Here is a 51,465-nt window from a genome sequence, read left to right on the forward strand (position 1 = left end):
TTATGTCAATTATATCAAATCTCTCAAACGCATGACAAATCAGAGGAGGCACCTCCGACAGACAAATCATCCCCTTTTAAAATGAACTTCATCAACTGCGACGTCCCGATCATCTAAACTGTTCTGTCATCAAAGGCGGATCCTCTCCAATCCATTCGTATGCAGAATACGACTTACCACAGATAAATTCAAGTTAGTTGGCGGACAGCACAAAAAAGCGGGACCCTAAGGCCCCGCTCAGCTTACCGCTATCGCTTATTTAAACGCAGGCACGACTGCGCCTTTGTACTTGTCTTCAATAAACTTCTTCACGTCTTCGGACGTGAGTGCTTTAGCCAGCTTCTGCATCGCGTCGGAATCTTTGTTGTCCGGACGGGATACGAGAATGTTGACGTACGGGGAATCGTTCGATTCGATGAACAGCGCATCCTTCGTCGGTACAAGCTTCGCTTCGAGCGCGTAGTTCGTGTTGATGAGCGCCAGATCGACTTCACCCAATGTACGCGGCAGCATAGCGGCTTCCAGCTCTTTGATCTTCAGGTTTTTCTTGTTTTCGACGACGTCTCTGACCGTTCCTTTGACACCAACGCCTTCTTTGAGCTTGATCAGGTTGTTTTTCTCCAGCAGCGCGAGCGCGCGGCCGCCGTTGGACGGATCGCTCGGAATTGCAACGGTTGCGCCGTCTTTCAGCTCGTCGATCTTTTTAATTTTTTGCGAGTAGCCGCCGAACGGTTCGATATGAACGCCAGTCACGGTAACGAGATTCATGTTTTTGTCTTTATTGAATTGCTCCAGGTACGGCGTATGCTGGAAGAAGTTCGCATCCAGCTGCTTCTCGAACACCTGTACGTTCGGCTGCACGTAATCCGTGAATTCTTTTACTTCCAGGTTGACGCCTTGTTCTTTCAGCTTCGCTTTAACGGAATTCAAAATTTCCGCATGCGGCGAGGCGCTAGCGCCGACCTTCAGCGTCACTTCTTTTTTCTCGGGAGCCGGCGTCGCCCCTCCGGTTTGCGAAGCTGCCGATTCCGGAGCGGGTTTGCTGCCGCAAGCAGCTAGCGAGAAGGCCATTACGACGGACAATGCGGTAATCATCATTTTTTTCATAGTAAGATTCCTCCACCTTTTTGTATAGTATAGTATCAATTCCTTTGTATATAAAAATCCTTATTTCCGCTGAAACTTCCGGACAAGCCGGTCGCCCAGCGACTGCAGGATTTGAACCAGCACGAGCAGGAGAAGCACGGTAACGATCATCACGACCGTTTGGAAACGCTGATAGCCGAAACGGATCGCCAGGTCGCCCAGACCGCCGCCCCCGATGACCCCCGACATGGCCGTATACGATACGAGCGTAACCGCCGTAATCGTCGCCCCGGCGATCAAGCCCGGACGTGCTTCAGGCAGCATAACCCGCGACACGATCTGCCAATACGTCGCGCCCATCGATTGCGCGGCTTCCACGACGCCGCGGTCCACCTCGCGCAGCGACGTCTCCACCAGACGGGCGAAGAACGGAGCCGCGGCAATGACCAGCGGCGGGATCGAGCCCGATACCCCGAGGGACGTGCCGACGACCAGTCTGGTGAAGGGGATCAGCATAATCATTAGAATCACGAACGGCACGGAGCGCAGCACGTTGACCACGAGCGACAGCAGCGCGTACACTACAGGCTGCCCAAGAAGCTGTCCCCGCGAAGTTACGAAGAGGATGATGCCGAGCGGCAGTCCGATCAGCACGGTAAACACCATGGACAGACCAAGCATCGTCAACGTGTCGTAGGTCGCCTCTCCGATCGCTCCCCAATCCAGATTAAGCAGTTCATCCATGCTGAATCACCTCCACATCCAATCCGCGGCCTCGCAGCAGAGCGATAGCCTGCTCCGCGCCGCCTTCCTGCCCCTGCAGCTCTACGACAAGCTGTCCGTAAGGGGTATCCTTGAGCTTCGATACCGTCCCTTGCAGGATAACGAACGGCACGTTCGTCTCGCGCATCGTTTCGTACAATACCGGCTGGTACGTCTGTTCGCCGATGTAAGTCACCCGGACAAGCGTCCGATTGCCTGCCGCTGCGTTCCCGGAAGTCTCCAGTCCGATCGCAGCCACATCGGAAACTTGAGCGACGAACTCCCTGGTCGTCCCATGCTGCGGCTTCAGGAACACGTCGGTCACCGGTCCCTCTTCCACGATCTCTCCGCCGTCAATGACCGCCACACGGTCGCAAATCGTGCGAATCACGTTCATCTCGTGCGTAATCAGGACGATCGTAATGCCGAGCTGCCGGTTAATATCCAGCAGCAGCGACAAAATCGCGCCGGTCGTCTGCGGATCGAGCGCCGACGTCGCCTCGTCGCACAGCAGCACCTTCGGATTCGTCGCCAGCGCGCGGGCGATACCGACCCGCTGCTTTTGGCCGCCTGACAGCTGCGCCGGATATTTGCTTCCGTGGCCGATTAATCCGACGAGTCCGATCAGCTCCTCCACTCTGCGGGCGATCTGTTCCTTCGGCAGCTTGGCGAGCCGCAAAGGGAATGCAATATTATCGACTACCGTCGCGGACGACAGCAGGTTAAAATGCTGAAAAATCATCCCGATCGAGCGCCGCTCCAATTGCAGCTTGCCGGCGCCCAGCTTCGTCATCTCGACGCCATCCACGACGACTTCCCCGGCTGTCGGGCGCTCCAGCATGTTGATCGTCCGGATCAACGTGCTTTTGCCTGCCCCCGAATGGCCGATGATGCCGAAGATCTCGCCTTTGCGGATCGTCAAATCGATATTCCGCAGCGCCGTAACCTGTCTGCCCCCGACATCGTAGTTTTTCGTAACGCCTTTCAAATGAATCAAATCGTCTTCCTCCCCGGAATAAAAGACCCTTTTTCAGTCAAACGGGCGCGTTCGCTTACGCAAAAAAACCCTGCACGACGAGGTACAGGGTTAGCGGTTTAACTCATGTCCCTCTCATCTGCCAGAACCTTGTTTCGGTTCTGGAGGAATTGGCACCTGATTTCCTACAGCTCTGAATTTCCGAACTGTTAAGGAACGGTTGCCGGGCTTCATCGGGCCTTTTCCCTCCGCCTCTCTTGATAAGAAGTGCTTCTATGAAATTAAATGAACTTTTCGATCCAATGGTATGAAACGTTGTTAGTGTACAAAATTATTCATGTAAAGTCAATAAGAACATTCGGAATTTCCGCTTGTTAAATTATTGTAGCCCGCGAAGCTCCAGGCTTTACACGTTCAGAGGCAGCTCCAGGCGAAAAACAAACCGCCCCTGCTCGTGCCGGAACGCCAGCCGTCCTCCGTGCAGCTCGGCAATGTTGCGCGCGATCGACAGCCCGAGTCCTGTGCCGTCGGGCAACGGATCTCCCGTCCGCGATTCGTCCGCCTTATAGAACCGCTCGAACAGCAACTCCTCCTGCGCTTTCGTAATCGGCCGGCCTTCGTTCTCGAATTCGATGACCGCTCGCTTCGGGTAGGCCGATAACGTCACGGTCACCCGGCCGGGGGCGACGGAATATTTAACGGCGTTCATCAACAGATTATCCAGCGCGCGAACGAGCTTTTCCGCATCGGCAACAACATACAGCGGGGCTTGCGGGAGCCGGGATTCGATGGCAATCTGACGCTGCTCCGCAATCGGCTCGAATTCGCTGACCAATTGCTCCAGCAAATGGTGAATGTCGATCTCGCGCCGTTCCAGCTTCGCCTCCCCCCCGGAGAGCCGGGTGTATTCGAATAAGTCGTCGATCAGCTTCTTAAGCTGATTGGCTTTATTGTAAGCGCTCGTCAGATACCGTTCCCGCTCAGGGGCATTCGTTTGCGCAGGATTCATCAACAGGTTCAAATACCCAATGACGCTTGTTAGCGGAGTCCGCAGATCGTGGGAGACGTTCGTGATCAAGTCCATCTTCGACTTTTCCAGACGCCGCTCCTTCTCCTGCTGCCTGGCCAACTGCTCCGCCATGGAATTGATATTGGCCGCAACCAAGCCAAGCTCGTCCCGGCTGTTCGTCGCCAGCCGTACGGACAGCTCGCCGTGGGCGATTTCGTTCAACCCGCGATTGATGTGGCGAATCTGCCTCATTTTGCGCCAGGTCAGAGCATAGAAGAACAGCACGAACAGGGCGATAAACAGTAAAAATTTGAACATTTCGTTAATCTCGTACGCATTCCCCGGCTGCGGAACCAGCTTGCTGGAAACGATCAAATAGACAGCCTGGTCCCGATAGTGCGCCGGCAGCACCGCCGTATACGCCGCGCCCGGCTGCCTGTTGTTCGCCTGTTTGGCCGACATCAGCAGCTCGTACAAGCTCAGCTTGCTTTCCGGAGCTTCGGAAGAGCGAAAAAGCACACGTCCGGACTCGTCCGTTACGTATGCTCTCAGCTTGCCTCCTTCTCCGGCCTGATCCACTAGCGAAGCCGCCGTCCGTTCGTCCGAGTCCGGCCCGCTCAAGGCCGCCCATTCCTTGTCGAGCTTATCCAGCCGTTCGTTCACCGTCCTTCGGATCGAATCGTAATTGTCCGAATCGTTCGGCTGAATTTCCCGGTAACCCCATTCCAATAAAGTCGAGGTCAGCGTGCTCAGCACAAGGCATCCGACGAAGGTCAGCATCAGCTTTACGCGAAGCGTGACGGAAAACGGCTGTTTCAGCAAACGCACCTTACTCAATTTTATAGCCCACTCCCCATACGGTTTTTATATATCGGGGTTCCCGCGGGATGTCTTCGATCTTTTCCCGGAGATTGCGGATATGCACCATGACGGTATTGTCGGAATGGAAAGCGCCTTCTTTCCACACTTGCTCATAGATCGCATCGACGGAAAATACTTGGCCCCGGTTTTTCGCCAGCAGAGCCAGTATTGCGAATTCGATCGGCGTAAGATTGACCTTTTTGCTGCGAACCGTTACCAAGTGACGGGCCGGATCAACGACGAGGTCGCCGACCTCCACCCGGCCGCGTTCCGTCTTCTTGCCGATCATGTGCTGCCGTCTCAGGCAGGCCTTGACCCGGGCGACCAGCTCCAGCGGGTTAAACGGTTTCACGACGTAGTCGTCCGCGCCCGTGGACAAGCCGGTGATTTTGTCCAGATCCTCGCCCTTGGCCGACAGCATAATGATGGGAACGTCGCTCTTCTCCCGGATTTTCACGCACGCGCGAATGCCGTCCATCTGGGGCATCATAATATCCAATATGATGATGTCTACCTTCTCCCGTTCGGCCAGCTTCAAGGCTTGCACTCCATCCTCGGCTTCCAGTACGCGGTAACCTTCGTTCCGCAAATAAATTTGAATAATATCCCGGATATCCGGATCGTCGTCAGCTACCAATACGCTGTTCGCCTGCTCCAATCGAACCGCCCTCCTGCAATTTTTTTCGCTGCGCGAGCTTAATAAGGACCCATGCGGCAACAAGCACCAGCGGAATCCACAGCAGCTTAAGCCCGTAGCTGTAGATAAGCATGCCGATTTCTTGAGCGTGACCGGCCGTCAGCCGTCCGATGAAGAAAAAGGCGAAAGTCCATACGAACCCCGTCGTGTAGGAAAGGAGAGCATAGCGGCGAAAGGACATTTTGTTCATTCCTACGAGGTATGGCAAGACGTGGCGGACAACGGGGAAAAAATAGCTGATGATCAAGGCCAGACTGCCGTATTTTTGATTAAGCTTTTCCGACATCTCGATCGCTTTATCCATTTTCTTCTTTTTTCGGAGCCTTTCCAATACCGGGGTGCCCGCGTACCGGCCGAGTACGTATCCCAGCGATAATCCCGATACGACGCCGAGGTAGGTTAAGAGAAAGGCGGGAACGGGATGCAGCAAGCCGCTGGCCGTTACTGCACCGCCGGTCATCACGACGACTTCGTCGGGGATCGGCATCCCTACGATGCCGAGCCACAGCGCGAAAAACAAAGCCAGATACCCGAACTGCCCGATCCACTGCATCAGCGTATCGTAAGTCATTGCGGCGTTCCTCCCGGCTTCCGGCACACATACACGAATGCAGGAGGAAAATTAAACGGGACGAAGCGAATCGTCTCAATGTCAAAGTACTGCTCGAGCTGGGACCTCATTTGCAGCGAATATTGAAACGCGATGAACCGGCCGCCCGGCTTAAGGGACGACGTGATCTGTTCGATCAGCCGATCGCGCAATTGTTGCGGGAAATTATAGAATGGCAGGCCGCTGATGACGGCATCCAGTCCTTCGATCCCCCGCTGATGCAGCACCTGCCCCATACTGCAGGCGTCGGCATGACAGGAGAAGTCTGGAAACTGTACGGCCAGCTGATCCCTTAGCACCTGTTCCTTTTCGAACAGCAGCACCTTCGTCTTCGGTCCTTTGGCTTGCCGGATGAACCGGGTTAATGCGCCTGTTCCGGCTCCGAGTTCCGCCACAACTTGCGTTTGTGCCCAAGGAACAGGCTTGGTCATCGCCCGGGCCAAAAATCGGGAGCTGGGCGTAACGCTGCCCATTTCTCGGGGAGATTGAAAAAATTTATTTAAAAAAAGCACCTTTTCTTGAACGTTCGCGTGGAAACTCATGAATGCATTGCCCTCCTTGTTGCTCTAAATTTAACCATTTAGACGCTGTTCGAACCTTGTTCCCCTTCAATCATTTACTTTTAAAACGAATGTAAGAGTCCGTTTGTTTCGTCCAATGGGATTCGATGTACTTAGGATATCCAAAATATCTTTAGAACAAATGGAGGTTTTTCTGAATTATTTCTTAAGAAAAAAGCCAGGCTCCATAAGATTTTAAACAGGAGCACAGGCTGTCTGAGCTGTAAGGGGGCTAAGCGCGTTCCGCGGCCGGAGCTTCGAGAACGGCGGTGCAATATTTGCAGCGGGATGCTTTTTTGGGGATTTCGGACAAGCATTCCGGACATTCTTTAATGTTTTCTTTCGGGTCGGGCTTGACCTCTTCTTTGCGGCGGAACCGGTTGATCTGCTTGACGGCGATAAAGATGACGAACGAAACGATCAGAAAATCGAGCAGCGTGCTGAGGAACAATCCGTAGTTAAACGTGGCTGCTCCAGCTTTCTTCGCCTCATCCAAGGTTGCATAAGAGTTGCCGTCCAAACTGATGAACAAGTTATTGAAATTCACCTTGCCGAGCAGTAGCCCGATCGGAGGCATGACCAGATCGTTGACGATCGACGTGACGACTTTGCCGAACGCGCCACCGATGATCACCCCGATCGCTAGATCGATCATATTTCCTTTAATTGCAAATTCTTTGAATTCTTTCAAAATTTTTGACGGCATCCTACGGCTGTCTCCTTTTTTGACGTGGTGTAAGTTTAGAATGGCGTTTTCACCAGTTTAACCGTTTTTCGGGGGAAAAGACAAGCCAAAAAGCCCATTTCCTATCGAGCGATGGAAACGGGCCTTACCTATAGCCGTCAGATCGTTGACGGACTAGGCTTTTCTGCGCATCAGCGAAACGATCAGAGCTGCGGCTCCGAGCACAACGCCCGCGATGGACAAGTACAGCGGCGTTTGGGACGCGGCTGGAGCTTCGGACGCAGCCTTATCCGCCGCCGGTGCCGCAGGCGTCGTCGTATGGCCGTGGCTGTCCGCTCCGGCTCCGGCCGGTTTCGCGTTCACTTTCGTCACGGAAGCCGGTTTGTCCGAGCCGTCGGCGCCGACCCATTCGACGACACTGCCGTCTTTATAGGTCTGGTAAGCCTTCCACGTAATCGCTGTAGCAGTATCGGCTACTTTACCCTGCATGTAAAACTCGCCGAATTCCGTGGCGCCCAAGCCTTCGCCGGTAGCTGTCCATATTACGCCGGTAATTTTATTGTTCGCATCCTTCGTCAGCTCGTATTTCCAGCCCGGCTTCGGCTCGAAACGGGAGATCGATACGGAGTCGAGCGGAAACTTCACTTCGACTTTTACCGTCGGAATGTCTTTCTCTGTCGGCACCCGAACGGCAAATTTCTCATAGCTTCCCTGCGTCGTCTCTTTCGGCAGTACCGTCACATGCGCGCTAGCGAAGCCTCCTCCAAGCATGGAAGCAAGCAGTCCGAGCGCGAGTGCAAAATGCAACTTTTTCATTAATAAAAGCCCCTTTCTCTTTAAGCGATCAGTTTACCCTACTGTACTTTATCGTAAACCGCTTATTGAAAGAATGGCTCGACCGGGCTATTTCCCGCCTTGTTTTTGTCCGATCTGTGTCAATCCGTGACGTACCGCATAAGCGGTCAGCTGCACCCGGTTGTCCAGCGCCAGTTTGGATAAAATGTTCTTGATATGGTTCTTGACCGTGTTCTCCGTAATAATCAGCGTCTCGGCGATCTGGCGGTTGCTCTGCCCGCTGGCGACGCAGCTAAGAATCTCGCATTCGCGCTGGGAAAGCACGCCCGGCCCGATGTCGCTTGCCGCGGATTCGCCGGCCGAACGGAACGAATGAAACAGCCGGTCCGCCATGCCGCGGGAAATTTCGCTGTTCTCGTCGAGCAAGCCGCGCAAGTAAGCGATCCAGTCGTCGGGGTCCATGTTTTTGAGCAGGTAACCCTGCGCCCCATGCCTTACAGCCGTAAACAGATCGGCCACGTCGTCGGACACGGTGAGCATGACGATGCGGATGTGCGGATACAGCTGTTTAATCCGCTTGGTCGCTTCAAGGCCGCTCATTTCTGGCATCTGAATGTCCATCAGCACCAGATCCGGCAGCAGTCGTCCGCACAGCTCGACGGCCTCGGCGCCGCTGCGTGCTTCCCCTACCCATTCGAAGCCTGCCTCCCCGTCGATCAGCGAACGGATGGCGCGACGGGCTAACGGATGATCGTCCGCAATCAGCACCCGGTAATTCATCATCACAGCTTCACCTCCCGCAGCGGTCCGGTAACGATCAGCTCCAGCCCCTGCCCTTCCTGCGCTCGGATTTCCAGCTCCGCCCCCAGCTCCTGCGCCCGTTTGCGCATAATCGATACCCCGTACCGGTTCGGCCGCTGTCCGACATCGCCTTCCATGCCTTTACCGTCATCGGCAATGCGCAGTCTCCAGCTTCGCCCGTCCTGCGTCGGACCAAGCTCCACCTCCGCGTGATCCGCGTACGAATGCTTGCGGATGTTCGTGAACGCCTCCCGGATAATGGAGAACAAAGGCACCTCCGCCGATGGGGATATTCCTTCCTCAGGAACCGTGATCCGGTGGTTGACGGCAATGCCGCTCATGCCGCTCCATTCCTCCAGCCATGTCCGCAGGCGCGAGCCGAAATCGGCTCCCTCCTCCGGCGCCGTCCGCAGGTTGAAGATCGCCTGCCGCAGATGGTGGTCGATTTCGGATACAGCTGAGCGCGCCTCCTCGATCTGCCCTTTCTTTAGCTGTACGTTCAGGAAAAACAAAATTTGCGCGATATTGTCGTGCAGCTCCTGAGCGAGCCGCTCGCGCTCCTCGTATACCGCCCGCTTCGATTGCTCGACGGCCAGCTTCGCGTTCATGGCTTCGATGCGGTTGAACATCCAATTGCCGAACAAGAACGACAGCAGCAGCGTAAGCAGCGTCATGTAGAAATTGCCCGTCTCCATAGACAGCACGTCCAGCAGAAAGTCGTGGCGTATATACTCGAATCCCCCAATGACCAGAGGCGGAAGCAGAATCGTCAATATTTTTAGCTTGCGCATCGACATAAAATCTTTCCATCGCCTTTCTTCCTATATTAACCTGTCGCCGTTCCGTATCCATTATATACCGATCGGCCGCAAGCTTCGAGTAAATAAAAATAGTCCCAGACCAGTTCGAGTCACCGGCGGGGACCATTTTTCTCATTTATTTGTCCGATAAGTCCGTTTAACACCTTTTTTCGTCTTGCCCTCCCGGAATTAAATTTATAATTTGCAAAATCCTCCGCTTATCTTCCGTACTCCTACATTCAAGTGTAGCGAGGATAGCCGCTGTAATTTCTTCGTCCTCTGTATCAGGAGCATTGAATCTAAAAAGTTCTTGTAACTCCACATCTAAAGCCTGCGCTATCTTTTCCAGGTTTCGCAGGGTGATATTCCTTTCCCCGCGTTCCATTCCTCCAATATATACGTAGTGCAGATCCGCTTTTTCTGCCAAAGCCTCTTGTGAAAGTCCTTTTAACTTTCGAATCGCTTTTATTCTTGCACCTGTCTTCTGTAGAACATTCACAGTAGTCCACACCCCCCTGTAGGTTAGTGTAGACAAAACATTCAAGCCGGATAATGATCATATAAGTTTTAATTATTGAAACTTATAGGTTTTATATTTTATAATTTGGTAGAAAATGTTTGGGGAAACAAAGGAGTGAACCCAATTAAGATGAAAAGAAGAATGGCGCTGCTTGAACTTATCAAACATTTTTTCTGCTTCTTAGCACATATTTTTATTTTGGGGTATCTGGTTTTGGTCTTCCTTTCTGTAATCGAATTGGTCTCTAAAATACTACGTTAAAAATTAGACTATAAATGGGGAATCGCTATCAAATATAATCATGATATTAAAAAAGGACGATCCCGCGGCTTTAGTTCCGCCCCTGGGATCGTCCTCTTTCCTTATAAAGCGTTTCTTTTAGCTAAACGCTGTGCCTTACTTTTTCGTAACAAGCTCCAAATCGACAGGGATCGAAGCTTCCACTTTCTCGCCTTTCGATACCTTCACGGCCGTTTTTACGGCCACATCACCGATGGCTGCCGGCTTTTGCGCTACCGTAGCGGCCATTTTGCCTTCGTTTACGGCTTTCACCGCATCGTCGGTCGCGTCGAAGCCGACGACGACGATGTTTTTGCCGGAGGCTTGGATCGCCTGCAGCGCGCCTAGCGCCATCTCATCGTTGTGGGCGAATACGGCAGCAACGTCCTTATTCCCCTGCAGGATGTTTTCCATAACGGACAACCCTTTGGCGCGGTCGAAGTCGGCCGGCTGGGAAGAGACCACTTTTACGCCGTCTTTGCCGTCTACGGCATTGTGGAAGCCTTTGCCGCGGTCGCGGGCCGCCGAGGTTCCGGCGATGCCTTGCAACTCGACGATGTTCCCTTTGCCGCCGATCGCTTTAAGAATGAAGTCGCCGGCCATTTGTCCACCCTTGACGTTGTCGGATGCGATATGCGAGACGACTTGACCGCCGTTCGCCGCGCGGTCGATCGTGATGACCGGGATGTTGGCTTTGTTGGCCGATTCCACCGCTGTAATGACCGCCACGCTGTCGGTCGGATTGATCAGGATGACGTTTACTTTTTTCTGGATCAGGTCCTCGATGCCGCTGATTTGCTTCGAGGTGTCGTTCTGCGCGTCGACAACGACCAGATCGACTCCGGCTTCCTTCGCCGCTTTCTCGGCGCCTTCTTTCAACGTGACGAAGAACGGGTTGTTGAGCGTGGAAATGGAGAGACCGATGGTCGTTTTACTGGAGGCGGCGCCTCCCTCTTTCTTCGGCTCAGCCGTCTTCGCTCCGCCCTCCAGATTGGACTTGGTGGAGCAGCCGGCGGCTACCATGACGAATACCAGCAGGAGCGACAGAACCATGTACATTTTTTTCATGTTACTCTTCCCCTTTGCTTTTTTTATTTGGCGGCTTTGGAACGGTCCAGCAGCACTGCAACCAAGATGACGGCGCCTTTCACGACCAGCTGATAAAAGGATGAAACGTTCAGCAGGTTCAGACCGTTGTCCAATACGCCTATGATCATGGCGCCGATCAGCGTTCCCACCAGCCAGCCCCGTCCGCCGGATAAGCTGGTTCCTCCAAGGACAACCGCGGCAATCGCATCAAGCTCGTAAGAGGTGCCTGCCGTCGGCTGCGCGGAGTTGAGTCTGGAGGTGAGTATAATTCCGCTTAAAGCTGCCAATAATCCGCTTACCGAATAAACCATGATTTTGATTCTGGAAGTGTTGATCCCGGAAAGCCAAGTCGCTTCCTCATTGCTTCCCAGCGCGTAGACGCGCCGCCCGAAGGTCGTATATTTCAATATAATGAACAGGATGACAAAGGTCAGGACCATCCAGACGATCGGCATCGGAATTTCGAGAAAATAGCCTTTCCCGATCATGGCGAAATCTTCATGCAGTCCCGTAATCGGCCGGCCCTGCGTATAGACAAGCGTCAAGCCGCGGTAGACGGTCATGGTCGCCAACGTGGCGATGAAAGGGGCGACCTTCCCTTTAGTGACCAGAAGGCCGTTGACGGCTCCGAACACCGCCCCGCAGCCGAGGCCGATCAGCACAGCCAGCCACGGATTCATGCCGGAGGCCATCATGCCCGCCGTAAACGCGCTGGATAGCGCCAGAACCGCTCCGACGGAAAGGTCGATCCCTCCGGTCAGGATAACGAACGTCATCCCGAACGCGATTAACGCGTTGATGGAAATTTGACGAAGCACGTTGAAAATATTAGTGACGGTCAAAAAGTCGCTGTTGATCACCGATAAAACGACGACGATTAAGGCGAGTCCGAGCAGCGGACCCAGGCTGAACGCTTTGCCTGCCCGCTTACCGCCCGCTTTCGCTTCCGTTTGCATGATGTTTTCCTCCTCCTGTCGCGCAGTGCATAATTTTTTCCTGCGTGGCTTCCCCTCTGGCGAACTCTCCGGCAATCCGGCCTTCGTGCATCACCAGGATGCGATCGCTCATGCCGAGAACCTCCGGGAGCTCCGACGAAATCATCAGGATGGCTACGCCTCTGGAGATCAATTGGTTCATCAAATCGTAGATCTCCTTCTTCGCGCCGATGTCCACTCCGCGGGTCGGCTCGTCCAAAATAAACACCTGCGGATTCGTTTCGAGCCATTTGCCGATCACGACCTTCTGCTGATTTCCTCCGCTCAGGGAGCCGACCTTCTGCTCGCCGTTCGGGGTCTTGATCAGCAGTTGCGAGATGAGCCGTTCCGAGATGCCGGTTTCTTTGCTGCGGCTGACAAACCCGAACGAGGAAACGTCCTTCAAATTAGGCAGCGAAATGTTGTCCTTCACAGACAAGTTCAACAACAGCCCTTCGTCCTTGCGGTCCTCCGTAACCAGCGCAATGCCCGCGCGGATCGCATCGACCGGCTTGCGGATGGCGACGGGCCGGCCGTCGACGCGGATCTCCCCTTGGCGGGCCGGCGTTACCCCGAACAAAGCTTTAGCCAGCTCGGTCCGACCGGCCCCCATCAGACCGGCGATGCCGACGATTTCTCCGCTGCGCACGGCAAAGGAAATGTCTTGCAGCTTGCCCGGCAGCGACAGGCCTTTGACCTCCAGCTTGGGCTCGCCGACGGAAACGTCGATTTTGGGAAAGCGGTCTTTGATTTCCCGCCCTACCATCATTTTGACCAGCTTGTCGATATTCGTATCCGCTACGCGGTCTGTCCCTACCGTATGCCCGTCTCTCATGACGGTGACCCGGTCGCAGATGCGGAAAATTTCCTCCATCCGGTGGGAGATGTAGATCATCCCGACGCCCTTGACTTTCAGCGATTCGATCACCGTAAAGAGCGCTTCGATCTCACGGTCGGTCAGTGCCGCCGTCGGCTCGTCGAGAACGAGTATTTCCGCATTCATGGAAAGCGCTTTAGCAATCTCGATCATTTGCTGCTGTCCGACGGACAGCTCGCCTGCGATGATACCGGGATCGATGGCCAAGCCGAGCTGGGACAAGAAGCGTACCGATTCCTGTCTCATTTTGCCCCAGTTGATCATCCCGCTCCGGCCGTAAGTAAATTCCCGCCCGAGAAAAATATTTTCCATCACCGTCAAATGCGGGATTAAGTTCAATTCCTGATGAATCATGGCAATGCCCAAGCTTTGCGCCATGGAAGGAGAAGCGATCTCGCAAGGCGTCCCCTTCAGGATCACGGTTCCGCCGTCTCTGCGGTGAATGCCGCCGAGAATTTTCATGAGCGTGGATTTCCCCGCGCCGTTCTCCCCCATCAGCGCGTGCACTTCCCCGCCGGTCAGGTTGAACGTTACCTGATCCAGCACTCGGACGCCCGGGAAGCTCTTGCTGATGTCGTTCATTTCCAGCAGGTATGTCGTCATGACGGCCACTCCTTTCTTAAAAGATCACGCCGGCCTGCAGAACGATGTTTGCATAAGGTGTAAATTCGCCTGTCCGAATAACCGCTTTCGCTTCGTGCGTAAGCCTTTTCAACTGCTCGTGACTGACCGTCCGAACCGGGATGCCCTTCATGACGGCTTCCAGCTCCCGCTTGAACTGCGGGCTGGCCCGCTCCATTTCGTCTGCGATGAACGAGGCCTCCACTTCCATTTCCTCAAGCACGATGGACAGCGTGTCCAGCAGAGCAGGCACGCCCTGCTTCAAGGCCAGATCGATCCGCCGCACATGGGAGGGGATCGGCAGCCCGCTGTCGCAGATGACGATCGTATCCGTATGGCCCAATTTGCTGATCACTTCGGAAATTTCGCTATTGATGATTCCGATTTTTTTCATGATAGTTTCCCCTCCACTCACCCGTTAAAATCGAGCACTTCCTGAAGCGTTGGCATCCCGGGTTGGGCGCCGAATCTCGTCACGGCAAGCGCCGAAACCTTGGCCGCGAACGATACGGCTTCCTCCAAGCTTTGGCCCAAAGCAAGCGAATAAGCCAGCCCTGCGTTGAACGAATCGCCGGCCCCGGTCGTATCCACGACCTCCATGACATACCCGGGAACGTGGGTCAGCGTGCCCTCCTGCGTCATAAAGGCGGAGCCTTCCGCGCCGAGCGTCGTGATCACGTGCCGAGCGCCCATGCCGGCCAGCTCCCGCATCGCGGCTTCCAATTCGCCGCCTTCCGCGGAACGCCCGGTCAGCAAGGCCAGCTCCGTCCGGTTCGGGGTAATGTAGTCGACGTTGCGCAGCAATTCGTCCGGCAGCTTCTGCGCCGGGGCGGGGTTCAATACGACCGTCCGTCCGCAGGCTTTTGCGAGCCGGGCCGCATGCGCGACGGTATCTACAGGAATTTCCATCTGAAGCAGCACGATGTCCGCTGTAGCAATGACTTCCCGGCAAGCGTCGATATCCGCAGGCAGCAGCGTATGATTTGCGCCCGGGAGGACGACAATACTGTTATCTCCCTGACAAACGTAAATACTGGCAACTCCCGTAGCCGCTTGCTCCGCGACCCGCACCGCGTCCGTGCCCACGTTCTCGGTTTGCAGCGCTTTCACTAGCTCTTGTCCGAAGCCGTCGGTACCGACCGCGCCGACCATCGTCACGGCCGCGCCGAGCCGGGCCGCCGCCACGGCCTGGTTCGCGCCCTTTCCTCCGGGAAGAAAACGGATGCCGTGTCCGAGCATCGTCTCCCCCTGCTGCGGATACCGGTCCGCTTCGATGACAATATCCATATTCAAGCTTCCGATGACAACGATTTTAGGAGCTTTCATGTCCGTTCCTCCTTAAGGTCGACTCTCTGGGCACGAGCGCAACGTCCAGCTCGTACGTTTGGTCCGCTTCCAGCGTGCCTTCGATTTTCTTGATCAAGATCCGCGAGACGAGTGCGCCCATCTCATAGATTGGCTGGGCGACCGTCGTCAGCTCCGGCTGCGTAATCTCCGTCATGCCGATGCCGTCAAAGCCGCATACCGCTACTTGTCCGGGCACTTGAACGCCCATCCGGTGAAGCGCCTTGAGCGCGCCTACCGCCATCAGGTCGTTCCCCGCAAAAATGGCGTCTACATCAGGATGACGCTCCATCAGCAGCTCTGTCGCCCGAATCCCGCCTTCGATCCGGAAGTCTCCCTGAACCATGAATGTCGGCGAATACCAGTTCAAATGCTTCACGGACTCCTCGTATCCGGCCAGCCGTTCTTTGGCCGTAATGAATTCCTGCGGGCCGTAGATGTGGGCGATTTTCCGGCAGCCCATGCTTAGAAGATGCTCGACGGCCAGCCTCGCGCCCTCCCGGTTTTTGGAGCGGACCACGCTGCACGACTGCTTCGGCGGCACCCGGTCAAGACAGACGACGGGGATGCCTTTCTTCGCCATCTGCTCGACATCGGCAGAATCCAGCGTATTGGAAGCAAAAATAATGCCGTCGATATATTTTTTCTTCAATACCTCAATATAGGACTTCTCCTTGACTCCTTCGTCGTCGGAGTTGCACAAAATCACCGTATACCCGTACATCGAGGCGACATCCTCGACGGCCCGGGCCAGCTCCGGAAAGAACGGGTTGGAAATATCGGGAAGAATTAAGGCGATGGTATTCGTCTTCTTTCCGGCCAATCCCCGGGCCACCGCGTTCGGCTCGTAGTTCAGCGCTTCGATGGCCTTCTTGATTTTCTGCTCCGTCTCCACGTTCACATAGCCGCTTTTGTTCAAGTACCGGGAAATCGTCGCAACGGACACGCCCGCCAGCTTGGCTACATCCCGAATGGTTGCCATACTTCTTCACCTCTGCTATGTGGTACCGGTTACACATCGATTAAAAAAAATAATAGATACTGCTAATTCATTTTAATAAGTAATGCGAACTCTCAATTGGTTAAGTATATGGTACCGGTTACACATACAATATAGCACTCCATGAAAAAGGAATCAACCTCTTTTTTGTGACAGATTGCCGAACGGCCAGCCATGCTCCTCTGATGCTGCACGGCGGCAAAAGCGGCGCCACGCTCAACGCGGAAACGCCGCTTATTTTCTTCCTTGCGAGTGTCGGTTGGGTCTGGCGCGATCCTCAGTCCACCCGTCAGGTTAGCTTCCCGATATAAAGCGATGCGCTTACCGTCGGCGTACCGCCTACGATGCTGCCTTGCAGAGTCAGATCCCCCGTCGTGTTGTCAATCCGGTGCAACGTCAGTATGCCGCCGGCCGTCAAGTTAACAGCGACTTGCCCCGTGTAAGGCTGGTTTCCTACGTTGGTACCGTAACTGCTGAGCGGGACCAAAGTTGCCGGAAGCGGACCTGTGCCGTCCGGATCGAAGAACAATCCGAACGCGCTGTTCCCTGCAGTCGGGAACACCTCCCAATTGATATGATAAATGCCGGTTTCGAGAATGTTGATGGTTGAGGTCGGGGTGAAAGTAATGCCCGTACCATGGATAAGCGAATTGGTGAAGGTCACGGCCCCGCCTTCCCCACCCGGTGTCGGCGAAGCGGCAACGGTTTGGTTTACTGTACTGCACAGAAAGGCAAACGAGGTGATCCATGCTAGTCCTTGCGCTCCCTGTGGTCCCCGTGGCCCTTGTGGTCCTGGAGGGCCTGCAGAGCCTGCAGGGCCTTTAGGTCCTTGAGGGCCTGGAGGTCCTGGAGTGCCCGATATTTTACCCATACGTACTCACTCTCCTTTTTGATTTCAAAACCAATGTACTCGCGGCATTCGCCTTTAGACAGGGCGTTTGCCCATATCATCCCAATCTTTTTTGCTGTTTCATGCACACGCCTGTTTTCTATCAAATTGTATTGTTGTCCATGCATTTTTAATGCAGCTACATACCTTGTTTACGACTCACTTTATAGCGATAAAGGAGAACCCGTATGAAGAAGAAAAGCCGTACCGTCAGAACCTTCGGTATCATGGTCGCGAACCCCAAGCAGAGGAAGTATGTTCTAAGAAAATATCTTGCCCGCAAAGCGGCTCATGTGAGACTATTCTGTTTCACGCCGTCCGAGATTGATTGGAAGCGGAAAAGCATCCTCGGCCTTCATCATTCGAACTGGAAGTGGGTACAGCACCGGTTTCCTTTCCCCGAAGTGGTATATAACCGCTGCTACACGACGAAAAAGACAACCATCCAAAAGCTGGAAGCCACTATCGGAAGCAACAAATGCTTCAATCAGCAAAATCGATTCGACAAATACGAGATCTATAAGCTATTAAGCCAGTCGCTCGCTCCTTATTTGCCCGAAACCGTTCCTTACGACCGGGAAACCACGGCACAGCTGCAAAAAGCTCATAAAGTGTTGTATATGAAGCCTTGCTACGGATATCAAGGGAAAGGGGTGTATCGTGTGGAGGCGAGGGAGTCAGGGGAGATTCATATTGGTCAGCATTATTTATTGCCACAATTTATCGCTGCAAACGTGCCGCAGTGCCAAACAAAGCTAGACGAACTTCTTGGGTCCACCGATTACCTCATCCAACAAGGGGTCCATTTGCAGCAATGGAATGATCAAGTGTTCGATATCCGGGCGCTTGTTCAAAAAGACGAGTCGGGCGTATGGTCAGTAACGAACGTCGTCAGCCGGTTCGCTCACAAGGGCTGCTTTAATACGAGCATCTGCACCAAGATTTGTTTGTCCGAAGAAGTGCTTCGGCATTTGTACCCGCAGGAGAAGGCCGATGTCTTTCTTCAAACGATACGCGACATCAGTCTGAGAGCCGCAGAAACCGTAGAGTCGGGTACAGGCCTTCGTCTGGGCGAGCTTAGCGTCGATTTTGCGTTGGACAACGACGAGCGGCTGTGGATCATCGAGGTTAACGGAAGGCCGCAAAAAGAATTGTATGACCAGCTCTTCGGCCAAGACGCGGTTTATAAGCGTCCGTTGCAATATGCGGACTATTTGTATACCCATTAGCCATTGTATTAGTCCAGTATATGGGTAAAAGCTTGGCAAGGTTATACGCCTTTTCTTTTCTATGCGGCAAAAATTTTTTACGGCAACCCCCGGCGGCCTGTCATCTTTCGATGTCAGGTTTTTGTTTGTGCGAAAATTATGGTCTCGTCAAAATTGTTCCGACTGGGACATCCGTCGTGCCGATGAAGAGGCCTATCCCATATGTTAGTACATACGAATACACGAACCTGACGAACTTTGCCCTCAAGGAGAGATCACGGAATGAAAATTTTGATATGGAGCTACATGTTCTCCATTGGAGGCGGGGGCAGGCTGCTGACGAATTTGGCGACGGCGCTTGCCCGGCAGCCTGACGTGCATTACGTCCGGGTCGTCCTGTCGGCTCAAACCGGCTTCAAAGACAGGGTGAGCACGCTGGAGCATCCCAAAATTGACATTGTCTACAGCGAAGAGGACATTCGGAACACTCCGAACCACCCGTACATTGTCGATTGCGACGTCGTGTACGTATTTTGGCCGCACGGACCTGCCTTCGTCGACTTTCACAAGCCGACCGTCATTACGTTTCACGACGCTACCATTTTCGATTACGTGCCGCCGTTCACGCCGGGATCGGTCGTTCGGGAGCATTGGGAGAAAGCCAAGGACTGGCTGGAGAGAAGCACGCACGTCGTCGTATCCTCCGAGTATGTGAAGTCGAGACTCGTCGCGCATTTCGGCCCGGCCTGCCAATCCGCCTTCCTGATTCCGCATGCGATTTCGCCGTCCAAATATTTCGAGAATCCGTCGGTGGATACCACACTCTCCCAGCTCTTCCCGTTTCCCTATTTCATTTATCCGGCCAACACCTCTCCGCACAAAAATCACTACAATCTGCTGCTCGCCTACTCGCGCTTCTCCCGCCGAAGCCAGTACTCGCTTCTTCTGATCGGCTACAATACGCATTTGCTGAGAAGCGTTCCGCCCTGCTGGCCGGAGCTTGCTTCGATTCCGACCTTGGTCTCGCTGATCAAACGAGTGGGGCTCCAGATCGATAAAGACGTCTTCCCGCTCGGGCTGGTGGATGACCAGTTGGTCGCTCCGTTAATTAAGAACGCCTACGCCCTGATCATGCCAAGTCTTGCCGAGGGAGGAGGCAGCTATCCGGTGGAGGAGGCACTCAGCATGGGAACGCCGGTCTTATGCTCGGACATTCCGGTCATGCGGGAACATCTGGCGCGGCGGAGCGCGGAAGTGGCCTGGTTTAACCCCGAATCGCCGGACGATATGACCCGCGCGATGGAGAGCCTGGCCGACAATTATGCGCATTATAAGCAATCCGCCATACAGGGCATGAACGACCCGACTGTCTCGTGGGACGATATTGCCAAACATTACATCGCCGTATTTCATTCCGCCCATTTCCATTATCGGGGGTTTTATTTGTAATTTGTACGATTGTACAGGGGATAACCGACGTTCCGATGAACGGGCCCGCCCCAATATATTAATCGGAGGCAGAACGATCATCTGCATAAGGAGGATGAGACCGATGAAAATCATGATCATGGCCGGCGGACAAGGAACGAGATTTTGGCCGCGCAGCGTCAAATCGAAGCCGAAGCAATTCCTCTCCCTAACCTCCAAAGAAACCATGCTGCAGCAAACGTATCGCAGATTTCTCCAATATGTACCGGGCACGTCCATCTACGTCGTGACGACCAAGCAATACAGCGTCCTTGTTCACGAGCAGCTTCCCGAGCTGAAGCATGAACACATCATTATAGAGCCCGAACCGAAGGATACGGCTCCTTGCATCGCTTTGTCGGCGCTGCACTTTTTGCAAAAAGGCGAAGACGACGTTCTGGTGACGACCCCGTCCGACCAATACATCCCGGAAGGAAACAGCTTATGGGAGGCGCTGAAGCAAGCGGAGATCGTCGCCAGATCGGATCGTTCGATCGTTACCTTGGGGATCGCACCGACCCGGCCCGAAACCGGATACGGCTATATCGTGACGGAAGAGCCGACGGCTGAGGGGCAGACGCTTGCAGCAAAAGCCTTTATCGAGAAGCCCTCTCTGGAGCGGGCCAAGCAATTGATCGGGCAAAAGAACGTGTACTGGAACAGCGGCATTTTCATTTGGAAGCCTTCGACCATCGCCCACTATATGAGCCGCAGCCAGAAGGACATGTGGACGCTCCTCGAAGGATGCGGCGGTCAGTGGGAGGACGTCTATTCGCGCTTGCCCAAAATATCCGTCGATTACGCCATCTTGGAGAAAGCTTCGTCGATCTATACGATCCCCGTTCATTTCGAATGGGACGATATCGGCTCCTGGACCTCGCTGGAACGCGTGCATCAACCAGATGACCAAGGAAACATCGTGATGGGAGACGCCTCCCCTCTCTATACGAGCAACAGCATCATCTATACGGAGAACCTGAAGACCGTCGTCATCGGAGTCAAAGATTTAATCGTCGTCTCCACCCCTGACGGCCTGCTTGTATGCGACAAAGCCCACGAGCAGCATATCAAGGACGCGCAGAAATTTATGGACGTTAAAGGAGGATAACGAACTTATGAAGGTGCTTATTACCGGGATTTCCGGCTTTGTCGGAAGCCATATGGCGGAGTATCTGCTGCAGGAGCATGATGTCGTAGGGACGATCCGTCAGCGAAGCCGACTAGATCACATCAAGCATTTAAAGGATCTTCAATTGGTGGATTTGGTCGAATGCGAGCTGCGCGATCCTTTTTCCGTCGAGGCCCTGATCGCCAGCGTGAAGCCCGACCGGATCTTTCATCTGGCCGCCCAAAGCTTCGTGCCGACCTCCTGGAACTCTCCGGTGGATACGATCTACAACAATGCCGCCAGTCAAATCAACATCATGGAAGCCGTCCGGCGGATCAAGCCCGACTGCAAAATCCAAATCGCCTGCTCCAGCGAGGAATACGGCCACGTCGAAGCCTACGAGGTGCCTATCAAGGAAACGAACCCGCTTCGGCCGCTCAGCCCGTATGCCGTCAGCAAAGTGACGCAGGAGTTTTTGGCCTATCAATATTACAAAAGCTACGGCCTGCACACTGTCATTACCCGGACCTTCAATCACACGGGACCGCGCCGGGGAGAAAACTTCGTCACCTCGAACTTCTCCAAGCAAATCGCCGATATCGAAAAAGGCAAGCAGCCCCCGGTGCTTTATGTCGGCAATCTGCAAGCCAAGCGGGACTTTACGGACGTCCGGGATGTCGTGCGCGCGTATTGGCTGGCGCTGGAGAAAGGCGTACCCGGGGAAACGTACAACATCGCTTCCGGCTCCTGCATCACGATCGAAGAGCTACTTCAGAAGCTGCTTGCGCTTAGCAAGGCAAAAATCGAGATCAAGGTCGATCCGGCCCGTCTGCGTCCGTCGGATGTGGAGATATTGCTGGGGGACTATCGGAAATTCCATGAGACGACCGGCTGGAAACCGGAAATTCCATTGGACCGGACGCTCAGTGATCTTCTGAATTATTGGCGTTCCTTCCCGTAAGGCGACGGCGTGCAGATCCATTCCAGTCTGGAGATGAAAAACATGCGAAAGAAGAAAACCCGGCGCGCTTCGGGCCCTCGGAGCCATAAGCGGGCCTTGTCCAAAGCCTCCAAGAGGCCGAAGCGCAAAAAGGCGCCGCAAGCGGCCGGGAAACGCGGCCGGAGAAAGCGTACAGGTCTTCGCAAGCACCGAAAAGGCACGAGTCGCAAGCGAAAAAAGAGTGCCTGCCGGCCTAAGGGGACCAAGGCCGTTCACCCTTCCCTGCCTGCTGCGGCTCCTCCCGCCGCCGGGGTGAACTTGATCGGCTTAATCCGCGCGGAGACCGGCATTGGCGAATCCGGCCGGTTAGCTGCCCGGGCGCTGCAGACGACGAGGATTCCGTTCGGGATATTGAACTGCCCCATATACGGAGACTACCGCAACGAAGATATGACGTGGGCGCATAAGGAAATGCATGGACCTGCCTATCACGTGAACATTTTTCACGTCAACGGGAACACGCTGAAGCATGTCGTCGACCACTTTAGCGCTTCCCTTCTGCACGGTCGCTACAATATCGGCTTCTGGCATTGGGAGCTTCCGGAGCTTCCTGATTTTTATGCCGAAGGCTTCCAATTCCTGCAGGAGGTGTGGGCGCCCTCGGTCTATGTGGCGACCAATATTGCCAAAAGGTCTCCGGTTCCCGTCATCCATATCCCGCACGGCATCGAGGTAGCTTACGATGCGGCGATGAACCGGGCCTACTTCGGCTTGCCGGACAACCGGTTTTTGTTCTGCTCCATGTACGACACGCAGAGCTACCAGGAACGGAAAAATCCGCTTGCCGCCATTGAAGCGTTCAAGGCGGCTTTCGGTAGGGACGATCCGTCGGTCGGTCTCGTCGTCAAAGTGAACAACGCAGGAGTGAAGCCGGACGATATGGCCCTTCTGCATCGCGTGACCGACGGCTTCCCCCAAATTATCATTATGGACCGTACACTTGCGCGTCATGAAGTGAACGCCCTGATCGCCTGCACCGACAGCTTCGTCTCGCTGCACCGAGCGGAAGGCTTCGGTCTCGGCTTGGCGGAAGCGATGTATCTCGGCAAGCCGGTTATCGGCACGCACTGGTCGGGGAATACAGATTTCATGACCCCGGAAAACTCGTGTACGGTCGGGTATAGGCTCATACAAGTAGGAATAGACCGCGGACCTTACGGCGCCCATCAAGTATGGGCCGATCCCAACATCGGCCAGGCGGCCAGACATATGCGCAATCTGGTCCGGCATATCGATTGGCGGAGCCAGATCGCTGCTGCCGGACAGCAGACGATCCGCAGCCGGTATTCGCCCTCTGCCGTCGGCCGCTTGATCGAGCAGCGTCTGGCCCAGATCGGCTTGCTGTAACGGCAAGACAATTCATGGTAAGGGAGGTTTGTCGTATGGACATTATCAACTTAAGATTGAGCAGTGCCCGCTTTACGGAAAAGCTGAAGCAGGCGCAGACGCTTCGCTTCATCGATATTTTGCGCAATCTGCTGCTGCTGGAAGGGGAGGAGTTCATCTGGGAACTATACCGGCAGTTGTTTTTCCGGGAAGCTGATCCGGAAGGCTTTCATTCGCATTTGAGCGGGCTGAACGCCGGCGTGCCGAAAACCAACTTCTTACTCTATTTCCTGCGAAGCAGCGAAGCCGAACGCCTGTACAGCCCGTCCCAGTCGCCGGAGATATATCCCCATACGACGTTCATCGGTAGTTTTCACCGGATTAATCATGTAACCGATGTGGAATTCGTGTATTGCTTATATCAAGACTTGCTGCTGCGCCAGCCCGATCTGCCGGGACTTCACAGCCATATTCACCATCTCTCGCTCGGCTTGTCCCGGGTCCGAATGCTCTGCAACTTTATCGAATCCGGGGAGTGTCAGGAGAAGATACAGACAGTGCCCCCGTTAGCTGCGCCTCTGCTGCCTCATGCGCAATCCATTAAGCATATCGGCATGTTTCTCGGGTATCAGCCCAAGATCTATCTGGACGGGGAAGGCATCGGGCGCTTTCTCGTCCGGTTGACGGAAGGCTTGCTGCTGAACGCTCCGGACGTTATGATCCACGTCGCGACGACGGAGCATAATTTTGCGGAAGTGGAGAAATTGTTCCAAGCCTTCGCCCCGCTCTATCCAAACCGGCTGTTTATACATCATTTTCCAAGCGTACCGTGGTTGAACCAACATCTCCCGGTTGACGTCTGGTGTGTGCCTTATGTTGGAATGGAGTTGGCCTTGCAGCTTGAGCGGCCGGTTGTTTTATGCATTCACGACCTTGTGTACACGCATTTTCGGGAGCTGTACGTCCGCAAGCATCCGGATTTGGTTCAAGGCTTGGACAGGATCGTTCATGCCATGGCGGACAAAGCGGCCAAAGTCGTCTTCAACTCGGCATACGTTCAAAATTATGAGGGCCTCGGCTACTTGCAGCTCCCGCTTCATAAAACGCAGGTGATCCGATTGGCCGCTCCCGTGGAGGAATACCGCAATCTGGGATTGCTGGCCGAAGGAGCTTTTCGCAGCAAGTATCATTTGAATGGGGATTATCTCGTGTTCCCTTCCATCATTCGAGCGCATAAAAATCACGACCGGCTGCTGGAGGCTTTTCTGAATTACAGGCAGTCCCCCGAAGGCCGGGCTTCCCAGCTGAAGCTCGTTCTGACGGATCATTACCGCCACAGACCGCTAGAGCAAGAAATCGCTGGCGTGCTGGGACGGTGCCAGGATTATGAAGCTTTGAACAGCATCGTTTACTTAACGAGACTCCCGTCCGGCGATATGCCTTCGTTGTATAAGTATGCAGCGGGAACGATCGTGCCTACGCTTTTCGAAGGAAGCTGTCCCTTCCCGATTCTCGAGTCTCTAACCGTCGATACGCCGGTAGCGATCAGCCGGATCGAGGTCGCCAGAGAAGTCATCAGCGACATGAACGCATTCGTTACGTTCGATCCTTACTCGGTGCCGGAGATGACCGCCGCCATCGCGCAGCTTTACCAGAACCGCCATTCCCTGGTTGTCCAAGAAAAAGCCGCCATCGGGGGAACGCTGCAGCGTACATGGTCCGACGTGGCGCAAGAATATTACCGGCTATTTCAAAGCCTCATTCACCGGTGACCGGGATCGGCTGAATCGCAAGGAGGTAGATTCCGTATGATGGGGGTACGGAAAGTGGTCGTTATCGGCGCGGGAGGGCATGCCAAAGTCGTCATCGATATTCTGAAGTCCGATCCTACGGTACGCCTGGCAGGCTGCACAACCAAAGCGCCAGGCACCGAAGTGTCGGGCATTCCTATCCTTGGCGACGATTCCGTACTGCCGTGTCTGTACGAGGAAGGCATCCGGCACGCCTTTGTCGCTATCGGAGACAACCGGCTGCGCGAGAAGCTGTGCCGACAGACGGCCGAGGCCGGCTTCGAGCTCGTCAATGCCATTAGCCCGCGCGCCTATATTGCCGAATCGGCGACGCTCGGAAGAGGGATTGCCGTGATGGCCGGCGCCGTGATTCACGCCGAAGCGCATATCGGCGATTACGCCGTCATCAATACGAACGCATCGGTCGATCACGAATGCCGGATCGGCACCGCATGCCATATCGCGCCGGGATCGGCCTTGTCCGGGAACGTGACGGTCGGAACGGGTACCTTGCTCGGCACGGGAACGAAGGTGATCGACGGCATCCGGATCGGAGAATGGTCCGTCGTCGGAGCCGGAGCGGCCGTTGTCCGCGATATTCCGGACGATTGCACGGCAGTCGGCGTTCCGGCGCGGGTCATAAAGCAAAGAAACTAGGGCGAAGGCGCCTCTGTCCCTTACAGGATGAGGCGTCGTTTTGCGCAAGGTGTTTTTTACTCTACCCTCCTTCTTCCACGAACTGTTCGATCCGGCCTTTAATCGAATCGCGGACGTTACGGAACCGGGTCATAATCTCCTCTTCGGTACCGGTTGCTTTGGCCGGGTCATCAAACCCCCAATGCCACTTGATTACGTTCGTGCCCGAAATGACAGGACAATGCTCATCCGCATGTCCGCATAGCGTAATCACATAGTCGGCCCGGTTTAAAATTTCCGGATCAATCACATCCGACATGTTGCCGCTGATATCCACGCCGGCTTCCCTCATGACTTGAACAGCCCGGAGATTCAGCCCATGCGCTTCAAGCCCGGCACTCTTCACTTCGTATCGATCATGTCCTAAAGCTTTCAAAAATCCGTCCGCCATCTGGCTTCTGCACGAATTTCCTGTGCACAAAAAGTAAACCAAAGGTTTTTTCCTCATCGCGATATCTCCCCTGAATCCGAATTAAACGCCTTGTTGTCCGCCTTTTCTCAGCTTGCTCCCCAACACCGCTTTCGCGATCATCGCAATCACAACCAGCACAATGGCAATCGTTATCGTAGAAATCCATACGTTCGCGTGAGTAACTTGCAGCAGATAAAGCCATAAATAAAGACTTGAGAGAGTAATAAACAAGGTAGGAACGGTTAAAATTAGGCCGATTTTAAAATAATAGCCCCAGCCGATTTTCATATTTTTCGCAGATAATACATGAAGCCACAGCAGAGTGGCCAATGAGCCGATCGGAGTGATTTTGGGTCCCAAATCGGAACCGATCACATTAGCATAAATTAACGCCTCGCGAATGAAGCCCTGTGTTTCCGTCCCCTTAATGGCCAGCGCGTCGATCATGACCGTTGGCAAGTTGTTCATTATCGACGATAGGATAGCCGCGATGAACCCTGTTCCTACGGCAGCCGCGAACAGTCCTTTGTCTGCGACTACTTGGATGACGCTGCCCAGCGCATCGGTTAGCCCGGCATTTCGCAATCCATAAACAACCACATACATGCCGATGGAGAAGACGACAATCGACCAGGGAGCCTCTTTAACAAGCTTCCAGGTATGAACAGCCGGGCTTTTTCTCGCGGCTGCAAGAAAGGCGATAGCGGCGATGCCCGCAATAGCCGATACAGGAACGGAGAACAACCCGCTTACGAAATAAGCGATAAGCAGCGCCAGCAAAATGATCCAAGACCATTGAAACAGCCTCCTATCCTTAATGGCTTCGCTTGGCCTTTTGAGCCGGGCGGCGTGGTAATTCCTTGGGATACTTTTGCGAAAATATAGGTACAGCACAAGAAGACTCGCCAGAATGGAAAAGAAATTAGGAACGAGCATACGGCCTGCATATTCCGCAAAGCCGATGCCGAAATAATCGGCAGATACGATATTGACCAGGTTGCTCACGATCAATGGCAAGGAAGCCGTATCGGCAATGAATCCGCTCGCCATAACAAACGGCAAAACCATTTTGTCCTCAAACTGAAGTGCCCGGACCATAGCGAGCACAATCGGCGTCATGATCAAGGCTGCGCCATCATTGGCAAACAAGGCAGCAACCGCCGATCCAAGCAAAATGATGCTTATAAACATGAGCATACCGTTGCCTCGTGCAAGGCGCGCCATATGTAACGCCGCCCACTCAAAAAAGCCGACTTCATCGAGCACCAATGAAATTAAAATAATGGTTACAAATGTCAAGGTGGCATTCCATACGATGCCGGTTACGGCGGCAACATCCGTGAAGCTCACCGCGCCGAACATTAAAGCAAGGATAGCTCCCGCACTTGCCGACCAGCCGATATTCAATCCCTTAGGCTGCCAGATGACAAACGTTAGAGTAACCAAAAAGATAAGAAACGCAGTGACAGCCATAAACTCCTGCCTCCTATTCGCAAACGTTTTTGAGCTGCCCAATTTTTTCTTTAAACGATGGAACGGAGTCCAAAACCGCTTGAAGATAGGGCTTGTGTTCGAGGCTTAAGGAATAATAAATCCATTGCCCTTTGCGCGTTTCGTTTACAAGCCCGGCTGCTCTTAATTTGCGCAAATGCTGGCTTGCATTGGGCTGCGACGTTTCCAATAGCTCCACGAGGTCGCAAACGCACAGGGCCCGCTCTTTCAATAAAGCAAGAATCGTTAGACGTGTCTTGTCGCCAAGCAGTTTGAAGCTGTCGGCCATTTCATTGATTTGTTCCATGGAACCCCTCTCTCACCCCGGATCAAAGATATTATAAAATAAATATATACTAATTCAATTATATAATCAATTGATTATATAATAAAAAAATGTAAACATCCTATAGACATAGTAGAGCCCCTCTACTAATGAATAGTAGAGAGGCCCACGGTTCACTGCTTATTATATCCGCACATTATTTTTTATATTTCATAATTCGCCGGTACATGGTTCTATCTCTTAGCTTAAGAAAATGGGACATGGACGGGTACAGATTGGCTTCAATGATCCACGGATGGCCTTTCGGATCAAATCCCACATCCAATCCGTAAATACGATGGCGTGGAAACAGGCCTCTTAATCGCCTGGCCGCTCTTAAAGAAATTCGATCCATCTTCCACTGCAATCTTTTTGAAGAAAGATGTTTGATTGTCGATTTTCGAATGGCCGTCTTCACGGGAAGCAACCTTCCTTTGCTTCTCCCATTATTCGAGACGATATAGCCTCTGCCTGCAACTTTGGCGATCTTCGCCGTTACTTTCCATTTACTGGAGAACTTTTTCCGCTGTATGATGACCCGCATATCAAAAGGACAGCCGCCTACGGTCGGACGAGCAATTCTGCGTTGAACCATATAACGGGTGTACCCGATTTTTCTTTGGATATATTTATAAGTGTTTTCTTTCCCTTGTATCTTGATTTTGATACTCTCAAAGTGCAAAGCATACGTATTGCCGCCTAACGAAGATACTTGAATGACGCCCCGCCCCCGGCTGCCTCTTACCGGTTTCAAGATCACGTGCTGATATTTGGAAATAAGATTCCAAAGAGCAGATCTCGACATCATTCTCGTTCTCGGCACGTAGGGGGCCAACCGTTTGTATTTTTTCAAGAACCAATATTTCAGCCACTTATCTTTTGTCGACGACATCCCCCGTCTCCTCCTCACGCTTTGAAAAACCGATACTTTGGAGATAGTGCTCAAGCCGTTCCAGGAACGTTTCGATATCTTGATAAGCAATATCCCCCATCGTCGCGATTCTGAAAGTATTCAATCGATCGAGTTTACCAGGGTAAATCGTGATCCCTTCGCTGTAAAAATAATCGTGCATCTCTTGAAAATGAAAGGCGGCGCAATTCGGTTCGAGGATGGAAGTGACGATTTTGGCGTGATATTTGTCGGGGACGAGGTAAGTTAAACCTAGCCGGGTGATGCCGTTAACGAGCGTGGTCCACGAATTCACATACCTTGCGTAGCGTTCCTTCACGCCTTCCTGCTTTAATTCCTCAATCGCTTGTTTCAGGGCATACAGGGTCTGCACAGGCGGCGTAAACCGCATTTGCCGCTTTTCCGAAAAATATTTATATTGGGCATAAAGATTCAGATAATAATTTCTCGGCTTCTTGTGCTTCAGGCTCTCCAATTTGTTGTTTTCCGCTACGATAAAGGAAACTCCCGCCATGCCTTGAAGATTTTTATTGGAGCTTGCGGCCAAATAACGGATATTCATTTCCTTCATCTGAATCGGAACAGCGGCAAAAGAACTCATGGCATCCACGATCATGTCAATTCGATACTTGCTGCACAATTCGCCAATCGCCTTAATATCGTTAAGCAGACCGGTGGTCGTCTCGTGATGCACGACGGCGAGATGCGAAATAACACGGTCAGAGGCTTGAATAAACCTCTCCAGAGCATCCAAATCAATCGCATCATCGGAAGGGCTTGTAAATTCCAGATAAGGCAGCCCGTAAGCTCCCGCAATCTCACCTATCCGTTTCCCATACGCCCCGTTATTGATGACGACGACAACATCTTGTTCCCCAAGAACCGAGCTGATCATGGATTCAACCGCCGCCGTGCCGGAGCCGCCGAACAAAACCGTCGTATAATGATCCGTATCGGCGACCAATCGGGTTAGCTCTGCGGAGATATAGGCCATCAAATCGCCGAATTCCGGTTCGCGGGGACAAATATCCGGTACCACCTGCGAGAGCTTCACGCTATCGCTTGTTGTCGCCGGCCCGGGATTAAGCAAAATCTTCCTCTTCACAGACCGCATAATATTCCCTCTTCCCTACTGTCCGATAGAAGCCTGTTTCAAAAACCGCTGCAGTCGTTCTTTTACTTCGTAAGGCTTCATGTGGGGACGTCCAAGCTGCTCCTTGGCTTTTTTACATATTTTCATATATAGAAAAGTCAAGCCTTTGGTTTGTTTCCATTCGCTCAAGGCAGCTTCCAATTCTTCTAAATTATGAATATACAGCGACTTCGCGTAGCCGCAGGAAGCGGCAATGGTGACGAAATCGCTGTTATGGGATACCGTGCTTTGTCCTCCTGTCGATTCATGCGCGTTGTTGTCGAGCAAAATATGAATCATGTTGGGCGGATGGTAATAACCGTTAGTAGCCAAGCTTCCCATTCGCATAAGCAAGGAACCGTCTCCGTCAATCACCACAATCTCCCTGCCGCTTTGGGCCAATGCCATCCCAAGTCCAAAAGAACCGATGCAGCCCATGGAACCTACCATATACAGGTTATGATCGGCATCTTCGATTTCATATAATTCCCGCCCGGTTTTGCCGGTTGTGGCAAGCTGTACGCTCCTGCTGTCCTTCAAAGCATTAATGACGGTCAAAGCTTCATACCGCGTCGGCATTTGAAGCTCCGCATGACGGTGCGTTTTGAATTGATTCACATGGATCGACGATTGTTGTTTTTGCAGCACCTCTTCCTCGAACGTCCCTTTTCGAACGACAAAGAAAAAAGTACGATTGTTCGCGATATGCGCATCAGCCTGTACCAGTTGACGCTTGGCCTCTTCCAAATCGTTAGATAAATACTGCCATTCCACTTGCATCAAATCCAGCAGCCCGGTTGTGATCCTGCCCATCAGCTCATGCTGAGGCTCATCGGGAATACCCGGTTCCCCGCGGAGACTGACAAACCCTAGCAGCGGAATCCGGAACGGATAGGTAAGGGAGGTCAATGGGGATACCGCATTGGTCAGACCCGAATTTTGCATGAGAACAACCGACTTCTTTCCCCCCACATAGGCACCGGATGCAATGGCGACCGCATCTCCTTCATTCGCTGCTGCAACGTATTCGCATTCGTTGATGGCATAATTGATTAAATTTTTCAAAAAAGAGCACGGGACACCGCTGAACAGCTGAAATCCCAGATTTTGCATTTCCTTCCCAAATAACCTCGTGTTGATCATAAGCGTTCATCCGAATCTTTGTCCGTGGAAGGAAGATACTTTTGCTCCGCTGCCTGAAGCTCCTCGGCCCTTTGAAGCCTGAACACTTCCTCAAGCGTAGCGACACCGCTTTCTACATGGACAAGGCTCTTCTCCTGAAAAATTTGGCCGGATACTTTTTTCATCGCCTCAATCGAGGCCCGCAAATTATGGTTTGCCCAGATGACGAGGCTGATCCCGAGCTCCTGGAACCGTACTGTCGGAGTGGTGTAATACTTGGTAGGCACGATCACGACCGGCAGTCTTCCGCCCCATTCCTTCATAAACGATTCGATTTCCGCGATGTCCGATCTCTTGCTGTGAATGAGAACAGCATCGGCACCTGCCTGCCGGTAAGCTTCCGCCCGCCGCAAGGCCTCTTCCAGCCCCCAACCTGTAATGAAAGCTTCCACTCTTGCCACGACGACAAAATCTTCGTCCGATTGCGTATCTTTCATCGCTTTAATTTTGCCGCAAAATTCATCTACATCGGCAAGCGGTTGAGCTTTGGCATGAATGAAGGAGTTGGTTTTCGGAAAGAGCTTATCTTCGATACAAACCCCTGCGATTTGGCGCTGTTCCAATTTTTTCACCAATCTCCTGGCATTGTTGAAGTTTCCGTAGCCGGTATCTCCGTCAAGCAAGATCGGAACCGACGTCGCGTCGCTCATAAATTCCAAAGCATCCAGCACTTGCGTCCAGGAGGCTTCATTGTTGTCCCTTACTCCCATTGCTGCGGAGATGGATAATCCGCTGGCCCAGATGCCTTTGAACCCGGCCTCTTCGGCAATGGCAGCCGATAGCCCGCTATGGGCTTCCATGATAAACTCCAAATTTTGCGAGTGAATCATTTGTTTTAGTTGTTCTGTCTTTTTCATTGGCCATTTTCCTTTCTAGTTCATGAGCCGCCTCCGAATCAAGTGCTTATTTTTCATAATCCTACGCAGCGGTGTCTTGTCTGGAAGTTGAGTGAACAGCTTATGCCCGGGCCGCGAATTAGCTTCGATAATCCATATACGGCCGTTTTTCTCGATCCCAAGATCAACTCCCAGTTCACGAATCGAATGCCGTTTGTTGATGGTTCTAGCCATGAGACGGGATATCTTTTTTATTTCTTAGCGTGCTTTTTACTTTTTTTCTTTTCGTAAAAAGCCTTGACAGCACTCGTTTAAGCTTCACTCCATGTCCGCCTTTGTGATAATTTGTAACAAAGCGATGCGGAGCAGCCACGCGGGCAGCCATGCCGGAAATGTCCCATTTCTTCTTCGGTTTCTGCATGTAGATTCTGGCATCAAAGATCGATCCCTTGTATTTGGCCAAACGAAGTCCCCTCTGCACAAGATACTGTCCAGATGGTCGCAAATAAGACTGAATCGCCTTATACAAGGAGGCGGAACCGACGTGTGTGCGTTTAAGACCGTACCGAACCTCGTAGCCTTTTCGGACCTTCTTGACTCTGATGATGCCGGATCCTCCGCTGCCATGATTAGGTTTGATGAAGATCGTCGAATACGTTCTCAGCATCCGCAAAGCCCTCGCATGGGTAAACCGGTGCGTTTCAGGTAAATGGCGACGTAAAACGGAGCGTTTCAGCATTTCCCTATGTTTTTTCATCTTTCCAATTCCCACGGGTATCCTCTTTTCTCCTTAATATTTTTTTTACATTTTATGATGAATATAAATTCCAAACACGGTATAAACCTATAGTTCAAAAAAATGGTGTGCTTCTACAGGGAACGATGTCCTACGATGGCTTAAAATCATTTTTTATGAACCATTTGGCAAGCTTTGATATCGATAAATAAAAAAGCCGCGATATGAGCTCTAGTGCGAAAACTATGTGGCCTTATATTTTTAAACAAGTTGGAAAGTAAATTATGCAGCCAACAAATTAATGGTAACTAAATAGCTGAAAAAAGTTCAAATTATTATCGGCAGGGGTCTGTTACATTTCCTTTTTAGTGAATGAATTGCGTAAGGTGTCGGGGCAGTCGATAGGATAGTTAAAATCCCCACTAGAGACAGAGATCGAACGTACAAAAAAAGAGCCGCCAGCGGCGACCCCTTGCAAAATGAAGAAAATGTTAGATAAAAAAGGATGTTCCAATAATTACCAACAAAATGAAAAGCACCAGAATAACGCCTGTCGAAGTAAAGCCGCCAAAGCCGCAGCCACCACCAAAACCGCCTACGCCAAAACCACCCATGATAATCGCTCCCTTTAGAGTGAATTGAGCACCAGCCGTCGTTCATCCGGTTACTCATATACTTAGTATATGCAGCAGAGAAAAGGTAGTTTGGACTGGTGACAGGTGGCAATTGACGAGCAATTATATTTACCCATGGTGTTAAACCGTCCCTTCCGCAGCATTCCGGCAGCAGCCGAATCACTGAGCAAGGGATCAAACGCCATCCATCCAATCATGAGTCAGACAATAGAATTTTCACAAAAAAACTTTGGGTTACATACATTAAACCATGACATTTGACTATTTTAATGGAGACGGAGGATGATTCATGAGTAACTCACTCATGCCCCACTATGCTCATACTGGCGAACCATATTGGGGCTTACCGACAGTTTCGGACGACCGACAGATGGTACATCATCCCATTCTTGTGGAGGTCAAACAAACTACTTCAAATCAACTTTTAATGATCTATAATCACAGAACTGATTTAGCATCTGTGACAAAGGTGTCCAATTACTGGATCCGGAGTAACATGGAGCATCCCACTGGTATTGCAAGCCTTGGAATGGGTGAAGCACTTACTGCATCTAACGCAATACGCCCTGATATGGCAATGATTACACCTGCGGACCATTCGAAAATGAGATTCATCATGACATTTAGGGCAAATGCGAGGTCACATGTCCTATATATAGTGCTTCCTTGTTTTGTCAACTTAGAGGGAATGTCAGGATTTAAGGGAGGAAACTGGGGGGTCTTCAGCAGAAATATGTTTATCGGAATGTAAACTATGGCTGCTTATCACCAAGTTGGAAAGTAGCAGAGGCGGTCTAGGACTTATTTTCGCGTCCTATGCCACCGCTGCATTTTCTTATCAAATCCGCGACCATCTCGGCTATGCGCAAAGCACAAAGAGGAGGCCGAACATACAAAAAGGAGCCGCCCGTTGTGTTGGTAGCTCTTCTACCATAGCTTCGAAGCTCTTTTTGTAATAAAACAAGTGCTTAAATAAAACAGATACTGCAAGCAATGATAACAAGCAGAATGAAAAGAACCAGAATAACACCTGTGGAAGTAAAGCCGCCGAAGCCTCCAACGGAGCTCATTAGTCAACACTCCTTTTAGTGGTAATATTGAGTATCGGCCTGATCCCTCCCGATTACCCACGATTTTAGTGTATTCGATATTGAAAAGATTGTTTGGGCAGATGACAGGCAGCAAATGACATGCAATTATATAAGCCCACTTTCCCATTTATGCCTACCCCAATTTGGTAATCACTGCTTAATTTAATTTCACGACGCAAGCTTTCTATCAGATTCGTTATCGGTTTGGCCAATAGCGGTTTTAAACTGAAGCAGGATAAATAGTTGGACATAAAACAGTAATCGATACACGATATCGTTTAACCTTCATTTTTATTAGTTTCATCTAGTGAAACGAGTATTTTGAATGAAAATTGACTCATTATTTAATAGAAAAAAACCTTTTAAATAACGGCTCTCACGATAACATTTACGATGCGCACCTCAATCACCGTGCTTGTACAAGTCACTTCCTAAAATAAGCGTCACTCATCAATTGAATGATATCTGCTCTCGTTTTTGCACCCAATCCAATTACCCATGTAATATGTGTTTTATGCCATATTCAAAGCGGTCGAACCTTCCAACAAAAATGGATTTCAAGTAACTTCATATTCAAATTTAAAAGGAGGATGAAAATTCGTCCCCCCTACAAATTCAAAACTATATTAACATGTGGTGGTTAAAGAGCTAGAATAACTATAAATCTACATGATTCCTAAGCAAATGACTAACCCATGCTTGTGAAAATCCTAAGATTTCTGCTATTTTTCTTTGTGAAGCTTTTGGATTTTCCTTCATTACTTGATACAGGCGTTCCAATGCCTCTTTCCTTTTTGGAGTAATTTTTTTCTTTTTCGAAAGTGTTCTTTTTAATTCATTAGATCGTTCACGTTCTACTCGCTCCAAGAAAACCTGAAGTGCAGGAAGGCTTTGAATACAGGACGTACAAATATAAAATTTCTTGAAATAAACGACTTGCTCCTTATTTGAGCAAAACAAACATTCTTTGCCGTGATACCTGTGAACCATAATTGCTTTTTTCTCGTCATCATAGAAATACTCTGTCATGACATTGGATTCTAACTTCAAAACACGCCTAACCTCCATAGGAATCACAATTCTTCCGACTTTGTCTATTACTCTAATAATTCCAGTTACTCTACCCTCATACATTGATACACCTCAAACAATAATGATTTCTAGTTCACACACCGGATTTTTCGAATTTGAGCAATTAAAACGTATCTATCTAATTGTTGACTCAATTGGACAACATATTCGCTCGTTAAACTTTCGCCTTGTTGTACAGCTTCTTCCATTTGGTTCAGGATGGTTTTCATTTCGCTCTGCAATGTTTCCTCGCTGAAATGACTAATTTCATATTGGGTATAATCCTCCCTTCTGGAAACTAATACACCCATCAAAAATTCTCCTTTCAAAAACTTTTTTCACCTGTCCTAGTAACAATGTATCATTAATTTCATCAATTTCCCTTCGAGACCTAATAATGGGATATAAAAAAACAGGCATTAAAGAACGCCTGTTTGTATAAAGCCATATTTTAATTTTTACTGTTTTATAAGCCAGGGTCTGCCACACTAAATGAAGTGGTTTGAGTATCTTTTGAAATTTCTATAGGAAGGCTATTCAGGTTTCCAATCAGAGTCAAAGATAAGACAGCAAGTAGGATAAATTTTTTCATTATAATTCACCTCCAAATTCATTTGATGGTTTTTACAATCTAATTATATACTTTTTTTAACAAATTTGCATGGCATGGCTGGATAGCTTTTGAATATTTTGAGGAATAGTACAATACAATGCGAATGCATTCTTCCCTTTCTTTCAAATCATTGATGATTCCAAAGTGATTCAAACTATGAGCGATAGCTTCAATCCCTTCCTCGAACAGCCCTACTTTAAAATTGCAAACACTTTTTAAACGGTAATACATACCTATATCAAAATGCTTTTGTGGCGTCTGTGGATGATCGGGTAATAGCTCGTTTTCTTTATCTAATATTTCAGCAACGGCTTTCATGTTCTCGGTTTCTAAATAAATGTCCAAAAGTTCAATTATCAGATGTACTTTATTTTCCTTGCCAAGTTCCTCTATATAACTTTGAAGCATGGGTACCGCTTTATCATATTCCTTTTTTTTCGCCTTTATTACTGCACGAGTTATTTTTACAGCTTCATCAACAAAATCATACTTAAATAACTCGAAAATTTCTAATGCCTTTTCAGCTTCATCATAGTTACCGGAGAGTAAATATGAGTTAATCATGGCTAAATAGGCTCTTGCCTTTAGCTCAGTATCGTTTTGTTCCAAAAGTACTCCAACTTTACACATTTGAATACATTCGTCATATTTTTTTGTTGCGAACGCAAGCAGTGTCATTCTTAAGTAAATAGTTATTTGTTCTTCAAGGGATAAGAAATTCAAGTAATGCAATACTTCTTGTCCATCATGAAAGGATTTCTCCAATCGTTTTAAATCAAGTCGCTCTATTAAGTGTTTTTGCAATAATCCCTTAGCAATGTATTTCATTACTCCATGCTCTCTTGAATACCTAACTATGGTCTTATAGAGAGCCACTCGCAAAGAAGAATCACTTAATTTCTCTGTAAATTCATAAAGTCGTTGTAGGACATCTTCAGTATCTTTGTTGGGGGATTGAAGTATCTTCAGTGCGATTTTGGGAGCTAAAGAATGTGTCTCTTCACATGTCAGTATTTCGTTTAATATTTCAAACAAATTGTCAGTCCTATGTTCTTCCTGAAAATAACATTCCATAATTTCTGTATAATGTGCTGGCAATGCAGCAGCTATCGCCTTTAAGTTTTTTAACTCTAGCCGCTTCGTTTCTCCACGCTCCATTCGATGTAATACACTTCTGCTTACACCCGTTAGTTCTTCAAATTCTGTGTATGTCAAATTGTTCTCTTTTCTAAACTGGAAGATGATATCTGAGATGGATTTATTATGATTCAAAATCCCCATCATAGCACAAAACCTTCCTTTTTATTCTATATTTTTACATTGGTTAATTATAGCAAAGTCAGTTTCATATGACAATTAACTGTTTATTGCGATATTTCCCCTAATTCTTACTTGAGATATCATGATTCGATATACTTCTACAAAGTATAAGTGATTATTTGGTAATCACTGTAATTACTCGGGTAATTTTCAAGTAATCACTGTAATAAAAATAGACGTCAATTCCTATGCCATATTTTATGGCATTGTGATAAATTATGTTTGAACAATTCAGTCGCGACAATTGTTCGCAGATTAATAATTAGGAGGTTGTTCGAATTGAAGTCATTTAAATTTCTATTGTTTTTACTTTGTTTATTTTTAGTATCTGCAAGTGCGGCTTCTGCTCATTTCTCTTATTCTCCACAGCGACACATCACAAGTACTCATTCTTCCGATGTCAAAGAGTATTTTTGTGTAGATGCAACGGATTCAAATGTTCCAATTTCAACTGTGGACGCATACAAGGCAGTTAAAGAAGTGCTGTATTCAAAAAATTATGATGGTCTGGCAAATAATAAGATTTACTTCATACAAGGAGGAGCAGGAGAAACAGCTTGCAAGAATATGACAAGTGAACAACTGTCAAGCACTCCTTTTAGATATTATATTCAGGATAGTACAAAACCCCTTTGTGACGGAACTTCATCTTGTGTGGTAAGATACGGTGAAGTAAAACAATCAGATGGACATAGCCATTATGATTATGGTGTGGCAACACTGAGATATAAGACTTTTACAAATGTCAGGGATTATATTGTAAATCATGAAACAGGCCATTTGTTAGGGTTACCAGATGGAAACGGCTCTAATGATTGCCCCGGTAGTATTATGCATTCTAAAGATTACGGTTGTTCAAATGGGTACCCCTCTGACCCTACGCAAAAGGATCTTGATGCCGTGACCACTGAAGCTAATTCAAACTAAGGAGATGAAATAAATGTCAAAAACATTAAGACGGCTGTGCTTAATTTTAATGAGTGCTTTAACATTAGTTATCGCTTATCAAAACAGAGATGTATTTGCTAACAGTACTCAGGTAGAGCCGCAAAGTGAGGTCACGTTTTCGGACAATTTGCTTGGAGTCAGTAGCAGAAAAGATTTTATTGTTTGTGTCGATAATAAGTCTTCTCAATCAAAATTGCCGCTGACAAAGGAACAATTAACCGAAACTGTAAAGGCTATGGTCACAGCAAAAACTAACTCTCCTGAAGCAAAAGCAGTTGGTTATGGCAAATATGAAACTAAAGTAAACTATGGTTGCTCCTTCTCCCCTGTATTGACAGGTTCTTCAGCCAAACATCCAGTATTTAGTGGTGATATTAGTGCAACAAGAGTTACAAAATCCCCAAGTTCTGAATCCTTAGCAATCTTTATCGTTGATAAATCTGTTGTAGACAAGCACTTCTTGAATACGCCAAACAGATGGTCACCTGAGCAAGTATTTTGCGAAAAAGAAGAGTGCAATGAAGTAACTAAAGGCATATACTTAACACCAGAAGAGCTAAATGAATTAAGCAAGCTGGATCTTTCTGGCGTAAGTAAGGGATTGTCGCATATAGATGAACAGAAGTTAACGAATAGTAAACTGGCAAATGAGATGAATTATGGACTTGGGCTAAAATCAGCATTAAAACCTCAACCTAACGATGCAGAAAACGTACAGAAAAAGGAAGCTGAGAAATTAAAAAAATAAGAATCAACCACAAGCTACGGGAATATTGAGCATAACTCAAGTAAACCTGAAAAGATAAAGGTTTCTTAGTTATAGCTAACAATATTCCCGTAGATTGTGACTCAATCAAACACTTAATAATGGAGGGATTATTTATGAAAAGATCAATTATATTTGCGGTAATTGCACTTTTATTGTTTGCTTATCCAACCGTATATGCATCGGAATTTGTTAAAGCATACCTTTTTCCAGTACAGCTTGAATTAGATGGTCAAATAAAACCGCTTCCCCAAGAGTATCAAATATTGAATGTAAATGGTCATGCTTATGTGCCCGTTCGTTATGTATCTGAATCCATGGGGCTAGGCGTTAGGTACGATGAGAAAAATCAAGTGATCTCCATTGCCAGTGATCCAAAAGAAGCAGATGAATTGACGAGATTTATTTGGAAAGTTCAATATAAATTGAATTACCGTCTGTCTCAATCAGATTTAAAAAAGTTACTCGAAAGAAACCCACAAGTTGCTAAAAAAAGCAACGAAGGCGGGGAACATTGGCGTTTTGACGTAAAGGCAGCAAGCGATTACCGCTATGCAAGTATCGAACAAGGTGACGAAGCTGGATTATTAGAAGGAAAAGTTGGTGCTCAGTTATTCTTAACTTGGGATTCAAACGGAAAATTAGCTAAAATAAATCTGTGGTACACTAAACTAAATGGAGAAAAACAGCCGCAAATACATGTGTTTAATGCCTTTCCAGATGGAACCACGACAGATAGTATTTATGAATAATTACAATTAATTTGGAAATATAGCCCCCTCACGGATTAACTCCATGAGGTTTTTTGTTTTCTAAAGAGAGTATTAAGACCGCTTCAGCAAATAAAAAAAGAGGCTCTTTGGCCTCTCATTTTGGTTATCCTTATTAAATCCAAAATATTATCATAATTCTGTTCAAGCTAAGCACTATGCTCGAAGGTGTGAGCCTACCTAAGATTGCCGACGAACTTAATATTCATTTAGCAACGGCTGGTGTATCATTTACTGGAAGTGCTTCTAACGACTCTCGTGGAGCAACTAAGTCATGTAACTATTAATAATAATTATCTTATACTTCATACGATTCAAAATGGCTATCGTTTTTATCTGATGGCCATTTTTTCTGTCTCCCCACAATCATAGATGTACTCATTAATTGGAGGTCATGGTACCTACCTTTATTAATACAGGAGGATGAAATCAAATGGAGGTAGTAGTGTTGATTATCTCGCTTGTTATAGGAGGAACCCTAAGTTTCGCAGTCCAATTTTAGACTTTCTATGACACTGTCGATCTGAACGGTTGCATTCAGTTTTTGACGGATATAGAAAAACAGAGCCACCGCTCGGTGACTCTGTTACTTGGTTCTAAAGCTCCGATTAAATAAAACAGATACTGCAAGCAATGATAACGAGTAGAATGAAAAGAACCAGAATAACACCTGTGGAAGTAAAGCCGCCGAAGCCTCCAACGCAACTCATTAGTCAACACTCCTTAGTGATCATATTGAGTATCGGCCTGATCCCTTCCGATTACCCACGATTTTAGTTTATTCGGTTGTCGAATGATTGTTTGGACAGATGACAGGCAGCAAATGACATGCAATGATATAAGCCCACATTCCCATCTGTACTTACCATATTGGTAACCTCATGGCTGATCCACTAGTTGATTATGTGCTATTTCCACAGTTCTGTTATGCGGATTTCTTGGCAAATCCGCTATCAACCAACACAAAAAATGATATTCCGCATTTACTACTATCATATTCAAGAAAAGGGAGGGCAAGTGCAAGAGTAACAGAAGCATACCGACATGAAAGGAGATGCAACTCGATATGCAAGTAAAATACAGTACAAATTTGAACGAGATCCCGGGTTTAACCGAGTTTGAGAAAGCTGCTTTGAAGCAGGTAACGGATAAGTTCGTTTTTCGACTGAACGATTACTATTTGCAACTGATTGACTGGTCGGATCTCAATGACCCCATAAGGCGTCTCGTGATACCGAATTCGGATGAACTTAGGGAATATGGGCGATGGGATGCTTCCGATGAAGACACGAACTATGTCGTGAAGGGATGCCAGCATAAATACAAAACGACAGCGCTTTTACTCGTTTCAGAAGTATGCGGAGCCTATTGTCGATTTTGCTTTCGCAAACGGTTGTTCCGTGCAGATGTGCAGGAAGCAATACCAGATGTTCAGGATGGGATTGATTACATCGCGAGAACGCCTGAAATCAATAATGTTCTTCTCACAGGCGGAGACCCGTTTATATTAACGACCCGAAAGCTTCGTAATATTATAGCGGCTCTTCGCTCAATCGAGCACGTCAAAATTATTCGGATCGGCTCGAAGCTGCCCGTGTTCAATCCGATGAGGATTTATGAAGACCAAGAGCTTCTCGATTTGATTCGGACTTACTCGACGGAAGAGAAGCGAATCTATGTTATGGCGCATGTGAACCACCCGAGGGAGATAACGGCAGAAGCGAGAGCATGTTTCAAAGCTTTATACGAAGCTGGAGCGATCGTTGTGAATCAGTCTCCTGTGCTGAGAGGAATCAATGACGATCCTGCCGTTCTCGGCGAATTGCTTGACAAACTGTCGTGGGCGGGCGTGACTCCTTATTATTTCTTCGTAAACCGACCTGTTGCGGGAAATAACGGATTCGTCCTTACGCTTGAAGAAGTGTATCGAATCGTGGAAGAAGCCAAATCAAGAACTTCCGGTCTTGGTAAACGGGTAAAGCTTTGTATGAGCCATACGTCGGGAAAAATTGAGATTCTGGCCATCGAAGACGGTAAAGCTTATTTGAAATATCATCAATCGCGTGATCGGGATTATGGAAAACTGATGATATTGGATTGTCCGAAAGAAGCTACATGGTTTGACGAACTGCCGGGGAACGAAAAATATTGGCATAAACCGGTGAAAAAAACGACGGATATCGTCTCCGTGAATGAATTGCCGGATATGCCGCAGAAAAAAAACGTCAATCTTAATGAATCGGCATTATCTTGATTTGACCATATACTTCGAGGTGAGCAGGAATGGAACGTTCGAGTTCCTCGTCTTTAAAGCGTCCGATTGTTGGCGTTATATTGGGCAACAAGCGTTTTTCTACCAATGGTATCCATCGATACCCCCGGTTGAAAAGGCTTGTCGAAGCAAACAAGGAAGCAAACACGACGCTTATCTTTTTCACCTGTGACGATGTGGATTTGTCCCGGAGAAAGGTAAGCGGTATTTACTTCAATGAATCGTCAAATATATGGGAAAGGGATCGATTTCCGCTTCCGGATGTCATCTATGTTCGGGGCGGTCGCGGGAAAGAGATCCGTGATCTGCTAGAGCAGTTCGAGCGGTTGGGTGTCAAGAAAATCAATCCGATCCACGCCTTTAATAAAGGCGAGCTTTATGAACAATTAAACCATGACGATAAAGTACGTCCATTTTTGCCTCAAACTAAAAACGTCGAAAATATGGAAGAAATCAAACGTACGGTTCAAAAGCTGGGGACTGTGTATGTGAAAGCGCGTCGCGGAAGAAAAGGAACCAAGGTCATGCGAATTGAAAAACGGCCTGGAGACAGCTATGTATACAGTTATTCTGTTCTTGGGCGTCTCGTTCGCAAGAAAGTAAACAGTATGGGAAATTTGGAAAAAGCGGTGAAAGGTTTTTTTGGAGATCGAGAGGTGATCGTGCAGAAGGCGATCGATTTGGTTACGATCAGCAGCAATCGCCTTGTCGATTTTCGCGCCGAGTTGCAACGAGACAAACAAGGCAATATTGATATTGTTGGCATTTGCGTTCGCATCGGCCGGAAAAACGCGCCCATCACTACGCATTCGGAAGCATTTCGATATGACGATTATTTGAAAAAGTTATTTCCTGGTTATTCGAACCAGAAAATTAATGTCTTAAAAAATAAAATCAAAGCTTTTTTGATCGATGTTTACACGGGTGTTGAAAAAAAATACGGGAAGTTCGGTGAAATCGGCATCGATTTCGCTGTAGACAAGAAGGGAAAACTATGGCTCATCGAATGCAACGCGCAATCGGCAAAAGTTTCGATCGTTAAAGCGTATGGAACGAAAGCGCGAAAAGCTTTTTTGAACCCATTGGAATATGCAAAGAAGATTGCCAACACCAGTACCAACCGCAGCCAATCAGCCAACCGAAGCAGACTGCTCAGTCGCAGTTCGTTATAGAAAAGATGTTATGAGAGGCTTCCTGGGCACAGAACAATCATTTATAAGGTGGAATTTCCATTATGACGCATACGATCATACGGAGCAAAATGAAAAAGGGAATTCCTCTGATGAGCGATCCGATCATTTCGCATCATGTACCGGAAACAAACTGGTTTCATGCTTCGACTCTCCGGAGAATGCTCCGAGCCTATTCTACCTTGTATATTAAGCCGGACATAGGAAGACAAGGGAATGGCATCATTCGGATAAAAAAGCTGGCCGATGCGAAATGCGAGATAGCGTACGGAGGAACAACGAGCTGGTGCTCATCGAAATATGTATATGATGAAGTTGTGAAGAGAATGAATCCCAGAAAGAAATACTTGATTCAGCAGGGGATTGAATTGGCCACTTATCGCAAGCGTCCTTTTGATGTTCGTCTTGTCCTGCAAAAACCGTTAAACAGGTGGCAGCTTACGTGGATAAGTGCCAAAGTCGCACCCAAGGCAACTTCGATTGTCACCAACATAGCAAAAGGAGCAAAAGACACAAAAATAATCCGGACTTTGAAGGGAATCGACCAATCGTTGAAGCCATATAAAGTTTTGGAGGAATTAATCAACGTCTCCTACCAAGTCGCTCAAAAACTGGGTTCCCAATTTCCACTTACAATTGTCGGATTGGATATGGGTATCGATAAGAAAGGGAAAGTATGGTTTATCGAAGCGAACACCAGGCCTGATTTTAAAGGGCTGCGAAAATTTGATCCTGTCCAGTATCAAAGATATCTCCGTGCAAAAAAAATGTTACGTAAAAGGTGATCGCATGTCTATCGAGAAGCATCACGTGAAGAGCAAACTGGCGGTTGCTTACCAACTTATTCACACTCCCGAGATTGCCCGCCATATTCCTGAGACGGATTTGCTGGATAAGTACTCATTGAAACGAATGATGAACAAACATGTGAAAGTGTATCTCAAACCCGATCGGGGAAGGAAATCCAAAGGAGTCATACGGCTCGAACGGGGCAAAGATAACCGGACGGCCATAAGACAAGACTCCCACTTAAAATATGTGGATTCCAAAGATCTATGGGCCAAGGTGGAGCTGCTGACAAGAGATAAAAAGTATCTCATTCAACAGGCAATTGACAGCGTGACGAAGGAACAGCGTCACTTCGATCTTCGCTGTCACGTCCTGAGAATCGATGGCAAATGGAAGCTTGCCGGTATTTGCGGGAGGTTGGGAGCTCGGGGAAGCGTTGTGACGACGTCGCATTCCGGTGGGACCCCCACGCTTATCGAAACGCTATTTACCCAACATTTGAAATATTCCCAAAAAGAAAAATCGGAAATGATCCGGAAACTGGAGAAATGTGCCGTTCGTACCGTCACTTATGTAAGCCGCATGTATCCGAATCTCAAAGAGTTCGCTGTGGATATAGGAATCGATCCGAAGAAGCGGATATGGATTTACGAGGTGAACATTGAACCGCTAATCCGAGGCAATTTTAAGAGGTTGCCGGATAAAACGCTGTATCGCAAAATTCGAAGGATGAGGAGAAACGCAAAATAACAGCAAGAAAAAAATGGAAGGGCGGAGGCAGGTCCGCCCTTATTCATTTTCCCTCAGTCTTTTCGACGCTTTCTGTAAGCTGCAGCCAACCTTTTGATCTTCCGGTAGAACGTTTTATCCTTAATCTTGTTAAATAATCCGTATGAAGGATACACAAGATTCACTTCAATGATCCATATTTTCCCTTTTTTATCGATACCTAAATCGAGACCGGTCTCATGGGATAGATAACCGCTTTTCGTTGCATGACGAATAGTCTCAAAACCAATGCGGATCAGCCTCCGTTTCGTTCCCTTGATCTGTTTACGACCGTAATTTAACGATTGGGCCAAAGCTTTATCGATTGTCGTGGCATAGCCCCCACCTCGTCGAACATTTGAAATGATACTGCCTTTTCCCGATACTTTCGCCAACATTCCCGCGTATTTCCATTTCCTTTCTCGGTCACGCATCAACATGAGACGAATTGAGAATGGCCTTCCTTTAATGCTCGCCAAATCAATCGCTTTTTGGACAAGGACCGACCGGCTCGGTCTTCCATCTCTGACCATATAGTATAGATCATGAATTGACTTCGTATTGACCCGTTTACCTCGTTCTTTGACAAAACGATACCCGTTTGCTGTTTTCCAGGCTTTAATGATTCCTGATCCCGTATGCTGATTTTTTCCTTTGATGTATACCGCACCATAAGATTTTAAGGATCTTGATAGAGAAGCGGGAGTTAGAATCGATGTCGGAGGCAGACGCTTGCGAAGACCGGCATGTTTGGAATACAACCGGTGAAGCACCCATTTCGAGGGGTCCCATTTTGAACTCATTTCATCATTCCTTTTCCAGTGAAAATGTTTGCAACATTCCGTTGCGGCGCCTTCTGCCTGAAACCCACTGGTTTACCCATGCGAAGGCTTTGCGGATGCTGATCGTACAGCAACTCTCCATCTCAGGATATTCAAGTACAGAGCGAATGTATGGACTGATGACATGTGGCAACTATCATGTAATTACGGCACAAAAAAAGAGCCGCACTGTCGCGTCCCTTCTAGTTGGTTCCATAAAAATGATACCGTACCGGAAAACTATAATGATGGGGGATGCTTATTTCTCTTCTACTTTTTCAAAATAAACGATTTCACATAATCGAATGTGATGCATTTTTCCATGAACTACAAGAGCGACGTGATCAATGAAAACATTATCCAGAGTACCCACCAATTTGCCGACCGTTGTCGTGATGACAATCGTTAACCCTATGTGTTGGATCAAATGCTCGGTGAATTTGGGTTCCACAGCTGTCGTGTACATAACATTTTTCGGCAACACCAGAGTTTCCTTGCGCTGTACGTCTTCATTCCGATAATATTGCGGAGCCGGGAATGAGGCATAGGCTTGCGGATAGCCATAGTACACAAATCTATTCATGTGTTGCATACTCCTTTGTCATAAATTGAAAAACACATCTATAACTTATGACAAATACCTATGTGGTGTTCCAATGAGTGAAGAATAACCCCTCGCTGGCATAGGCTGATGGTGGATTATTTTATTTCTCCTCTCATTGGGCAAATGCCGTGTTTCCCTTGGATATATCCCCATAGACTGTATGAAACTCTTGTTAGGCATTATATAACGGAATCGCTTGAAGGTTTGAAGGGAAGAGTCAGCAGTACAAATTGAAGAACGGTTGACTTAATATGGAAGGAGCCACCTTTCGGTGGCCCGTTCTTGATTCCATAGTTCTTATTGTAATAAACAAGTGCTTAAATAAAACAGATACTGCAAGCAACGATAACGAGCAGAATGAAAAGAACCAGAATAACACCTGTGGAAGTAAAGCCGCCGAAACCTCTAGTACAACTCATTCGTCAACACTCCTTAACAGTATTATTGAGTATTAGATTAAGTTACCATTTATCTCAATTTTAGTTTATTCGGGAGTGGAAAAATGGTTTGGATAGATGACAGGCACCAAATGACATCCAATTATATAAGCCCGCATTCCCGCGCCTTCACCTTGGGCTACGTCCCCCGCCGATAATCAGGCAAGAGCGATCTCAAAGGCTTATCGGCAACGCGCTGAAACAAGTGCTGACACAACTAGTGAAGCAGGTTGTAAAGCAATTAAAGCAGAATTCAATATGCGGCACCATTCTGATAGAGCGTGATGATTGAGTTCCGACCCCGTTCGCATTTATAATAGAAGCTGATAAATAGACCAGAAAGAAAAGGTGTCATTGATGAGCATATTAAATGTAGAACGATTAAGTCACGGGTTTGGGGACCGGGCGATTTTTAACGATGTGTCCTTTCGGCTGCTCAAGGGGGAGCATATCGGGCTGATCGGCGCGAACGGCGAAGGCAAGTCCACCTTCATGAATATTATTACGGGCAAGCTGCAGCCGGATGAAGGCAAGATCGAATGGTCCAAGCGGATGCGCGTCGGCTACCTTGATCAGCATGCCGTGCTGAATAAGGGGATGACGATCCGCGACGTGCTGAAGGGCGCGTTTCAGTACCTGTTCGATATGGAGCAGGAGATGAACGACATGTACGCCAAGATGGGCGAGGTGTCGCCTGAAGAGCTGGAGCAGCTGCTCGAGGACGTCGGCACGATTCAGGATACGCTGACGAATCAGGATTTCTATATGATCGACGCCAAAATCGAAGAAACCGCACGCGGTTTAGGCTTGACCGACATCGGCCTGGATAAGGACGTTAACGACCTGAGCGGCGGACAGCGGACGAAGGTGCTGCTGGCCAAGCTGCTGCTCGAGAAGCCGGACATATTGCTGCTGGACGAGCCGACCAACTACCTCGACGAGCAGCATATCGACTGGCTGAAGCGTTACCTGCAGGAATACGAAAATGCGTTTATTCTGATCTCTCACGATATTCCGTTCCTGAACAGCGTCATCAACCTCATCTACCACATGGAAAATCAGGAGCTGGCCCGCTACGTCGGCGACTATGATCATTTCCAGCAGGTCTATGAGATGAAAAAGCAGCAGCTGGAGTCCGCCTATAAGCGCCAGCAGCAGGAAATCGCCGACCTGAAGGACTTCGTGGCGCGTAATAAGGCGAGTGTGGCCACGCGGAATATGGCGATGTCGCGACAGAAGAAGCTCGATAAGATGGAAGTGATCGAGCTGGCGAAGGATAAGCCGAAGCCGCAGTTCAACTTCAAGGAAGCGCGGGCGTCGGGCAAACTGATTTTTGAAACCTCAGAGCTCGTGATCGGTTACGACAGCCCGCTGTCGCGGCCACTGAACCTGCGCATGGAGCGCGGGCAGAAGCTAGCACTCGTCGGCGCGAACGGCATCGGGAAAACGACGCTGCTGCGCAGCATCCTCGGCGAGATCCCGGCGCTGTCGGGTTCGGTCCAGCGCGGCGAATATTTGCACATCGGCTATTTCGAGCAGGAAGTGAAGGAAGCGAACTACAATACGTGTATCGAGGAAGTGTGGGAGGAGTTCCCTTCGTTCACTCAGTTCGAGGTGCGCGCGGCACTCGCGAAATGCGGGCTGACGACGAAGCACATTGAGAGCAAGGTCGCGGTGCTGAGCGGCGGCGAGAAGGCGAAGGTGCGGCTGTGCAAGCTGATCAACCGCGAAACGAATCTGCTCGTGCTCGATGAGCCGACGAACCACTTGGACGTGGACGCGAAGGATGAGCTGAAGCGCGCGCTGAAGGCGTACAAGGGCAGCATTCTGCTGATCTCACACGAACCGGAATTTTACCGGGACGTCGTGACGGAGACGTGGAATTGCGAATCGTGGACGACGAAGGTGTTTTAGGAAATGGGAACGAGGTGGGGGCGTCGGAGATGCAAGTCCGGCGCCTTTTTCGATGTACCTCTGTTTTGCCATACAGATAAAGACGGTATCGATGTTTCGGAATAGGGTCCGTTGCAACGTACCCTGTCAGGAAGACGCTCCCTGGCCGGTTTCTGCCTTGCGCAAATACGCCCCCGTTATCGAATGCTCGGCAGCAGCAAGCTGGACAGGAGTGCCTTCGAATACAATTCGGCCCCCCCGGTGGCCGCCCTCGGGACCCATGTCAATGATCCAGTCTGCGCTCTTAATCACATCCAGGTTGTGTTCGATGACCACCACTGTGTTGCCCCCGTCGACCAAGCGGTTCATAATGTCCATCAGACGAGAGATATCGGACATATGCAGTCCGGTTGTCGGCTCGTCCATTATATAGAGACTGCCTTCCTTGTGAAGTTCCCCGGCCAGTTTGATGCGTTGGCATTCCCCGCCCGACAAGGTGCTCAGAGGCTGGCCCAGCGTTACGTATCCGAGTCCCACATCCTCCAGCGTTTGCAATTGACGGAGCAGTTCCTTCCTGCTGAAGAACTCCGAAGCTTCCCGTACCGTCATGGCGAGGACGTCGCTGATGGATTTTCCGTTCAGCTTATACTTTAGCACTTCATCGCTGAACCGCCTGCCCGCGCAAATTTCACAAGTCGTCCTTATTGGCTCGAGAAAGGCCAAATCCGTGTATATCATCCCGAGACCCTGACAGTTGGAACAGGCTCCCTTGGAGTTGAAGCTGAACAACGATGCGCTCACCTTGTTGGCGGCTGCGAACAGCCGCCGGATCTCGTCCATCATCCCCGTATAAGTGGCCGGATTGGAGCGGATGGATGTGCCCACGGCCGACTGGTCGATGACAATCGACTCTGGATGCGATGGCAGGAATGCTCCGTTAATCAACGTACTTTTGCCTGAGCCGGCTACACCCGTTACCACAGTCAGTACACCGACCGGGATATCGACGGTCACATCCTTCAGATTGTGAAGCTTGGCGCTGGTGACGGTCATCCAGTCCATAGGCGCCCTGGTTGAAGTTTTCAAGGGCAGACTTTGCTTCAAGTACCGTCCTGTCAAGGTATCCGCGCGGAGCAAGCCCGCAAAGTCGCCTTCGTAGACGATTTCTCCGCCGCGGGTTCCCGCATGAGGTCCGACATCAATGATGTAATCGGCGATCTCCATTACTTCGCGGTCGTGTTCGACGACGAGCACGGTATTCCCTTTGTCCCGGAGCTGGCACAGCATGCCGTTCAAACGATGGACATCCCGCGGATGCAGCCCGACGCTCGGCTCGTCGAAAATGTAGATCATGTCGGTAAGACTGCTGCTCAGATGACGGACCATCTTGATGCGCTGCGACTCCCCGCCCGACAAAGTTGCGGTCTGTCGGTCCAGACTCAGATACTCCAGCCCGATGGAGACCAGATGGTTCAGCCGGGTCAGAATCCCGTCAATCATCGGGCCGGCAACGGGATCCCGAATGGCTCCGATCATACGAATAAGCTCTCCAATCTCCATCGCTGCGCATTGGGCTATGTTGTAACCGTTAATCCGGCAGCCCAAGGCCTCTTGATTAAGCCGGCTTCCCCCGCAAAGGCTGCAATCGCTGTAGGACAGGAACCGGTCAATAGATTCGCGTTTGGCTTCGGACATCTCGCTGCTGTCCCGCTTCAAATACAGGCGGGTGAACTTGGGCAGCAGACCTTCGTAATCCGATTCGATTGCGCCGCCTTTGGTGTGGTATACGATCTTGCTCTCTTTACCGTGCAGGAGGACATCCCACTCTTCCGGCGTATAGTCAGCGAGCCGCTTGTCGTTGTCGAACAAGCCGGAATGGGCATACGTATTCCATAACCAGCTCCCCACTTTAAATGCGGGGAACAGGATCGCGCCTTCATTCAGCGACTTGGACCTGTCAAGCAGCTTGTCCACATCGAACTGCACCACCTGTCCGACTCCGGAGCATTCCGGGCACATCCCGGCCGGGTCGTTAAACGAGAATACATGCGAATTGCCGGCAAAAGGTTTACCGATTCTGGAGAACAGCAGCCGGAGCATCGCATAAATATCCGTGATCGTGCCGACCGTCGAGCGGGAGTTGCCGCCGAGCCTTTTCTGATCGATCACAACCGCCGTAGACAAGTTCTGGATGAGATCGGTATCCGGCTGACTAAACCGGGGCAGCCGATTGCGGATGAATGCGGAAAACGTCTCGTTAAGCTGCCGCTGAGCTTCGGCGCTGATGGTGTCGAAGACCAAGGAAGATTTGCCCGAGCCCGAGACGCCGGTGAAGATCGTGATTTTCCGCTTCGGGATGCGGATATTCACGTTTTTCAGGTTATTCTCGCGTGCTCCTTCAATTACGATATCATGGACGTTCATAGACTCCACCTCGGATTTCTATTTTCTAAGCTTTCACAGTATAACTGAAGAATCATGACAACAAGTGTCATGATTAGACGAATGTTTTAGACTGAACCCCATGAATGAAACAGCGGCGGTCGAAGACCAAAAATTGAACACTCCCGCCACCTGCGCTAATGGCGCTGAGGTGGGGGATTCTTGCGAACAGAGAAGCACC

At 49.6% G+C, this 51,465-nt stretch carries 53 protein-coding genes, 1 pseudogene and 1 riboswitch; of the genes and pseudogenes, 15 read left to right on the top strand and 39 right to left on the bottom strand.

Translation table 11 applies throughout. The features are described from left to right. Positions 1 to 255: 255 nt before the first annotated feature. From ET33_RS29940 to ET33_RS39995, 20 genes are all read right to left on the bottom strand, one after another. A complete protein-coding gene (locus ET33_RS29940) occupies positions 256 to 1,107 on the bottom strand; it encodes a MetQ/NlpA family ABC transporter substrate-binding protein (protein ID WP_036690757.1) in 852 nt (283 codons plus the stop codon). Positions 1,108 to 1,167: 60 nt separating this feature from the next. Further along, the gene (locus ET33_RS29945; RefSeq protein WP_036690760.1) at positions 1,168 to 1,830 is read right to left on the bottom strand and encodes a methionine ABC transporter permease; all 663 of its coding nucleotides are present in this window, start codon (positions 1,828 to 1,830) and stop codon (positions 1,168 to 1,170) included. Beyond that, entirely contained in the window at positions 1,823 to 2,845 is a 1,023-nt protein-coding gene (locus ET33_RS29950; RefSeq protein WP_036690763.1) for a methionine ABC transporter ATP-binding protein, read from the bottom strand. Before ET33_RS29950 ends, ET33_RS29945 begins: the two co-directional genes overlap by 8 nt. A gap of 111 nt (positions 2,846 to 2,956) precedes the next feature. Further along, positions 2,957 to 3,091: riboswitch (SAM riboswitch) on the bottom strand. A 139-nt stretch (positions 3,092 to 3,230) separates the two neighbouring features. Next, positions 3,231 to 4,661 (bottom strand): sensor histidine kinase, encoded by a 1,431-nt coding sequence (locus ET33_RS29955; RefSeq protein ID WP_036690942.1) that lies wholly within the window; start codon positions 4,659 to 4,661, stop codon positions 3,231 to 3,233. Between the two features lies 1 nt (position 4,662). Beyond that, on the bottom strand, positions 4,663 to 5,352 hold the full coding sequence (locus ET33_RS29960; RefSeq protein ID WP_036690765.1) for a response regulator transcription factor: 690 nt from the start codon (positions 5,350 to 5,352) through the stop codon (positions 4,663 to 4,665). Beyond that, positions 5,321 to 5,962, bottom strand: a complete 642-nt coding sequence (locus tag ET33_RS29965) for a DedA family protein (RefSeq protein ID WP_036690767.1) — start codon at positions 5,960 to 5,962, stop codon at positions 5,321 to 5,323. The genes ET33_RS29960 and ET33_RS29965 overlap by 32 nt, the downstream gene beginning before the upstream one ends. Beyond that, the gene (locus ET33_RS29970) at positions 5,959 to 6,543 is read right to left on the bottom strand and encodes a class I SAM-dependent methyltransferase (RefSeq protein WP_036690769.1); all 585 of its coding nucleotides are present in this window, start codon (positions 6,541 to 6,543) and stop codon (positions 5,959 to 5,961) included. The genes ET33_RS29965 and ET33_RS29970 overlap by 4 nt, the downstream gene beginning before the upstream one ends. Positions 6,544 to 6,793: 250 nt before the next feature. Further along, positions 6,794 to 7,255: a large conductance mechanosensitive channel protein MscL gene (mscL, locus tag ET33_RS29975; protein ID WP_200879251.1), complete on the bottom strand. Its 462-nt coding sequence runs from the start codon at positions 7,253 to 7,255 to the stop codon at positions 6,794 to 6,796. 165 nt (positions 7,256 to 7,420) lie between these two features. Further along, entirely contained in the window at positions 7,421 to 8,062 is a 642-nt protein-coding gene (locus ET33_RS29980) for a YcnI family copper-binding membrane protein (protein ID WP_036690773.1), read from the bottom strand. Positions 8,063 to 8,149: 87 nt separating this feature from the next. Further along, entirely contained in the window at positions 8,150 to 8,824 is a 675-nt protein-coding gene (locus tag ET33_RS29985) for a response regulator (protein WP_010493945.1), read from the bottom strand. Further along, positions 8,824 to 9,639, bottom strand: a complete 816-nt coding sequence (locus ET33_RS29990) for a sensor histidine kinase (protein ID WP_036690774.1) — start codon at positions 9,637 to 9,639, stop codon at positions 8,824 to 8,826. The genes ET33_RS29985 and ET33_RS29990 overlap by 1 nt, the downstream gene beginning before the upstream one ends. A 160-nt stretch (positions 9,640 to 9,799) precedes the next feature. Further along, positions 9,800 to 10,141 carry a helix-turn-helix domain-containing protein gene (locus ET33_RS29995; protein ID WP_036690775.1) on the bottom strand — a complete coding sequence of 114 codons (342 nt, stop codon included), beginning with the start codon at positions 10,139 to 10,141 and terminating at the stop codon, positions 9,800 to 9,802. Between the two features lie 417 nt (positions 10,142 to 10,558). Beyond that, positions 10,559 to 11,509 carry a ribose ABC transporter substrate-binding protein RbsB gene (gene rbsB / locus ET33_RS30000; RefSeq protein ID WP_036690778.1) on the bottom strand — a complete coding sequence of 317 codons (951 nt, stop codon included), beginning with the start codon at positions 11,507 to 11,509 and terminating at the stop codon, positions 10,559 to 10,561. 23 nt (positions 11,510 to 11,532) lie between these two features. Then, positions 11,533 to 12,486 carry an ABC transporter permease gene (locus tag ET33_RS30005; protein ID WP_036690781.1) on the bottom strand — a complete coding sequence of 318 codons (954 nt, stop codon included), beginning with the start codon at positions 12,484 to 12,486 and terminating at the stop codon, positions 11,533 to 11,535. Then, positions 12,458 to 13,984 carry a sugar ABC transporter ATP-binding protein gene (locus ET33_RS30010; RefSeq protein ID WP_036690784.1) on the bottom strand — a complete coding sequence of 509 codons (1,527 nt, stop codon included), beginning with the start codon at positions 13,982 to 13,984 and terminating at the stop codon, positions 12,458 to 12,460. The genes ET33_RS30005 and ET33_RS30010 overlap by 29 nt, the downstream gene beginning before the upstream one ends. Before the next feature lie 16 nt (positions 13,985 to 14,000). After that, positions 14,001 to 14,396 (bottom strand): D-ribose pyranase, encoded by a 396-nt coding sequence (gene rbsD / locus ET33_RS30015; RefSeq protein WP_036690788.1) that lies wholly within the window; start codon positions 14,394 to 14,396, stop codon positions 14,001 to 14,003. A 17-nt stretch (positions 14,397 to 14,413) separates the two neighbouring features. After that, complete coding sequence (gene rbsK / locus ET33_RS30020) at positions 14,414 to 15,328, bottom strand: ribokinase (RefSeq protein WP_036690792.1); 915 nt, start codon at positions 15,326 to 15,328, stop codon at positions 14,414 to 14,416. Next, a complete protein-coding gene (locus tag ET33_RS30025; RefSeq protein ID WP_036690795.1) occupies positions 15,315 to 16,328 on the bottom strand; it encodes a LacI family DNA-binding transcriptional regulator in 1,014 nt (337 codons plus the stop codon). Before ET33_RS30025 ends, rbsK begins: the two co-directional genes overlap by 14 nt. A gap of 307 nt (positions 16,329 to 16,635) precedes the next feature. Continuing rightward, on the bottom strand, positions 16,636 to 17,010 hold the full coding sequence (locus tag ET33_RS39990) for a hypothetical protein (RefSeq protein WP_179223777.1): 375 nt from the start codon (positions 17,008 to 17,010) through the stop codon (positions 16,636 to 16,638). Between the two features lie 86 nt (positions 17,011 to 17,096). Then, complete coding sequence (locus ET33_RS39995) at positions 17,097 to 17,363, bottom strand: hypothetical protein (protein WP_235206853.1); 267 nt, start codon at positions 17,361 to 17,363, stop codon at positions 17,097 to 17,099. A gap of 60 nt (positions 17,364 to 17,423) precedes the next feature. Between ET33_RS39995 and ET33_RS30035 the strand changes: the two genes are divergently transcribed. The 7 genes from ET33_RS30035 (at position 17,424) to ET33_RS30065 (ending at position 25,791) form a co-directional block, all read left to right on the top strand. Further along, positions 17,424 to 18,464: a YheC/YheD family endospore coat-associated protein gene (locus tag ET33_RS30035; protein WP_036690802.1), complete on the top strand. Its 1,041-nt coding sequence runs from the start codon at positions 17,424 to 17,426 to the stop codon at positions 18,462 to 18,464. Positions 18,465 to 18,725: 261 nt separating this feature from the next. Continuing rightward, the gene (locus ET33_RS30040; RefSeq protein WP_036690805.1) at positions 18,726 to 19,892 is read left to right on the top strand and encodes a glycosyltransferase family 4 protein; all 1,167 of its coding nucleotides are present in this window, start codon (positions 18,726 to 18,728) and stop codon (positions 19,890 to 19,892) included. A gap of 103 nt (positions 19,893 to 19,995) precedes the next feature. Further along, complete coding sequence (locus ET33_RS30045; RefSeq protein ID WP_036690808.1) at positions 19,996 to 21,018, top strand: mannose-1-phosphate guanylyltransferase; 1,023 nt, start codon at positions 19,996 to 19,998, stop codon at positions 21,016 to 21,018. 7 nt (positions 21,019 to 21,025) lie between these two features. After that, the gene (locus tag ET33_RS30050; RefSeq protein WP_036690811.1) at positions 21,026 to 21,979 is read left to right on the top strand and encodes a GDP-mannose 4,6-dehydratase; all 954 of its coding nucleotides are present in this window, start codon (positions 21,026 to 21,028) and stop codon (positions 21,977 to 21,979) included. A 42-nt stretch (positions 21,980 to 22,021) separates the two neighbouring features. Further along, positions 22,022 to 23,365, top strand: a complete 1,344-nt coding sequence (locus ET33_RS30055) for a glycosyltransferase family 4 protein (protein WP_036690814.1) — start codon at positions 22,022 to 22,024, stop codon at positions 23,363 to 23,365. Positions 23,366 to 23,400: 35 nt separating this feature from the next. Then, positions 23,401 to 25,116, top strand: coding sequence for a DUF4214 domain-containing protein (locus ET33_RS30060; protein ID WP_051775810.1), 1,716 nt, complete (start codon positions 23,401 to 23,403; stop codon positions 25,114 to 25,116). A 36-nt stretch (positions 25,117 to 25,152) separates the two neighbouring features. After that, complete coding sequence (locus ET33_RS30065; RefSeq protein WP_036690816.1) at positions 25,153 to 25,791, top strand: acetyltransferase; 639 nt, start codon at positions 25,153 to 25,155, stop codon at positions 25,789 to 25,791. Positions 25,792 to 25,852: 61 nt separating this feature from the next. On the opposite strand, the gene arsC is transcribed toward ET33_RS30065, so the two are convergent. The 14 genes and pseudogenes from arsC to ET33_RS30130 form a co-directional block, all read right to left on the bottom strand. Continuing rightward, on the bottom strand, positions 25,853 to 26,278 hold the full coding sequence (gene arsC, locus ET33_RS30070) for an arsenate reductase (thioredoxin) (protein ID WP_036690821.1): 426 nt from the start codon (positions 26,276 to 26,278) through the stop codon (positions 25,853 to 25,855). Between the two features lie 24 nt (positions 26,279 to 26,302). Further along, positions 26,303 to 27,715, bottom strand: coding sequence for an arsenic transporter (locus ET33_RS30075; RefSeq protein ID WP_036690824.1), 1,413 nt, complete (start codon positions 27,713 to 27,715; stop codon positions 26,303 to 26,305). A gap of 13 nt (positions 27,716 to 27,728) precedes the next feature. Then, the gene (locus ET33_RS30080) at positions 27,729 to 28,040 is read right to left on the bottom strand and encodes an ArsR/SmtB family transcription factor (protein ID WP_036690827.1); all 312 of its coding nucleotides are present in this window, start codon (positions 28,038 to 28,040) and stop codon (positions 27,729 to 27,731) included. Positions 28,041 to 28,215: 175 nt separating this feature from the next. After that, positions 28,216 to 28,950: a YheC/YheD family protein gene (locus ET33_RS30085; protein WP_036690829.1), complete on the bottom strand. Its 735-nt coding sequence runs from the start codon at positions 28,948 to 28,950 to the stop codon at positions 28,216 to 28,218. Then, the gene (locus tag ET33_RS30090) at positions 28,931 to 30,082 is read right to left on the bottom strand and encodes a 2-aminoethylphosphonate aminotransferase (RefSeq protein ID WP_036690834.1); all 1,152 of its coding nucleotides are present in this window, start codon (positions 30,080 to 30,082) and stop codon (positions 28,931 to 28,933) included. The genes ET33_RS30085 and ET33_RS30090 overlap by 20 nt, the downstream gene beginning before the upstream one ends. A 15-nt stretch (positions 30,083 to 30,097) precedes the next feature. Then, on the bottom strand, positions 30,098 to 31,243 hold the full coding sequence (gene aepY / locus ET33_RS30095; protein WP_200879250.1) for a phosphonopyruvate decarboxylase: 1,146 nt from the start codon (positions 31,241 to 31,243) through the stop codon (positions 30,098 to 30,100). Then, on the bottom strand, positions 31,240 to 32,139 hold the full coding sequence (aepX, locus tag ET33_RS30100; protein WP_036690838.1) for a phosphoenolpyruvate mutase: 900 nt from the start codon (positions 32,137 to 32,139) through the stop codon (positions 31,240 to 31,242). The genes aepY and aepX overlap by 4 nt, the downstream gene beginning before the upstream one ends. 15 nt (positions 32,140 to 32,154) lie before the next feature. Beyond that, positions 32,155 to 32,890 (bottom strand): annotated as a pseudogene (locus tag ET33_RS30105) (YheC/YheD family protein). A gap of 455 nt (positions 32,891 to 33,345) precedes the next feature. Then, positions 33,346 to 33,468, bottom strand: a complete 123-nt coding sequence (gene yjcZ / locus ET33_RS37880; protein WP_081890562.1) for a sporulation protein YjcZ — start codon at positions 33,466 to 33,468, stop codon at positions 33,346 to 33,348. A 989-nt stretch (positions 33,469 to 34,457) separates the two neighbouring features. Continuing rightward, on the bottom strand, positions 34,458 to 34,559 hold the full coding sequence (locus ET33_RS40000; protein ID WP_036690841.1) for a hypothetical protein: 102 nt from the start codon (positions 34,557 to 34,559) through the stop codon (positions 34,458 to 34,460). Between the two features lie 678 nt (positions 34,560 to 35,237). Further along, complete coding sequence (locus ET33_RS30120) at positions 35,238 to 35,714, bottom strand: AbrB/MazE/SpoVT family DNA-binding domain-containing protein (RefSeq protein ID WP_036690844.1); 477 nt, start codon at positions 35,712 to 35,714, stop codon at positions 35,238 to 35,240. A 26-nt stretch (positions 35,715 to 35,740) separates the two neighbouring features. Beyond that, positions 35,741 to 35,962: a Spo0E family sporulation regulatory protein-aspartic acid phosphatase gene (locus ET33_RS30125; protein WP_036690849.1), complete on the bottom strand. Its 222-nt coding sequence runs from the start codon at positions 35,960 to 35,962 to the stop codon at positions 35,741 to 35,743. A 155-nt stretch (positions 35,963 to 36,117) separates the two neighbouring features. After that, positions 36,118 to 36,243, bottom strand: a complete 126-nt coding sequence (locus tag ET33_RS40345) for a hypothetical protein (protein WP_258959142.1) — start codon at positions 36,241 to 36,243, stop codon at positions 36,118 to 36,120. Positions 36,244 to 36,282: 39 nt separating this feature from the next. Then, entirely contained in the window at positions 36,283 to 37,548 is a 1,266-nt protein-coding gene (locus ET33_RS30130) for a helix-turn-helix domain-containing protein (protein ID WP_036690855.1), read from the bottom strand. A 315-nt stretch (positions 37,549 to 37,863) separates the two neighbouring features. Between ET33_RS30130 and ET33_RS38660 the strand changes: the two genes are divergently transcribed. From ET33_RS38660 to ET33_RS30140, 3 genes are all read left to right on the top strand, one after another. Continuing rightward, the gene (locus ET33_RS38660; protein ID WP_152570726.1) at positions 37,864 to 38,511 is read left to right on the top strand and encodes a zinc metalloprotease; all 648 of its coding nucleotides are present in this window, start codon (positions 37,864 to 37,866) and stop codon (positions 38,509 to 38,511) included. Between the two features lie 13 nt (positions 38,512 to 38,524). Next, positions 38,525 to 39,280, top strand: a complete 756-nt coding sequence (locus ET33_RS30135) for a hypothetical protein (RefSeq protein WP_036690859.1) — start codon at positions 38,525 to 38,527, stop codon at positions 39,278 to 39,280. Between the two features lie 134 nt (positions 39,281 to 39,414). Continuing rightward, entirely contained in the window at positions 39,415 to 40,050 is a 636-nt protein-coding gene (locus ET33_RS30140) for a stalk domain-containing protein (RefSeq protein ID WP_036690863.1), read from the top strand. 626 nt (positions 40,051 to 40,676) lie between these two features. On the opposite strand, the gene ET33_RS40005 is transcribed toward ET33_RS30140, so the two are convergent. Continuing rightward, positions 40,677 to 40,778: a dihydroorotate dehydrogenase gene (locus tag ET33_RS40005; RefSeq protein WP_081890564.1), complete on the bottom strand. Its 102-nt coding sequence runs from the start codon at positions 40,776 to 40,778 to the stop codon at positions 40,677 to 40,679. 356 nt (positions 40,779 to 41,134) lie between these two features. Here ET33_RS40005 and ET33_RS30145 point away from each other — a divergent pair, with 356 nt between their 5' ends. The 4 genes from ET33_RS30145 to ET33_RS30160 all read left to right on the top strand — a co-directional run bounded on the left by ET33_RS30145 (position 41,135) and on the right by ET33_RS30160 (position 45,069). After that, positions 41,135 to 42,322: a KamA family radical SAM protein gene (locus ET33_RS30145; RefSeq protein ID WP_036690866.1), complete on the top strand. Its 1,188-nt coding sequence runs from the start codon at positions 41,135 to 41,137 to the stop codon at positions 42,320 to 42,322. A gap of 29 nt (positions 42,323 to 42,351) precedes the next feature. After that, positions 42,352 to 43,512 (top strand): YheC/YheD family endospore coat-associated protein, encoded by a 1,161-nt coding sequence (locus ET33_RS30150; RefSeq protein ID WP_036690870.1) that lies wholly within the window; start codon positions 42,352 to 42,354, stop codon positions 43,510 to 43,512. 62 nt (positions 43,513 to 43,574) lie between these two features. Beyond that, positions 43,575 to 44,315 (top strand): YheC/YheD family protein, encoded by a 741-nt coding sequence (locus ET33_RS30155; RefSeq protein ID WP_036690875.1) that lies wholly within the window; start codon positions 43,575 to 43,577, stop codon positions 44,313 to 44,315. A 4-nt stretch (positions 44,316 to 44,319) separates the two neighbouring features. Further along, the gene (locus ET33_RS30160; protein ID WP_036690878.1) at positions 44,320 to 45,069 is read left to right on the top strand and encodes a YheC/YheD family protein; all 750 of its coding nucleotides are present in this window, start codon (positions 44,320 to 44,322) and stop codon (positions 45,067 to 45,069) included. A 53-nt stretch (positions 45,070 to 45,122) separates the two neighbouring features. Here ET33_RS30160 and ET33_RS30165 read toward each other — a convergent pair whose 3' ends face one another. From ET33_RS30165 to ET33_RS40010, 3 genes are all read right to left on the bottom strand, one after another. After that, the gene (locus ET33_RS30165) at positions 45,123 to 45,890 is read right to left on the bottom strand and encodes a YheC/YheD family protein (RefSeq protein ID WP_036690881.1); all 768 of its coding nucleotides are present in this window, start codon (positions 45,888 to 45,890) and stop codon (positions 45,123 to 45,125) included. A 277-nt stretch (positions 45,891 to 46,167) separates the two neighbouring features. Next, a complete protein-coding gene (locus ET33_RS30170; protein ID WP_036690883.1) occupies positions 46,168 to 46,491 on the bottom strand; it encodes a DUF2642 domain-containing protein in 324 nt (107 codons plus the stop codon). 338 nt (positions 46,492 to 46,829) lie between these two features. Further along, positions 46,830 to 46,931: a dihydroorotate dehydrogenase gene (locus tag ET33_RS40010; RefSeq protein ID WP_081890565.1), complete on the bottom strand. Its 102-nt coding sequence runs from the start codon at positions 46,929 to 46,931 to the stop codon at positions 46,830 to 46,832. Positions 46,932 to 47,306: 375 nt separating this feature from the next. Between ET33_RS40010 and ET33_RS30175 the strand changes: the two genes are divergently transcribed. Further along, positions 47,307 to 48,863 (top strand): ABC-F family ATP-binding cassette domain-containing protein, encoded by a 1,557-nt coding sequence (locus tag ET33_RS30175; protein ID WP_036690885.1) that lies wholly within the window; start codon positions 47,307 to 47,309, stop codon positions 48,861 to 48,863. 126 nt (positions 48,864 to 48,989) lie between these two features. Here the strand turns inward: ET33_RS30175 and ET33_RS30180 are convergent, their stop codons facing one another. After that, positions 48,990 to 51,266, bottom strand: a complete 2,277-nt coding sequence (locus tag ET33_RS30180) for an ATP-binding cassette domain-containing protein (RefSeq protein WP_036690889.1) — start codon at positions 51,264 to 51,266, stop codon at positions 48,990 to 48,992. Positions 51,267 to 51,465: the final 199 nt, after the last annotated feature.

The sequence above is a fragment of the Paenibacillus tyrphae genome, from assembly GCF_000722545.1.
Taxonomy (GTDB): domain Bacteria; phylum Bacillota; class Bacilli; order Paenibacillales; family NBRC-103111; genus Paenibacillus_G; species Paenibacillus_G tyrfis.

Excerpts from the sequence above, each read along its gene's own strand:
- ET33_RS29940 (WP_036690757.1), bottom strand. The coding sequence starts at position 1,107 with ATGAAAAAAATGATGATTACCGCATTGTCCGTCGTAATGGCCTTCTCG.
- ET33_RS29945 (WP_036690760.1), bottom strand. The coding sequence starts at position 1,830 with ATGGATGAACTGCTTAATCTGGATTGGGGAGCGATCGGAGAGGCGACC.
- ET33_RS29965 (WP_036690767.1), bottom strand. The coding sequence starts at position 5,962 with ATGACTTACGATACGCTGATGCAGTGGATCGGGCAGTTCGGGTATCTG.
- ET33_RS29970 (WP_036690769.1), bottom strand. The coding sequence starts at position 6,543 with ATGAGTTTCCACGCGAACGTTCAAGAAAAGGTGCTTTTTTTAAATAAA.
- ET33_RS29980 (WP_036690773.1), bottom strand. The coding sequence starts at position 8,062 with ATGAAAAAGTTGCATTTTGCACTCGCGCTCGGACTGCTTGCTTCCATG.
- ET33_RS29985 (WP_010493945.1), bottom strand. The coding sequence starts at position 8,824 with ATGATGAATTACCGGGTGCTGATTGCGGACGATCATCCGTTAGCCCGT.
- ET33_RS29990 (WP_036690774.1), bottom strand. The coding sequence starts at position 9,639 with ATGTCGATGCGCAAGCTAAAAATATTGACGATTCTGCTTCCGCCTCTG.
- rbsB (WP_036690778.1), bottom strand. The coding sequence starts at position 11,509 with ATGAAAAAAATGTACATGGTTCTGTCGCTCCTGCTGGTATTCGTCATG.
- ET33_RS30005 (WP_036690781.1), bottom strand. The coding sequence starts at position 12,486 with ATGCAAACGGAAGCGAAAGCGGGCGGTAAGCGGGCAGGCAAAGCGTTC.
- ET33_RS30010 (WP_036690784.1), bottom strand. The coding sequence starts at position 13,984 with ATGACGACATACCTGCTGGAAATGAACGACATCAGCAAGAGCTTCCCG.
- rbsD (WP_036690788.1), bottom strand. The coding sequence starts at position 14,396 with ATGAAAAAAATCGGAATCATCAATAGCGAAATTTCCGAAGTGATCAGC.
- rbsK (WP_036690792.1), bottom strand. The coding sequence starts at position 15,328 with ATGAAAGCTCCTAAAATCGTTGTCATCGGAAGCTTGAATATGGATATT.
- ET33_RS30025 (WP_036690795.1), bottom strand. The coding sequence starts at position 16,328 with ATGGCAACCATTCGGGATGTAGCCAAGCTGGCGGGCGTGTCCGTTGCG.
- ET33_RS39995 (WP_235206853.1), bottom strand. The coding sequence starts at position 17,363 with ATGCATGGACAACAATACAATTTGATAGAAAACAGGCGTGTGCATGAA.
- ET33_RS30035 (WP_036690802.1), top strand. The coding sequence starts at position 17,424 with ATGAAGAAGAAAAGCCGTACCGTCAGAACCTTCGGTATCATGGTCGCG.
- ET33_RS30040 (WP_036690805.1), top strand. The coding sequence starts at position 18,726 with ATGAAAATTTTGATATGGAGCTACATGTTCTCCATTGGAGGCGGGGGC.
- ET33_RS30045 (WP_036690808.1), top strand. The coding sequence starts at position 19,996 with ATGAAAATCATGATCATGGCCGGCGGACAAGGAACGAGATTTTGGCCG.
- ET33_RS30050 (WP_036690811.1), top strand. The coding sequence starts at position 21,026 with ATGAAGGTGCTTATTACCGGGATTTCCGGCTTTGTCGGAAGCCATATG.
- ET33_RS30055 (WP_036690814.1), top strand. The coding sequence starts at position 22,022 with ATGCGAAAGAAGAAAACCCGGCGCGCTTCGGGCCCTCGGAGCCATAAG.
- ET33_RS30060 (WP_051775810.1), top strand. The coding sequence starts at position 23,401 with ATGGACATTATCAACTTAAGATTGAGCAGTGCCCGCTTTACGGAAAAG.
- ET33_RS30065 (WP_036690816.1), top strand. The coding sequence starts at position 25,153 with ATGATGGGGGTACGGAAAGTGGTCGTTATCGGCGCGGGAGGGCATGCC.
- arsC (WP_036690821.1), bottom strand. The coding sequence starts at position 26,278 with ATGAGGAAAAAACCTTTGGTTTACTTTTTGTGCACAGGAAATTCGTGC.
- ET33_RS30075 (WP_036690824.1), bottom strand. The coding sequence starts at position 27,715 with ATGGCTGTCACTGCGTTTCTTATCTTTTTGGTTACTCTAACGTTTGTC.
- ET33_RS30080 (WP_036690827.1), bottom strand. The coding sequence starts at position 28,040 with ATGGAACAAATCAATGAAATGGCCGACAGCTTCAAACTGCTTGGCGAC.
- ET33_RS30085 (WP_036690829.1), bottom strand. The coding sequence starts at position 28,950 with ATGTCGTCGACAAAAGATAAGTGGCTGAAATATTGGTTCTTGAAAAAA.
- ET33_RS30090 (WP_036690834.1), bottom strand. The coding sequence starts at position 30,082 with ATGCGGTCTGTGAAGAGGAAGATTTTGCTTAATCCCGGGCCGGCGACA.
- aepY (WP_200879250.1), bottom strand. The coding sequence starts at position 31,243 with ATGATCAACACGAGGTTATTTGGGAAGGAAATGCAAAATCTGGGATTT.
- aepX (WP_036690838.1), bottom strand. The coding sequence starts at position 32,139 with ATGAAAAAGACAGAACAACTAAAACAAATGATTCACTCGCAAAATTTG.
- yjcZ (WP_081890562.1), bottom strand. The coding sequence starts at position 33,468 with ATGGGTGGTTTTGGCGTAGGCGGTTTTGGTGGTGGCTGCGGCTTTGGC.
- ET33_RS40000 (WP_036690841.1), bottom strand. The coding sequence starts at position 34,559 with ATGAGCTCCGTTGGAGGCTTCGGCGGCTTTACTTCCACAGGTGTTATT.
- ET33_RS30120 (WP_036690844.1), bottom strand. The coding sequence starts at position 35,714 with ATGTATGAGGGTAGAGTAACTGGAATTATTAGAGTAATAGACAAAGTC.
- ET33_RS30125 (WP_036690849.1), bottom strand. The coding sequence starts at position 35,962 with ATGGGTGTATTAGTTTCCAGAAGGGAGGATTATACCCAATATGAAATT.
- ET33_RS40345 (WP_258959142.1), bottom strand. The coding sequence starts at position 36,243 with ATGAAAAAATTTATCCTACTTGCTGTCTTATCTTTGACTCTGATTGGA.
- ET33_RS30130 (WP_036690855.1), bottom strand. The coding sequence starts at position 37,548 with ATGATGGGGATTTTGAATCATAATAAATCCATCTCAGATATCATCTTC.
- ET33_RS30135 (WP_036690859.1), top strand. The coding sequence starts at position 38,525 with ATGTCAAAAACATTAAGACGGCTGTGCTTAATTTTAATGAGTGCTTTA.
- ET33_RS30140 (WP_036690863.1), top strand. The coding sequence starts at position 39,415 with ATGAAAAGATCAATTATATTTGCGGTAATTGCACTTTTATTGTTTGCT.
- ET33_RS40005 (WP_081890564.1), bottom strand. The coding sequence starts at position 40,778 with ATGAGTTGCGTTGGAGGCTTCGGCGGCTTTACTTCCACAGGTGTTATT.
- ET33_RS30145 (WP_036690866.1), top strand. The coding sequence starts at position 41,135 with ATGCAAGTAAAATACAGTACAAATTTGAACGAGATCCCGGGTTTAACC.
- ET33_RS30150 (WP_036690870.1), top strand. The coding sequence starts at position 42,352 with ATGGAACGTTCGAGTTCCTCGTCTTTAAAGCGTCCGATTGTTGGCGTT.
- ET33_RS30155 (WP_036690875.1), top strand. The coding sequence starts at position 43,575 with ATGACGCATACGATCATACGGAGCAAAATGAAAAAGGGAATTCCTCTG.
- ET33_RS30160 (WP_036690878.1), top strand. The coding sequence starts at position 44,320 with ATGTCTATCGAGAAGCATCACGTGAAGAGCAAACTGGCGGTTGCTTAC.
- ET33_RS30165 (WP_036690881.1), bottom strand. The coding sequence starts at position 45,890 with ATGAGTTCAAAATGGGACCCCTCGAAATGGGTGCTTCACCGGTTGTAT.
- ET33_RS30170 (WP_036690883.1), bottom strand. The coding sequence starts at position 46,491 with ATGAATAGATTTGTGTACTATGGCTATCCGCAAGCCTATGCCTCATTC.
- ET33_RS40010 (WP_081890565.1), bottom strand. The coding sequence starts at position 46,931 with ATGAGTTGTACTAGAGGTTTCGGCGGCTTTACTTCCACAGGTGTTATT.
- ET33_RS30175 (WP_036690885.1), top strand. The coding sequence starts at position 47,307 with ATGAGCATATTAAATGTAGAACGATTAAGTCACGGGTTTGGGGACCGG.
- ET33_RS30180 (WP_036690889.1), bottom strand. The coding sequence starts at position 51,266 with ATGAACGTCCATGATATCGTAATTGAAGGAGCACGCGAGAATAACCTG.